The sequence below is a fragment of the Roseateles paludis genome (assembly GCF_039872745.1).
GTDB lineage: Bacteria > Pseudomonadota > Gammaproteobacteria > Burkholderiales > Burkholderiaceae_C > Pelomonas > Pelomonas paludis.
Genome location: NZ_JBDPZD010000001.1, coordinates 1104577 through 1159748, shown reverse-complemented (window position 1 = coordinate 1159748; position 55172 = coordinate 1104577). Strand labels below are relative to the sequence as shown.

Sequence of the window (55172 nt, the reverse complement as noted above, 5' to 3'; positions counted from 1 at the left end):
GGCCAAACCGCACGCTGCAGCCCGCAAGGCCAAGAAGGATGCGCCGGCCGAGCAGGCGATGACGACGGATGCGAACGGCCAGTCGATCCCGCTGCTGGAGAACAAGGCCTGGGTGCTGATGGACTACGCGACGGGGCAGGTGCTGGCGTCGTCCAACCCGGACGAGCCGCTGCCGCCGGCGTCGCTGACCAAGATGATGACCAGCTACCTGGTCGAGCAGGGCCTCAAGAGCGGCAAGCTCAAGCCGGACGAGCAGGTGACCATGAGCGAGAGCGCCTGGTGCCGGGGCGGCAAGGACGGCGACAGCTGCATGTTTGTGCCGCTGAACGCGCAGGCCTCGCTGATGGACATGCTGCGCGGCGTGGTGGTGGCCAGCGGCAATGACGCCTCCAAGGCCCTGGCCGAACACATGGGGGGCTCGCAAGCGGGCTTTGTCACGCTGATGAATGCCGAGGCCACCAAGCTCGGCATGACGAAGACGCATTTCGAGAACGCGGACGGCCTGCCGGGCGCGGGCCACAAGGCCTCGGCCCGCGACCTGGGCGTGCTGGCGGCAGCCATCATCCGCAACAGCGCGGAGTACTACCCGATCTACGCCGAGCGCGAGTTCACCTACAACAACATCAAGCAGGGCAACCGCAACGCGCTGCTCTACACGGACCCGACCGTGGACGGCCTGAAGACGGGCCACACCGACGAGGCGGGCTACTGCCTGGTGGCCTCGTCCAAACGCAATGGCATGCGGCTGATCTCAGTGATCATGAACGCGAACAGCAAGCAGGCCCGGGCGGACCAGACCCGCGTGCTCTTCAACTGGGGCTATGCCAACTTTGAGGAGGCAACGCCGGCCCAGGCTGGCGCGACGCTGACCAACGCCAAGGTGCTGTACGGCGTGGTGCCCGAGGTGGCCGCCGGCGTGGCCAAGGCGTGGACCCTGGTGGTGCCCAAGGGGCAGGCGGCGGCGGTGAAGACCGAGCTGACCTTGAACCCGGGCCTGGAGGCACCCATTGCCAAGGGCGCGGTGATTGGCAAGCTCGTCGCCTCGGCCAACGGCAAGGCACTCGGCGAGGTGCCGGTGGTGGCGCTGGCCGATGTGGAGCGGGCTGGCTTCTTCCTGCGCATCAAGCAGCGCGTGGCGGGCTGGTTCTCGAAGTAATCGGCTCCGGGCAGGCAGGCATCACGCTACCGCCTTGGCCCGCACCTTGAGGCGCTGACGCAAGTCGTCCAGCAGCGTCCGCGCGGGCAGGGACAGCGGGCGGTCTTGCCGCCACACCAGCACCCATTGCCGCTTGAGCGGGAAGCCGGCCACCGGCAGCACGGCCAGGCCCTCAGTGGCCGGGTCTGCCGCCAGCGTGTGGCGTGACAGCAGGGCCAGCCCCAGGCCGGCGCGCACGGCGTGTTTGACGGCCTCGTTGCTGCCCAGGGCCATGCGTGGCGGCCAGTGCAGGCCTTGCTCGGCCAGCACCTCGTCCAGCACGGCGCGGGTGCCCGAGCCAGCCTCGCGCACCAGCACGGGCTGGTCCAGCAGGTCGGCCAGGCGCAGGCGTTTGCGCTGGGCCAGCGGGTGGTCGCTGGAGGCGATCAGCACCAGCGGGTTCTCCAGGAAGGGCCAGCGCGCCAGCGGCAGGTCGGACGGCGGTCTCATCATGGCGGCCAGCTCGTCGTCGCCGCGCCTCAGCCGGGCCACGACGGCATCGCGGTTCTCGACGGCCAGCTCGATCTGGATGCCCGGGTAGCGGCGCGCAAAGGGGCCGAGCAGGTCGGGCAGGAAGTACTCGGTCGTCGTCACCGCCGCAATGCGCAGGCGCCCCTGGCGCAAGCCTTGCAGCGCAGCGGCGTCGTCCTCAAAGGCTTGCCAGCAGGCACCCATGGCGCGCGCGCATTCGGCCAAGCGCTCGCCCACGGCGGTGGGCACGAGGCCGCGGCCGTGGGGTTCCAGCAGGGTCAGGCCCAGGCTGCCGGACAGCTCGCGCAGCTGTGTAGACACCGTGGGCTGCGCCAGGTGCAGGGCCTCGGCCGCGCGGCTCACGCTGCCCAGGCGCACCACCGCTTCCAGGCTGCGCAGCTGCACCAGGCTCGCACGCGGCGCGCGCTCCAGGCCGGGGGGGAATCTTGGTTTCATCGAGGTTACCAATCAGTTTGATCAGAACATATCACTTGTTCTCATACGGCCATGGCCCGAGCATCGCGCCCCGCCATGCAGAACTTCCTCGACCCCGCCATCCTCTTCTTCGTCTTCGGCCTGCTGGCCGGGGCGGTTCGTTCCAACCTGGAGATCCCGCCGCAGATCGCGCGCTTCCTCTCGCTCTACCTGCTGATGGCCCTGGGCCTGAAGGGCGGCTTTGCGCTCGCCAAGTCGGGCCTCACGACCGAGATTGCGGTGAGCCTGGGGCTGGCGCTGCTGCTGGCCGTGCTGGTGCCGGCCGTGGGCTATCTGGTGCTGCGGCGCTTGCTCTCACGCTTTGACGCCGCCGCCGTGGCGGCCACCTATGGCTCGGTCAGCGCGGTCACCTTCATCACCGCCACGCAGTACCTGGAGAGCCACGCCATCGCTTTTGGTGGCCACATGGCGGCGGCCATGGCGCTGATGGAATCACCCGCCATCGTGATGGCCGTGCTGCTGGCCAACCTGGCACGCCGCAAAGAAGGCAGCACCGCTGCGGCCGAGCTCCCGGGCCTGCGCAAAGTGCTGCACGAGTCCTTCACCGACGGCGCGCAGTTGCTGCTGCTGGGCGCCATGGCCGTGGGCCTGATCACTGGCGACGCAGGCAAGCAGGCCATGCAGCCCTTCTCGGGCGATTTGTTCAAGGGCATGCTGGCCTTCTTCCTGCTCGACATGGGCCTGCTGGCCGCGCGCAACCTGGGCAGCCTGCGTGGCCGTTCGCCCTGGCTGCTGGGCTATGCCTTGGGTGCGCCGCTGGTGCACGCCAGCGTGGCCCTGGGGCTGGCTGTGCTGTGCGGCCTCTCGGCCGGCAATGCCACGCTGCTGATGGTGCTGGCCGCCAGCGCGTCCTACATCGCCGTGCCTGCCGTCGTGCGCGTGGCCATCCCCGAGGCCAACCCCTCGCTCTACTTCGGCATGTCGCTGGGGCTGACCTTCCCCTTCAACATCCTGCTGGGCATCCCGCTCTACAGCCAGATGGCGCAGCGCCTGCTTTGAGCCAGCGTGCGGCGCCGGGCCACGACGGCAACGCCGACCAAGCCGGCCAGCATGAGCGCGTAGCTGCCAGGCTCCGGCACCAAGGCCACCGGGCCAGGCACATAGCTGGTGTTGCTGGCGGACACGTGCCCGGCACCTGCGGTGAGCACCTGCATGCCAAAGGCGGCGACGCCCTTGGCCAGCGCCTCCCGAGGTGACTTGGGCGCGCCGCCCGCCGATGCGTTGACCACCAGGTCGTTGACGAGGGTGAAGTGCGCACCGACCGCGCTGGCGAAGGTGGCCGTGACGACCTCGCTGCCGCCGCTGATGCTGTTGGCGCCGCTGATGTCGCCCGCCTTGAAGCTGACGCCGGTGATCCACGGGTTGTCTTGCCCGTCAAAGTGCAACGCGCTGGTGACCTCTGCCGACGCCCAGCCCCCCGAACCCAAGTTGGCATACAGGTCGGCGCCCACAGACAGCCACACCTGGACCTGCACGGGCGTACCGGCGGTCAGGGAGCTGGAGACGATGGTGAAGTCGTCGCTCCAGACGTCGCGCACACGGCCGCCAGCTTCTGACTGCGTGTAGCCGCCCTCGGGGAAAGGCGCGTCCGCGACGGCGGAGCCGGTGATGTGGCCAAACGACGCGGCACCGCCGGCCCGCGCGTTGGCAAACCAGGCCAGCGCGGACACGTTGCCGCTACCGGACTGGGCGTCGTACTTGTAGAAGTTGTCCCAGCAGCAATGCCAGTTGTTGGCATTGGCGCTGTGGGAAGCGCTGGTGCTGGCGGCCAGGGCGCTGGTGCCGGGCAGCACGAGCAGCAGGGCCAGCAGGAGGGAGGGGCGCATGGGGAGGTCCTGTCGAGTGTTCAACTGAACTCGATGTTGCGGGCCGCACCCAGCGGCAGCAATGATGCAGTTGCACCAGGGCGCAACGCAAAACACCCCTCACTCAGAGGGGGGCGACGCGCTGGGTTGCCTACACTCGCCGCCCCATGCAAGCCCTGCTCGACACCATCGCCACCCTGCAACGCCCGCACGATGCGGCGCGCGTCTTTCACGGTCGCAGTGGGCGGCACCCGGGCTGCGAGGCATTGGCGCTTGATGCCTACCCGCCCGTCTGGCTGCTCACCAGCTACGAGCCGCAGACCGACGAGGCCCTGGCGTGCATCGGCGCCGCGCTGCAAGCGCGTTGGGATGAGATCGCGCCCGGCGAGCCTTTGAGCTGGGTCTACCAGGAGCGCGACGAAGTGCGCGCCAGCAACCGGCTGATGGCCGGCAGCGTGCCCGATCCCCACGTGGTGACCGAGGACGGCGCGCGTTACGGCGTGCACCTGCTGCGCGGCCTCAACCACGGCCTGTTTCTCGACATGCGCGAGGGCCGGCGCTGGGTGCGCGGCTGGGCGCGCCAAGCTCCGGGCGGCAAGGTGCTCAACCTGTTCGCCTACAGCTGCGCCTTCTCGGTCGCTGCGCTGCAAGGCGGTGCCGCCGAGGTGCACAACCTCGACATGGCCTCTGGCGCGCTGCAACTGGGCCAGCGCAACCATGCGCTCAACAGCCTCGCCGGTGGCCGCTTCCTCGCGCACGACCTCTTTGCCACCTGGGGCAAGCTCAAGCGCCTCGCCCCTTTCGACCTCGTGATTGCCGACCCGCCCAGCTACCAAAAGGGCAGCTTCGTCGCCACCAAGGACTACGCCCGCCTCGCCCGCCGCCTGCCCGAGCTGCTCGCCCCGGGCGGCCATGCCCTGCTCTGCCTCAACTCGCCTCGGCTCGACAGCGCCTTCCTGCGCGAGACGGTCGAGGCCGAGGCGCCGGGGCTGCGGTTTGTGGAGCGCCTGGCCAACCCGGCGGTCTACGCGGATGTGGATGAGGAGCGGTCGCTCAAGGTGATGGTGTTTGAGCAACCTGCCTGAACTAAGCTCACGGCACCCACCCCACCGGCACCGTCCCATGCAACTCATCGGCATGCTCGACTCCCCCTACGTCCGCCGCGTCGCCATCGTGCTGCGCGTCGCAGGCGTGGCCTTTGAACACCGGTCGATCTCGGTCTTCCGGCAGATGCCCGAGTTCAGCGCCATCAACCCGGTCATCAAGGCGCCCACGCTGGTGACGGACGCGGGCACGGTGCTGATGGACTCGACCTTGATCCTCGGCGCGCTCAAGGGGCTGGTGCCCGCAGCGCGCGTGGGCCCGCTGTGGCCGGCGGGCGGTGCGGCGCTGGAGCAGGCCTTGCGCTGCGAGGCCCTCGCGCTGGCCGCCTGCGAGAAGAGCGTGCAGCAGGTCTACGAGACCCAGCTGCGCCCCACCGAGCATCAACACGGCCCCTGGCTGGAGCGGGTGCGGGCGCAGATGTTCACCGCCTACGACCTGCTCGAAGCCGCCTGGGGCGGGCGCGATCTCACGCCGAGCGAGGCGAGCATCGACCAGCCGGCCATCACGGCCGCCGTGACCTGGAGCTTCACGCAGGACCTGCTGCCTGGCCTCATCGACGCCACCCGCTGCCCGCGCCTGGCGGCCTTGGCGGCGCATGCCGAGCGCCTGCCAGCCTTCCAGGCCTTGCCGATGCACTGAGCCTGCCCGCACGCACCCATGAGCCGCGCCACGCCCAAAGACCCGCAGTTCTTCGACAGCCCCGAGGCGCTGCGCGATTGGTTTGCTGCCCATGCCAGCACCGAGACCGAATTGATCGTCGGCTATCGCAAGGTGGGCACCGGGCGCGCCGGGCTGACCTGGCCGCAGTCGGTGGACGAAGCGCTGTGCGTGGGCTGGATCGACGGGCTGCGGCGAGGCATCGATGCCGAGCACTACCAGATCCGCTTCACGCCGCGCAAACGGGGCTCGCACTGGAGCGCCATCAACGTCCGCCGCGTGCCTGAGCTGGTCGCTGCGGGGCGCATGCAGCCCGCCGGCCTGGCCGCCTTCGAGGCGCGCAGCGAGACCCGCACGGCCCGCGCCTCCTTCGAGCAGGACCGCGCCAGCGTCAGCCTGAACCGCGAGGAGCAAGCGCTGTTCAAAACCCACCGCGAGGCCTGGGACTTCTTCAAGGCCTGCCCCGAGGGCTACCGCCACAAGGCACAGTGGATGGTCATCAGCGCCAAGAAACCCGAGACCCGCGCGCGGCGCCTGCAGCAGCTGATCGAGGCCTGCGCGCAGGGCATCCGCAAGTGGGACTGAAGCCTCCCTGACCGACACCATGACCCCTCAAGCCCTGACCCGCACCGCCTTGCTGACCCTGGCCTTGGTCGCCTCGGCGGCTCAGGCCGCCCCCGACCCGCTGCCCACCGTCCCGGCGGTGGACCTGACCCGCTACGCCGGCGCCTGGTACGAGATCGCGCTGCTGCCCAACCGCTTCCAGAAGCAGTGCGTGGCCGACACGCAGGCGCGCTACCGGCTGGACGGCGAGCGGGTCGAGGTGATCAACCGCTGCCGCCAGAGCGATGGCAGCGTGGACGCGGTCAAGGGCCACGCCAAGATGGTGGAGGGGAGCAGCAACGCCAAGTTGCGCGTCAGCTTCTTCTGGCCCTTTTATGGCGACTACTGGGTGCTGGCGCTGGACCCCGACTACCGCCAGATGCTGGTGGGCGCGCCGAGCCGCAAGTACGCCTGGGTGCTGTCGCGCACGCCGCAGATGGACGAGGCCGCGCTGCAGGCGCTGCTGGAGCGCGCGGCAGCACTGGGCTTTGACAAGGCCGCCTTCAAGCGCACGCCGCAGACGCAGCCGCTGGACTGATCAGTGCACGTGCGCCGCCGCGGGCGGGGCTGATGCCGAAGAGGCGGCCGCCGAAGCCGCGTCGGGCCTGCAATGCTTGTCCATCATCCCGGGTGCGCTGCCCGCCTCTGCCGACTTGGCCGCATGCTTTTTGCACATGGCGTCCATCATGGCGGCATGCTTGCCGCCGCTGGAGGGAGTGTTGGCCGGAGGCTCGGCCGGCGGCGGCGCTGCACAGCCCAGCAACGACAGCAGCAGCAACGACAAGGCGAAGCCGATGGCGGCGGATTGAAGACGCTTGGGGTGCATGGCGGACGCTCCGGGGACGGGGCCTCCAGCATGCGGCGCGGCTGCCGCCGGCGTCTTGATGCCGGTCAAGCGCTCGCGCCCCTGGGGCGCGGCCCTGCTTACTTGCTCAGCTCGCCGTCCATCCAGGCGTAGCGCTCGCGCTGCCAGCGCAGCATTTCCGTGACCTCGGCGCTGTAGCTGCCGCCCACGTAGCGGGTGTACCAGGTGACCCAGCTGAAGATGGGCCAGGTGGTGAAGTTCTTCTGCTGCATCTTCTCCAGCCAGCTGGCGCGGGCCTGGGCGTACTGGAAGATCTCCTCGAACTTGCCGGCTGTCTTGAGCGCGGCCCAGCGCGCCTTGACCTTGGCGGCAAAGGCCGGGTCTTCAAAGAAGCGGGCAAACCAGGTGGCCTTGCGGATGTGCCAGCCAAAGGTCTTGTCGACGTCGTTGTAGCCGGCGTTGCCGAGCGCGAGGTCGAAGTCCCAGATGGGGCCGAAGCTGAACTTGCCGTCGCGCTGCTTGACGATGAAGAAGCTGGCCACGGCGCCGTCCACGTTCTTGAACAGCTCGTTGATCAGGTAGTAGTCGACGACGGAGTCGACGTCGACATACGCGGCATAGCCTTTGGCGGCGTCCTTGAAGTCAGCCCCAAAGAGCGCGGCCTCGAAGTCGGCGTAGTACTTCTCCAGGTAGGCGCGCTGGGCGGCCCACTCGGGGGCGAGCAGGGTCTCGGGCTCCTTCAGGCAGGCCGGGTCCATGCCGTGGGTGGAATCGAGGCAGAGCACGGTGTTGCGCTGGGTGTTGACGCCGCCGACGCAGAAGGGCGAGTAGGGCAGCACGCCCGGGTCCTTGCAGTAGTCCTTGTGCATGCGGAAGTCCACCTCCATGAAGTAGCCCCCAGTGACCGCTGGCGCCGCCGTGTCGCTCACCTTGAGCTCGGGGACGTTGACGCGGTCCGGCGCGATGCGGACGTGCTCGGTGAGTTGGTAGACGCCCAGGTTCTGGCCGTTCAGGCTGACCTCGACGTGGCGGTCGCGCACGGTGTAGGCCAGGCCGAGGCTGCGGCTGAAGGTGAACGCGGTGTCGTTGCGCACCAGGGTCTTGTCGGCGTAGTTGGCCAGCAGCACCCAGTGCTTGCTGGAGGGCATGCCCAGCAGACCGGCGGCGGCGCCGAGCTTCAAGCGGTAGGGCTTCTTGGGCCAGTCCCAGGTGGAGTTGCCGCGGCCCTTGATCTCGAGCGCCCCCTCGGCGGCAGTGACGCCGGTGCCCGAGAGCTTGTAGCTGCCCTTGACGTAGTCGTCACGGCTGACGATGGGCGCCGCGCCGACGGTGGTGATCTCCAGCTGGGGCAGGCTGTCGGCCACGCCCTTGGGGAACCAGTCGGGCGCGACGAAGGTGGGTGTCTGCGGCGGCGTGGGCGTTGGCGTGACGATCGGGGCACTGCCGCCTGAGCCGCCGCCACAGGCTGCCAGCATCGCCACTGAAACCACCACCAGGGCACGCATGGCCCGCTGCATCCAAACGCTCGACATCCCGACTGACTCCCAATCACGCCCACGGCTCGGAGGGCCGCGCGCAGGCTGCGCAGTGTAGGGAGCGTGCAGGCGATTGCCGGGGGGTGGTTTTCCCCGCCAAAGGCTGGTGCGGGAGGTCGCGGGGAAGGAGGCGCTTGTGCTACTCGGGCTTGGCGCGCAGCTTGAGCATCAGGCGCACAAACTCCAGCTCGGCATGCAGGCGCTGCAGCTCGTCACGCAGGCCTTCCAGGGCGCGCAAGCGCTCGGCGGCATCCGGAGACAAAGGGGCGCCCGCGTCGGCGCCTGAGGTCTGGGGCGTGGGGTGAACGCTGTCTTCCGAGTTCATGCCGCCATGGTCGGCGCGCGGGCCGCTGCCAGCAATCCCCGAGCCACGGGCACTCGGTCAGGGGGACGACGGCGCCCCTCTCAGGCGACAGCCGCAGCCAGATCCGCCATGGGTTCGGGCCGCCCGAGGAAGTAGCCCTGGGCAAAGTCAAAGCCCAGCTCGCGCACGCGCTCCAGCACGGCCTCGCTGTCCACAAACTCGGCCACGGTGCGCACGCCCAGCACGCGCGCCACCTCCAGGAAGCCGCGCACCGAGACGTCGTCCACGGGGTCCTGCAGCATGCCTTTGATGAACTGGCCATCGACCTTGATGATGTCCACCTTGAGCGACTTGAGGTAGCCGAAGTGCGAGGCCCCGGCGCCAAAGTCATCGAGCGCCACGCAGGCGCCCAGCTCGCGCAGGCCGTTCACGAAGCTGGCCACCTCGGTGAGGTTGGCGATGGCCACGGTCTCGGTGATCTCGAAGCACAGCTTGGCGCACAGCCGGGGCGCCAGGTCGGCCAGCTCGGTCAGCAGGGCGTCGCAGAAATTGGTATCGGCCAACGAGCAGGCCGAGAGGTTGACGTGCAGCGAGGCCACCTGCTCGGCACGCTCGCCTTCACTGAGCCAGCGGATGGACTCGCGCACCACCCACTGGTCGAGCCGCGGTGCGAGTCCGAAGCGCTCCGCCGCAGGCAGGAAGGCGCCGGGCGGCGCCAGGCTGCCGTCGCTGTTCAGCATGCGGACCAGCGCCTCGCCATTCCAACCGCCAGACTCGGTGCTGCCGCCCAAGGGCAGGATGGGTTGCACGTAAAGCACGAAGCGGTCGTCGTCCAGCGCCTGGGTGATGCGCGTGGCCCAGGCCATGTCGCCGCTGCGCTCGCGGATGGCACGGTCGCCTTCGTTCCAGACATGCACGCGGTTGCGGCCCGCTTCCTTGGCGGCATAGCAGGCGGCGTCAGCCGCCTTGATGACGGCGGCCAGGTCGCCCGAGTCGGTGTTCACCTGCACGAGGCCGATGCTGGCGCCGATGCGGAAGCGCCGGCCGTCGTGCTCGAAGCGGAAGGCGTCCATGCGCTCGTAGATCTGCTGCGCCACGCGCAACGCCTGGCTGCTGGAGCACTGCTCCAGGATCATCCCGAACTCGTCCCCACCCATGCGGGCCAGGGTGTCGCGCGAGCGGACCAGGGTGCGGAACATCTGCGCCAGTTGCTTGAGCAGCTCATCACCCACCGCGTGGCCGCAGGCATCGTTGACGAGCTTGAACTGGTCGAGGTCCAGGTAGAGCACGGTGTGCAGGGTGCCGTGCACCTTGGACTGCTCCAGCACGCGCGCCAGGCGCAACTCGAACTCCTGGCGGTTGACCAGGTCGGTCAGCGCGTCGTGCTTGGCGCGGTGGCTCATCTCGCGGCTCAGGCGGCGCTGTTCGCTCACATCGCGCAGCACCAGCACGGCGCCCAGCACCTGGCCTTCGGCATCGCGCAGCGGCGCACCGGTTTCCTCCACGGCCAGGCGCCGGCCCGTGCGTGACACCAGGGCCACCGGGCCCTTGAGCTCGGACGGCGCGACCGGGTCCAGGCAACTGCCGAGCAGGTTTTGCAGCGGCAGGCCGCTCTCCTCGCTGACCAGCTGCACCACGTCTTCCAGCAGGCGGCCGTTGGCCTCGGCCGACCGCCAGCCGGTCAGGCGCTCGGCCACGGGGTTGAGCCAAGTGATCAGGCCAAAGGGGTCGGTCGTGATCACCGCCTCGCCAATGGACTGCAGCGTGACGTGCATCAACTCGTGCTGGCGCTCCAGCTCGCTGCCGAGCTCGAACACATCGGTCATGTCCCAGGTGGTGCCCAGCAGCGCCACCACGCGGCCCATGCTGTTCAGGCTGGCGCGCGCAGCCGAGCGCATGTAGCGCACGCAGCCATCGGGCCGGACGATGCGGAACTTGATGTCATAGGGCTTGCGGCCCTCGACCACCTCGCTCACCTCGTGCGCGACACGGGCGCGGTCGTCGGGGTGGACAAGGGTCAGCCACTCGTCGTAGCTGAGGTCGGTGGCGTCCTCGGGCAGGCCGTAGAGCTGGAAGATGCGGCGCTCCCACGACAGGTAGTTGCCCCGCACGTCGTACTCCCATACGGCCAGGTTGCCGCCTTCCAGCGCCAGCTCCAGGCGCTGGCGCGCGCGCTGCAGGGCCTCACGGCCCTCGACCTCGTGCGTGCAGTCCACATGGGTGCCAAACATCCACTCGGGTTGGCCGGTGGCGGTGCGCGTCAGCACCCGGCCCACCGTCCGGATCCACACCCAGTGGCCGCGGCGGTGGCGGGCGCGCAGCTCGCATTCAAAGCGCTCGTCAAGGCCGTCGAAGTGCCGGCGCAGGCGCTCGTCGGCACGCTGCAGGTCGGTCGGGTGGACGAGTTGCGTCCAGGTCTCGACGGTGGTGGGCTCCAGCTCATAGAGCGCATAGCCCAGGATCTCGGCCCAGCGCTCGTTGAAGCGCGTGGCTCCGGTGGCGATGTTCCAGCGCCAGGTGCCCACGCCGGTGCTCTCGATCACCGACGAGAGGTAGTCACGCTCGGCCCGCAGCTCGGCCGACTGCTCGGCGTGGTGCCGCGCATCCCGGCGCAGCTCCAGCGCTGCGGACGCCGCGCGGCTGAGCTGCTGCAACACCGCGCGCTGGTGGGCGTCCAGCGCACGCGGCACGCGGTCGATCACGCACAGCGTGCCCACGCGCGAGCCGTCAGCCAGCTGGATGGGCGCCCCGGCGTAGAACTGGATCCCGGGGTCGCCCGTCACCAGCGGGTTGTCGGCAAACCGGGCGTCGGCGGTGGCGTCGCGCACCTCCAGCACGTCGGGCCCCAGGATGGCATGGGCGCAAAAGGCCAGGTCACGCGGCGTCTGCTCGGCCGTGAGGCCCACCCGGGCCTTGAACCATTGGCGCTCTTCGTCCACCAGGCTGACCAGCGCCATCGGGGTGCCGCAAACGGCAGCGGCGGCGGCCACCAGCTCGTCAAATCCGGGCTCAGCCGGCGTGTCCAGCACCCCGAGACGGCGCAGGGCCGCCAGCCTTGCGGCTTCGTCGAGGGGGTGGGGAGCTGGAATCAAAAGGGGTCTCCTGGCGGCACCGCGGCGGCGCGCCAAAGCGCCGAATCCGAAAGGTGCAGCCGGGCACACTGCTCCACCTGCACGAGCAGCCCGCATCTCCACCTCCAGTCCGAGCGTAGCGAGCAGATCGGCCGGATCAAGAGTGCCCTTGGTCAGGCGCTGTGAATTTCTTCGCGCGGCTTGCCGTGTCAAGCCCTGAGTTACTCGAAGCTCGCCGCGCGGGCGCCGTCCAGGCTGCCGCACACGCCCACCTAAACTTGCGACTTTTTCCCGCCAGGGGTGGCCGTTTGTGGCGGCCCCAGGGCTTGTTGTTAGCTCCCATGATCCCGACCGCGTCGCGGGTTGCCGGCGCACCAGCGCCAGCGCAGCCGCCGCTGAGCGTCTCCGCGCTGCTGGCCACCTGGCAGCTGCGCCCCGCTCCCGCCCATCCCCCCATTACGCAGACCCTGGCCCAGGCCCTGGGCTGGGCGGATGCGCTCGCGCTCTCGCAGGTGCTGGACCAAACCTGGCCACCCGCTGCGCTGCTCACGCCGCCCGCGCCCGCCTGCCAGGCCGTGCTGCAGGAGGCGCAAGCGGCGCTGGTGCGCCTGCAGCAAGAGCTGGCCGACGCGATGCGGGACCCGCTGCTGGCGGCCGATGCCGCTGCCACGGCAGTGATTCGCCCAGCGCTCGCCCCCTACCGCCTGCACCTCTCGCAACAGCAGCGCCACCTAGCCGCCCGCGTGGCCAGCCTGCGTGAGCGCCTGCAGCAGCGCCTTGTCAGCCTGGGCGGCCCGCTCGCGCCCCTGGCCCAGCTGGACGCCCTGCTGGCCCGCGCACTGGCCGAGCCCGAACGCCAGGCCTTCGCTGCCCTCGCCGCCCAGCTCTGGCAGCGCGCCGAGCGCCATCTCGACGCCGACCCGCGCCACGGCCTGCGCCGCGTCTGGCAAGACCTGCAGCGCCTGCTCGAAGCCGAACTGGCCCAGCGCCTGCAACCCGTCTGCGGCCTGATCGAGGCCCTGGAAGCCCACGCTGCCGACCCCCAGCCCCCCGCATGAACCGACTCCTCACCCTGCTCTACCCACTGACCGTGGCCCTCGGCAGCGCCGGCCTCGCCGCCGCTGCATTCAACGCCGCGCGCCACCACCCGGTGGCCCTGGCCATGGCCCTGCTCATCGCTGCCGGCTTTGCCCTCGGCGTGGCTGAACTGCGCGCCTTCCGCCGCGCCACGCAGGGACTGAGCACTGCCCTCGCTGCCTTGACCCAGCCGGCCACCCCGGCCTGGTTGCAGACCGTGCCCGCCGCCCTGCGCACCGCCGTTGAGCAACGCCTGGCCGGCCAGCGTGTGGCGCTGCCGGGCCTGGCCCTGGCGCCTGCGCTCACCGGCGTGCTGGTGCTGCTGGGCATGCTGGGCACCTTCATCGGCCTGGTGCTCACCCTTGGCGGCACGGCCGACGCCGTCAGCAACACCGCCGACCTCAGCGCCCTGCGCGCCGCGCTCGGGGCGCCGGTGCGCGGCCTGGGGCTGGCCTTCAGCGCCTCGGTTGCGGGCGTCACCGCCTCGGCCACGCTAGGCCTGCTGCTGGCCCTGGCCCGCCGCGAGCGCACCGACTGCAGCCGCGCGCTCGACCTCGCCCAACTGGGCCCCCTGCGCCCGCTCACCGCCGAGGTCCAACGCGAGCAAGCCCAGGCCGCCGCCGAGCAAGCCGCGCGTGACGCCACGGCCGCGCAGCAGCGCGCGCTGGTCGAGCAGTTCCAAGCCTTCAGCCAGCAACTGGCCAGCACGGTGACCGAGCAGCTCGCCAGCCAGCAATCGCGCTGGGAGGGCCGCCAGCACGAGGCCCAGCAGCGCTTCCACACCGAAGCGCTGGCCGCCTACCAGGGCCTCGCCAGCAGCGTGGACACCACGCTGCGCACCAGCCTGCACGAAGCCCTGACCAGCAGCCAGCAGCACGCGCGTGACACCCTGCAGCCGCTGGCCGAAGGCCTGCTCAGCCGCATCGGCCACGCTAGCTCCGCCCTGCAGACCCAGCTCGGCCAGCAGCTTGCCCACTGGGCCGCGCAGCAGAGCGAGACCCTGCAAGCCAGCACCCACCAGCTCGCCACCGAACAGGCCGCCCAGGCCAGCGCGCTGCGGGCCCAGTTTGAGCAAGGCAGCCAGCAGTTGATGGACCATACCCAGCGCGCCCAGGCCGCGCTGCTCGATGCCGTCCGCGCCGCGCAAGACGCCTGGCTCAAGGACAGCCGCGACGCGCATGCCAGCTTGCTGGCCGAAACGCGGGACGCTGAGGCGGCACTGCTCTCGCAGACCCGCGAAGCCGAAGCCGCACTGCTCACCCAGACCCGCGAGGCCGAGACCGCGCTGCAGGCCAGCAGCGCCACCCAGAGCCGCGCGCTGCTGCAGGCCCTGCACGACCAGCAGCACACGCTGCAACTGGCCCACGCCGAGGCTGACCGCGAACGCCTCGCCGCCTGGGCGCAGGCTCAGCAAGCCGCTGCCCAGGCGCAGCAGGCGCACTTGCAGGCCCTGGTCGGCCAGGTCGAGGCGCAAACCCAAGGCCTGATGCGCGAGGCTGCCGCCCTGCTGCAGGCCGCCGGCGAGGCACCGCGCGCTGCGCTCGACACCATCGCCGCGCTGCGCGAACAGCTGGCCCAAAGCCAGGCGCAAGACCAGGCCGCGCTGCAGGAGCGCGCCGCGCTGATGCAGACCCTGGGCACCCTGCTGGCCTCGCTGCAGCACGCCGCCGCCGAGCAGCGCAATGCCATCGACGGCCTGGTGCAGTCCGCAGGCCAACAGCTGGGCGACGCGAGCCGCCAGTTCGGCCAGCAGGCCGCGCAAGCCGGCGCCGACATGACACGTGCCGCCGAGCAGATCGCCCTCAGCCTGCAAGCCAGCGCGGGCGAGGTGGGCGCGCTGAGCGAGGGCCTCGCCGCTGCGGTCGAACAAGCGCGCAGCAGCCAGGCCGAGCTGGTGGCGCAGCTCACCGCGCTGCAAGACAGCCTGGCCCAGGCCATGACCCGCAGCGACGACCAGATGGCCTACACCGTGGCCCAGGCGCGCGAGGTCATCGACCTCTGCCTCGGCGCCCAGCAGCAGGCGCTCGCCGCGCTGCAACAGGCCGGCGGAGGCGCACGTGGCTGAGATGCTGGACGACGGCCTCGACCTGCCCGATGTTGAGGACATCGGCACCCCCGCCTGGGCCAGCTTCGGCGACCTGATGGCCGGCGTGCTCGGCGCCTTCGTGCTGGTGCTGGGGGCGGCCTTGGTCTCGCAGCTGGACCTGGCCGAGCGGCTGGATGCCGAGCAACGCCAACGCCAGGCCGAAGTGGCCCGCCGCGAGGCGCTGGAGCGCGCGCTCTCGGGCCCGCTGGCGGATGGCCGCATCACGCTCAAGGACGGGCGCATCGGCATCAGTGGCTCGGTGCTGTTTGCCACCGGGTCTGACCAGCTCCACCCCGACGGCCGCGCGCTCTTGCACACCCTCGCGCGCCCGCTGGCCACCTACCTGGCCCAGCGCGACGAGGTCTTGATGGTCAGCGGCTTCACCGACGACCTCGGCGTGGCCAAGCGCGGGCCCTTCCGCTTTGAGGACAACTGGGAGCTGTCGGCCCAGCGCGCGCTGACGGTCGTGCGCACCCTGATGCAGGAAGGCCTGCCACCTGACGCCGTGTTTGCCGCCGCGTTTGGGCCCCAGCAGCCGGTGGCCTCCAACGACACGGCCGCCGGCCGCGCGCAGAACCGGCGCGTGGAGCTGTCGCCAACGCCCCGGCCTGCTGCCGCGCGGCCTTCCGCCGCTTCAGCCGCCTCCGCGCCATGAGCGAACCCGACGCCATCCAGCACGCCGTGCTGCAAGGCCTGGCCCGCCGCGCCGCCGCTGCCAGCGGCCCGCTGCGCGAGGCCATGGAGGTCAGGATGAAGCCGCTGGCACAGCGCCCAGCGCCACCACCGGCCGCACCTGCTGCGCCCCGCGCCCGCCCCTGGGCCGACCTGCTGGCGCGCCTGGGCACCGAGGCCCGCGCACGGCCGCAGGCCCAAGCCGCGCTGGCAGGCGCCCAGCGCCTGAGCCTGCAGCGCCACCTTGCCGACCTGCAAGCCCCACTGCCCGAGCAGCTCGGCCCCCTCAACAATGAGGTGCTGGCCCGCCGCGCGCTGCAGCAGCTGCAGGCGCTCAGCCCCGCCTACCTGCAGCGCCTGGCCACGCAGCTGACGGCGCTGGCCGCCTTGGCACCACTGGCGTCGGAGCCCGCGCCGCCCAAGCCCGCAAGCCCAGCGAGCAAGCCCCGCAGCAAAGCCACTGCACCGCGCCGCCGGTGATGCGCGAGAGCCTGGCCCGACTGTCTGGCACTGCAACAATGCAGCCCGTGCCCGCCGCCTTGTTCGCCCGCCTCTCCAGCCTTGCTGCTGCCGCCCTGCTGGCCGCCTGCGCCAGCGTCCCGCCGCCAGCGCCCCCTGCAGGGCCCCAGACAGCGCCCGCACCGGGCGCTCCGCCCACCGCGCGCACCAGCCCCGACCCGGCCGTCATCTACGCCCCACCCGCCATCGACCGAAGCTTCACCTCGGTCGCGCAGGACAGCCGCGTGCAGTTCATCGTGCTGCACTACACGGCCATCGACTGGGACAAGTCGCTGCGCGTGCTGACCACCGGCGGGCAGGTCTCCGCCCACTACCTGGTGCGCGACAACCCGGCGCAGATCTACCAGATCGTCGACGAGAACCGCCGCGCCTGGCATGCAGGCATGAGCTTCTGGGCCGGCAACAGCTACCTGAACGCCGCATCCATCGGCATCGAGATCGTCAACCCCGGCTACACCGACACGCCGGCCGGCCGCGTCTACGCGCCCTACTCGCAGGCCCAGATCGACCAGGTCATCGCCCTGGTGCGCGACCTGCAATGGCGCCACCAGGTCAAGCCCGAGCGCATCATTGGCCACGCGGACATCGCCCCCGGCCGCAAGCAGGACCCGGGGCCCAACTTCCCCTGGAAGCAGTTTGCCGACGCCGGCCTCATCCCCTGGCCTGACGCCGAGGCCGTGCGCACCAAACGCCTGGACCACGAGATCAGCCCACGCGACATCGGCTGGGTGCAGGAGCGGCTCGCGCGCATCGGCTACAACGTGCCGCGCACCGGCCTGCTCGACGAGATGACGCAGGGCGTGGTCAGCACCTTCCAGATGAAGTACCGGCCCACCAACATCGACGGCCTGATCGACGCTGAGACGGCCGCGCTGATCGACGTGGTCTCCACGCCCGAGCTGATGCGCATCAAGCGCTCGGACGAGTTGGTCACCAAGCCCTACACGTCGAAGTTCTAGATGCTGCGCCTGCTGCTGCAACGCCTCGCCACCCTGATCCCGACACTGATCGGCATCACCCTCGTGGCCTTCGGCTTGATCCGCCTGGTGCCGGGTGACCCGGTCGAGGTGATGATGGGCGAGCGGCGCCTGGACCCCGAGCAGCACGCCGAGATGCTGCACCGCCTGGGGCTGGACCAGCCGCTGCACGTGCAGTACCTCGACTACCTGGGCCGCTTGCTGCACGGCGACCTGGGCCAGAGCCTCGTCAGCCGCGAGGCCGTGAGCAAGGACTTTGCGGCCCTCTTTCCCGCCACGGTGGAGTTGTCGCTCGCGGCCCTGCTGCTGGCCGTGAGCCTCGGCCTGCTGCTCGGCGTAAGCGCCGCCTTGAAGCGCGGCTCGCTGCTCGACCAGGGCGTGATGGGCGTGGCCACGGTCGGCTATTCGATGCCGGTGTTCTGGTGGGGCCTGATCCTCATCATGTTCTTCTCGGTCAATCTCGGCTGGACGCCGGTCTCGGGCCGCATCGGCATCGAGTTCGACCCCGAGCGCGTCACCGGCTTTATGCTCGTGGACGCCTGGCTGAGTGGTGAGGAAGGCGCCTTCAAGTCGGCCGTCCTGCACCTCATCCTGCCTGCCCTGGTGCTGGGCACCGCCACCACCGCCGTGATCGCGCGCATGACGCGCTCCAGCATGCTCGAAGTGCTGCGCGAGGACTATGTGCGCACGGCGCGCGCCAAGGGCCTGTCGCCCACGCGCGTGGTCGTCGTGCACGCGCTGCGCAATGCCTTGATCCCCGTGCTGACCGTGGTCGGCCTGCAAACCGGCAGCCTGCTTGCGGGCGCCGTGCTGACCGAAACCATCTTCTCGTGGCCCGGCATCGGCAAGTGGCTGATCGACTCCATCGCCCGACGCGACTACCCAGTCGTCCAGGCCGGCATCCTGATCTCGGCGCTGACGTTTATAGGTGTGAACTTGGTGGTGGACTTGCTGTACGGCGTGGTGAACCCGCGCATCCGGGGCGGGGGGCATTGACATGGGCAGTTTCAAATCCTCGCGAGCCTGTCTACGCGTCATCGGCGACAGCTTGGTACCTGATGAAATCACCGCAGCCTTAGGCGCTACACCCACCAAGGCACAAACCTTGGGTGAAGTTTTGAGGCTTGCCAACGGACGAGAGCGTGTTGCGAGATGCGGCTCATGGCGCCTGGAAGCCGCAGAGGCCTCGCCTGAAGACACCAACGCTCAGGTACTTGAACTGCTGTCGCAACTGAGTTTGGACTTGAGCGTGTGGCGAGACATTGCGGCGCGCTTCCGACTGGATTTGTTCTGCGGTTGGTTCATGAACGACGGAAACGACGGCGTCGTTCTGGCGCCGGAAACGCTATTGGCTTTGGGCGAACGCGGGATTGCACTTTCTCTGGACATCTACGCGCCGTACGCCGATGAATAGCCACGCAGCCTCGACCGCACCCCTCGAGCCGGCCGGCCCGCTCCGCGAGTTTTGGCAAAGCTTCGCCGAGAACCGGGGCGCGCTGGTCGCCTTGATCGTGTTTGCCTTTATCGCGCTGGCTTGCCTGTTCGCGCCCGTCGTGGCGCCGCACGACCCCATCGAGCAATACCGCGACGCGATGCTGGCGCCGCCGGTCTGGGCCGAGGGTGGCAGCACGCGCTTTTTGCTGGGCACCGACGAACTGGGGCGCGACATGCTGAGCCGCTTGCTGCATGGCGGCCGCGTGTCATTGGGCATCGGCCTGGCCTCGGTGCTCATGTCCATGATCCCCGGCGTGCTGCTGGGCCTGGCAGCCGCCTTCTTCCAGCGCTGGGCCTCGCCGGCCATCATGCGGGTGATGGACATCGTGCTGGCCCTGCCGAGCCTGCTGCTGGCCATCTGCGTGATCACGGTGCTGGGGCCGGGCCTCGTGAACACCGTGATCGCGATTGCGATTGGGGCGCTGCCTGGGTATGTGAGGCTGACGCGGGCGCAGGCGCTTGGCGAGATGGGGCGGGACTATGTGACGGCGAGCCGGGTGGCTGGCGCTGGGTTGCCGCGCTTGATGTTCTTGACCGTGTTGCCCAACTGTCTGGCGCCCTTGATCGTGAACGCGACCTTGGGGTTTTCGTCGGCGATTTTGGAGGTGGCGGGGCTGGGCTTTTTGGGGCTGGGCGTGCAGCCGCCTACCGCCGAGTGGGGGACCATGTTGTCCACCGCGCGGGACTACATCGCCAGGGCGCCGTGGGTGGTGACGTTGCCGGGGTTGTCGATCTTGGTGACGGTGTTGAGCGTCAACCTGATGGGGGATGGGCTCAGGGATGCGTTGGATCCGAAGCTGAGGAAGGTGTCTTGAGGATGCATTGTCTTGGCTTTGGATTGGTGGCGCGGCCCATGCCGGGGCGGGACCCGGCATCAGCCTCGGAACACAAACAACTCAACGCGGCGCAACACAAAGGAGGTCTCACCAAATGACCCTCCTCTCCGTCCAAAACCTCAGCGTCCACTTCGGCAACTTCCAAGCCGTTGACCGCGTCTCTCTCTCCGTACAACCCGGCGAATTCGTTGGCATCGTCGGCGAGTCCGGCTCGGGCAAGTCGGTCAGCATGCTCGCCCTCATGGGCCTCATCGAGCCACCGGGCCGCGTCAGTGCCGACGCCATCGAATTCCAAGGCCAAAGCCTGCTCACCCTCTCGGCCCGCGAGCGCCGGCGCCTGATCGGCAAAGACGTGGCGATGGTGTTCCAGGATGCGCTGGCCAGCCTCAACCCCAGCTACACGGTCGGCGCGCAGATCGCCGAGGTGCTGCGGGCGCATCTGGGGCTGAAGGGCCGTGCAGCGCGGGACCGGGTGGTGGAGTTGCTGGAGCTCGTGGAGATCCCCGATGCGGCGAGCCGGCTGGACGCCTACCCGCACCAGCTCTCGGGCGGCATGAACCAGCGCGTGATGATTGCGATGGCGATTGCCTGCCAACCCAAGCTCTTGATCGCCGACGAGCCCACCACCGCGCTCGACGTGACCATCCAGGCCCAGGTCATGGCCTTGCTGCGCAAGCTGCAGCGCGAGCAGGGCATGGGCCTGATCATGATCACGCATGATCTGGCCGTGGTGGCCGAGATGGCAGAGGGCAACCCGCACCAGGTGGCGGTGATGTACGCCGGCCAGGTGGTCGAAACGGGCCCGCTGCCGGCCCTCTTTGACGCGCCGCGCCACCCCTACACACACGCGCTGCTGGCCTCGCTGCCTGAGCAGAACAAGGGCACCAGGCGGCTGCATGCGCTGCCGGGCATCGTGCCCGGCGCGCTGGACCGACCGGCAGGCTGCTTGCTGGCGCCGCGTTGCCCCCACGTGGCCGCGCGCTGCCAGCTGGAGCGGCCGCTGCTGGAGGCCGGCGTGCGCTGCTTCTTCCCGCTCGCACAAGGGGCCACCCATGTCTGAGCCCAAGCTGGTGCTGCAAGCCGAGGCACTCGCCCGCCACTACCGCGTGCGCCGTGGCCTGTTCGCGCCCGCCGCCACCGTCAAGGCGCTCAACGGCGTGAGCTTTGAGTTGCGTGCGGGCCAGACGCTGGCCGTGGTGGGCGAGTCGGGCTGCGGCAAGAGCACGCTGGCGCGCCAGCTCACGCTGATCGAGCCGCCCACGAGCGGCCACCTCCAGATCGACGGCGTGCGTGTGGATGCGGCCCGACGTGCGCAGAATCAGGCACAGATCCAGGCCCTGCGGCGCCGCGTGCAGATGGTGTTCCAGAACCCCTTTGCCTCGCTCAACCCACGCCGCACCATCGCCAGCACCCTGGCCGAGCCGCTGGTGATTGCGGGCGGCTACTCGGCGGCTGAACGCGCCGAGCGCGTGGAACAACTGGCCACCACCGTGGGCCTGCGGCCCGAGCACCTGCGCCGCTACCCGCACATGTTCTCGGGCGGGCAGCGCCAGCGCATCGCGATTGCACGGGCCATGGTGCTGAACCCGGGCATCGTGGTGGCCGACGAGCCTGTGAGCGCGCTCGATGTGTCCATCCAGGCCCAGATCCTGAATCTCTTCCTGGACCTACAGGCCGAGTTCCAGACGGCCTATGTCTTCATCTCGCACAACCTCAGCGTCGTCGAGCACGTGGCCGACCGCGTGATGGTGATGTACCTCGGCAGCGCGGTGGAGGTGGGCGACAAGCAGCGGCTCTTCGCCGCGCCGCTGCACCCCTACACACAGGCCTTGATGAGCGCCACGCCGCAGCTCAAGGCGGCCGAGCGGCGCGAGCGCATCCTGCTCAAGGGCGAATTGCCCAGCCCCTTGAACCCGCCCTCAGGCTGCGCCTTCCACAAGCGCTGCCCGCGCGCCACGGCACGCTGTGCCGAGGAGACACCGCTGCTGCGCGAGGTGGATGGGCGGCAGGTGGCCTGCCACGTGGTGTGAGGCGGTGAGAGGGCGCGCGCCTGGCGCGCCCTGGGGCCCTCAGAGCTGCGGACGGCGGCGCACGGCCACCAGCAGGGCAGCGCCACCCAGCCACAGCAGGGCCGTCGTTGGCTCGGGCACGGGAGCCGTGGCGCCGTCATAGAGCGCCAAGGACGCAATCTGGCCGTTGGCAAATTCCTGGTTGGCTGACGCACCGATGTTGTCGGCGAAGAAGGTCAGCAGGTGGCCAGGGTTCTGGGCGTTGTCGAGGCTGAAGACGCTGGTCAGCAGGCTGAACTCCATCTGCCCGTCGAGCCAGGCCTTGACGCGCTGCTTGCCGGCCTCGGGCGCAACGCTGAGCCAGACCTGATGAAACACTGACGTGGTGAAGAAGGTGGAGCCCGCCGGCAATGTTGAGCCCTCGACCGCTTCCAGGCGCTGGGACGGGTTCACATAGAAGCCGTTGTCGCTCTGCCGCCCCTGGAAGTCGATCAGGCGCCGCCAGCCACCGCCCGTGAGGGCGATGGTGTCAAACGACAGGGTCATGCCGACGCTGTAGTTGCTGTAGTTGCTGAGCAGGCCGGTGGCATCGAGTGTGAGGCCGCTCTGCTTGGTGGCATCGCTGCCATCGCCGCGCCAGTGATAGACCGTGCGGTTGACGCCATTGACCAGGGCGGTGTCAAAGCTGTTCTGGCCCAGCGGGTCAATCGCCGTCAGCGCAGGTGCGCCGCCCTGGTTGGCGTTCAGGGAGTTCTGGAAGCTGTAGCTGGCCACCAGCGTCTGGGCTTGGGCGAGCGCAGCGGTGCTGAGGGCGGCGGCGAGTATGAGGAATTTGCGCATGGGAGGACCAGGGGGGATCTGCAAGGCGCCCAGTGTCGAGTGCCGTACGCCGTCGCACCATCACCAGTTCTTGGTGCTGCGCGCTGCCAACTGGATACAAATCAAACCCGTCATGGGCAGGCGCATGGGCCCCAAAAACGGCAAGGGCAGCCAACAGGCTGCCCTTGTGATTTCAGGCCAGGCAGATCACTTCGGTGCGGAGGCGGCGTCGGCCATGCACTTCTTGACGTGGCTGTTCTTGGCAGCGCCGGCCAGCTTCTTGTCAGCGGCGGACTTCTCGCAAGCGGCAGCGCCTGTATCGGCCGGGGCGCCGGCATCGGCATTGCACTTCTTGAGGAAGCTGGTCTTGGCAGCACCGGCCAGCTTCTTCTCGGCTGCAGTGGCCTCGCACGAGGAACCAGCACCGCCCGCGTCGGCCTCGCACTTCTTGAGGAAGCTGGTCTTGGCCGCGCCGGCCAACTTCTTCTCAGCGGCCTGGGCGTCGCAGGCGGCGTTGGCGGCCAGCGCCTGGCCGGTGAAGGCGACGAGGCTGAGGATCAAACCGGCGAACAGGGTCTTCTTCATGGGCACTCCTAGAGGGTGTGGGGCTGAGGGGGCACGTTGGATTCCAACATGCCGCGCCGCGTCACAACGCAGGCTGTGGGGCGCCGTTGACAGTCACCCTAGGTGCAACGGGCCTACATGATCCGGCGCGGGTGCGCCAGCGACTCGTGGGCGGCGTGCAGGCGCCGCACCAGCACCTGGATGAAGCCGCGGTCAAAGCGGTGCTGGCACTCGCGGCTGAGCTGGGCCAGGGTCTCGGGCGTGAAGGAGATGGTGGTGCACTCCTCGCTCACGCGGATGTCGGTGCTGTGCTTGCGCAGCAGCGGGTTCGGGGCCAGGTAGGCCATCTCGCCCACCGAGGTGCCCTCGCCCAAGGTCGCCACCAAGCGCCCTTCGCGGAAGATCTCGACCTCGCCCTTGGCCAGGATGTGGAAGCTGTTGCCCTCCTGCCCGCGCTTGTAGAGCGCGTGGCCCACCTTGTAGCGGCGCCAGCGGGCACGGCGCACCACTTCCCAGAGCTCGATGTCGCCAAAGCCGGTGAAGAACTCCAGGCCGCGCAGCAGCTGGAAGCGCTCGGAGTCGCGCACCTCGGACAGCAGCACCAGCGGCACCAACTGCTTGGCCACCAGCTCGGACAGCGCCTTGCCGAATTCGTCCCAGTCGGGCCAGCGGTCTTCGGGCGTCTTGGCCAGCGCGCGCTGGATGACGGCGTCCAGCTCGGCCGTCACACCCTCGCGCTGGCCGACCAGGGAGGCCGGCGCCTGCTGGTAGATCTGGTGGATCAGCGCCATGGAGTTGGGCGCTTCAAACGGCGGACGGCCGGCGATCAGGTGGTAGAGCACGGCCCCGAGGGCATAGATGTCGGCGCGGCAGTCCACGTCGAAGCCCTCGACCTGCTCGGGCGGCATATAGGCCAGCGAGCCCACGCGGTGGATCTGGGTCGCATCGGCATTGAGGTTGAGCACGGAGCCGAAGTCGGTGACCTTGACGTCCACCACCTCGCCGCGCTCGTCCAGCACGGCCAGCAGGTTGGCGGGCTTGACGTCGCGGTGGATCAGGCCCTGGCGGTAGACATAGGAGAGCGCCATCGCGCACTTGAAGCCCAGCTCGACGACCTGGTCGAGCGGCAGCAGGCGGTCCATCCGGCAGAAGTGCTTGAGCGTGACGCCCGGCACGTACTCCATGACGAGGTAGGGCGCGTCGCCGAAGAGGGCGTCGCCCTTGACGGCATCCAGGATCTGGACGACGTTGGGGTGCTGCAGCTTGCCGGCCAGGGCCGCCTCGGCGCTGAAGAAGCGCTGGCTGAAATCGCTGGTGGGCTCGTCGCTGGCCTGCGACCAGGCGCGCACCCGCTTGATGGCGACCTGCTGGCCGTGGAAGGGGTCGAGCCCCAGGTAGACGTCGCTGGTGGCCCCCTCGCCCAGGCGCTTTTGCACCTGGTACTTGCCGATCTGGGCCGGGATGTCGTCGAGGCTGGCGTTCACGCGGGCATGATACGGAGCGCCCCGGACCGCGCCCTAGCCTCGGGCGTGGCAGAGCGCACGATTTCACAGCGCGTTACGGCTGGTCACGACTGGCGGCATCCTGCTGGAGGTTCCCTGATGTTTTCGCACGTCTTCCTGGGCACGCAAGACTTCACCCGCGCCCGCGCCTTCTACGAGCCGCTGATGGCCCTGCTGGGCATCCCCGTGCGCTTTGTGGACGAGGCCAAGGGCTGGATGGGTTGGCAGAGCGAGCCCGGGCCCCGCCCGCTGCTGCTGCTGGGCCGCCCCTTCGATGGCCAGCCGCACGCGGCCGGCAACGGCCAGATGGTGGCCCTGCAGGCCGCCACGCGCGAGCAAGTGGACGCCTTCCATGCGCTGGCCCTGAGCCTGGGCGCCCGGGACGAAGGCGCGCCGGGCCTGCGCCCGCACTACCACGCCCACTACTACGGCACCTATGTGCGCGATCTGGACGGCAACAAGCTGTGCGTGGTCTGTCACCAGGCGGCATGAGGCCCGGCCCCTCGGGGCCTCCCTAAAATCGCCCCCCATGATCCAAGCCAAGCAGGCGCTGCTCACCGCACTCGCCCAAGCCCTCCAAGACATCGCGCCCGGCTCGGCCGTGGCCGCCGCCTTTGAATCCCCCAAGCAGGCCGCCCATGGCGACCTGGCCTGCACGGCCGCCATGCAGCTGGCCAAGCCGCTCAAGGCCAACCCGCGTGAACTCGCCACCCGCTTGATCGCCGCGCTGCAGGCCCAGCCCGCCTTTGAGGCCTGGGTGCAGGCGCTGGAGATCGCCGGCCCCGGCTTCATCAACATCCGCCTCAAGCCCGCCGCCAAGCAGGCCGTGGTGGCCGAGGTGCTGGGCGCCGGCCTGACTTTCGGCAACCGCCCGGCCACCGGCAAACATGTGATGGTGGAGTTTGTCTCGGCCAACCCGACCGGCCCGCTGCATGTGGGCCACGCCCGCCAGGCGGCGCTGGGCGACGCCATGTGCTCGCTGTTCAAGACCCAGGGCCACGAGGTGACCCGCGAGTTCTATTACAACGACGCCGGCGTGCAGATCGCCACGCTCGCCAACTCGACCCAGATGCGCCTCAAGGGCTTCAAGCCCGGTGATGCCGAATGGCCCGAGGCCGCCTACAACGGCGACTACATCCAGGACATCGCTGACGCCTTCCTCGCCAAGCAGACGGTGAAGGCCGACGACCGGGAGTTCACCGCCTCGGGCGATGTGAACGACCTGGACGGCATCCGCCAGTTCGCCGTGGCCTATTTGCGCCACGAGCAGGACCTGGACCTGCAGGCCTTTGGCCTCAAGTTCGACAGCTACTTCCTGGAGTCCAGCGTCTACAACGGCGGCCAGCTCGAGAAGACGGTGGAACGTCTCATCGCCAGCGGCAAGACCTTTGAAGACGGCGGCGCGCTCTGGCTGCGCACCACCGACTACGGCGACGACAAAGACCGCGTGATGCGCAAGACGGAAGGTGGCTACACCTACTTCGTGCCCGACGTGGCCTATCACATCAACAAGTTTGAGCGCGGCTACACGCAGTGCATCAACATCCAGGGCACCGACCACCACGGCACCATCGCCCGCGTGCGCGCCGGCCTGCAGGCGGTGAATCTGGGCATCCCCCAGGGCTTCCCGGATTACGTGCTGCACAAGATGGTCACCGTGATGAAGGGCGGCGAGGAGGTCAAGATCTCCAAGCGCGCCGGCTCCTACGTGACCCTACGTGACCTGATCGACTGGACCAGCCGCGACGCGGTGCGCTTCTTCCTCATCAGCCGCAAGGCCGACACCGAGTTCACCTTCGACGTCGACCTCGCGCTCAAGCAGAACGACGAGAACCCGGTCTTCTATGTGCAGTACGCGCACGCCCGTGTCTGCTCGATCTTGAACAAGTGGGGCGGTGATGTCGCCAGCCTGGCCACGGCCGATCTCAGCCTGCTGACGGCCCCGACCGAAGAGGCGCTGATGCTCAAGCTCGCGGCCTACCCGGACATGCTCTCAAGCGCTGCCGCCAGCCTTGCGCCGCACGACGTGGCCTTCTATGCACGCGACCTGGCCGCCAGCTTCCACAGCTACTACGCCGCCGAGCGCGTGCTCGACCAGGCGCCCGAGCTCTGCCGCGCCCGCTGCGCCTTGCTGGCCGCCACGCGCCAGGTGCTGTCCAATGCGCTGGCCGTGCTGGGCGTGAGTGCGCCGGAGCAGATGAGCAGGGAACAGCCGGAGGCGGTCGAATGAGTGCAGAGAAGAAGGAAAAGGGCGGGTTCTTCGTCGGCGTGATCGTCGGGCTGCTGCTTGGGCTGGCCATTGCACTCGGCGTGGCGCTCTACATCACGAAGGCGCCTGTCCCCTTCATGAACAAGCTGCCCCAGCGCACGGCCGAGCAGGACGCCTCCGAGGCCGAGCGCAACAAGAACTGGGACCCCAACGCCCCGCTGGCCGGCAAGGCTGCCGCCCGCAGCGCCAGCGGCGTGGTGGTGGGTGGGGCCGCGTCGGCGCCGGTGGCGCCGGCGCCAGCAGCCGCAAAGGTAGACGCCAAGCCGGATCACAAGGCCGACGCCAAACCCGAAGCAAAGGCCGACACGAAGCCCGACGCAAAAGCCACGGCGGCGTCCGCCGCGGCGGCGGCCTCGGCAGCCGGCAGCGACCCCACGGTCTACTTTGTCCAGGTCGGCGCCTACGTGCGCGCCGAGGACGCCGAGAGCCAGAAGGCCAAGCTCGCGCTGCAAGGCTTCACCGCCAAGGTGCTGGAGCGCGAGCAGTCCGGCCGCACCGTCTTCCGCGTGCGCATTGGCCCCTTTGACACCCGCGCCGAGGGTGAAGCCCAGCAGACCAAGGTCGAAGGCGCCGGCTTCGAGGCCAACCTCGTCCGCGTCCAGCGCTGAAGGAGTCGCCCATGGTGATGCCCCGCCGCCCCCTCGTGCTTGGACTGCTGCCCGCCAGCTTGGGTCTGCCCCTGGCCGAGGCGCAGGCCCAGGCCGGCCCCATACCGGGCCGCCACTACGCAGTGCGCAACGCTCCGGCCCAGGCTCCAAGCGACCCCACGCGCATCGATGTGGTGGAGTTCTTCTGGTACGGCTGCCCGCATTGCTATGTGTTCGAGCCCGTGATCGAGCAATGGGCCAAGCAGTTGGCGGCAGACGTCAACTTCCGGCGCGTGCACGTGCAGTTCCGCGCCAACATGAAGGGCCACCAGCGCATGTTCTTTGCGCTGGAAGCCCTCGGGCTTGAACCCCAGGTCCGGCCTGCAATCTTCGCGGCCATGCATCGCCAGGGCCAGATGCTCGACGACCTGGAGTCACAGGCGCGCTTTCTGGCCATGGCCGGCGTGGACAGTGCCAAGTACCAGGCCGCCTGGAAGTCCATGGGCGTGGCCACGCGCTGCCTGCAAGCCGACCGCCTGGCTGAAGCCTACGACATCGACGGCGTGCCCTCGATTGGCATCGCCGGCCGCTTCCTGACATCGCCGAGCATGCAGAACACCGCCGAAGGCCTGCCCGAACCCGAACTTGGCCGCCGCGCTGTGCAGGTGGCCGACTACCTCCTCCAACGCCAACGGACCGCCCGATGAAACGCCGCGACCTCTCCGCCCTGATTGCCCTCGCCCCCTTGGCCGACCTGGCCAGCGCACAAGGCGCGCCGGTCGAAGGCAAGCACTACATCCGCCTCGGCCAAGCCCTGCCCAGCACGCCGGGCAAGATCGAGGTCGTCGAGTTCTTCTTCTACCTGTGCCCGCACTGCTTCGCCTTTGACCCGGTGCTGGAACAGTGGGTCAAGACCCTGCCGGCCGACGTCACTTTCCGGCGCGTCCCCATCGGCACCCAGGCCCAGCTCAAGCTGCTGGCCAAGGCCTACTACGGGCTGGAGAGCCTGGGCCAGACCCACGCCACCCACTCGGCACTGTTCAACGCCATCCACCGCGAGCGACTGGACCTGAGCACCGAGGACAAGCTGCTGGCCTTCCTCGGCCGCATCGGGCAGGACCCGGCCAAGGTCAAGCAGGCCATGAATTCTTTCGGCGTCCAGACCAAGGCGCAGCAGGGCCTGAAGCTGGCCGAGTCCAGCGGCGTCGACAGCGTGCCCCAGCTCACCATCGCCGGCCGTTGGCGCACGGGGCCCGGCATCGTTGGCGCACCCGGGCAGGCAGAAACCGTCTCGGGCCAACAAGCCTGCGCCGTTGCGGATTTCCTCATCAAACAGGCACGCGGCAAGGCTTGATTTCGGTCGGGCGCACCGGCGCAGGCGCCTAGAATCGCCTGCAACTTCTGTGCCGCCATGATCCGAAACGCGCCGCTGCTGGCCCCCGCCCTGCTGACCGCCCTGCTCGCCACGCTGTGGGGAGCCCCCGCCGCGCAGGCGGCCAAGACCGACCGGACCCAGCCCTTCGTCATCCAGTCTGACAACGGTGGCGAGGGCAACAAGATCTCGCAGCGCACCCGCCTGACGGGCAATGTGGTGATCTCCCAAGGCACGCTGCAGTTGCGCGCCGAGAGCGTGGACCTGCGCATCACGGCCGACGGCTTCCACCAGGCGCTGGCCAGCGGCACCACCGGCAAGCCGGTCAGCTTCAGCCAGGGGCGCGACGTGCCCGGCGAGAGCGTCCAGGGTCAGGCGGACCAGGTCGAGTTCGACACCAAGAGCGACACCGTGCGCTTCATCGGCAATGCGGTGGTCAAGGTCTTGCGCGGCACGGCCGTGGCCGAGGAGGTCTCGGGCGCCGTGGTGCTCTATGACAACCGCAACGAGGTGTTCCGCTTCGAGGGGGGCCACGCCTCGCCCAACCCGGCCGGCCGTACCCGACTGGTGATCATGCCTCGGGCCTCGGCGGCCGAGGCAGCAGCCTCCGCGGCACCGTTGCCGCTGCAGCCCAGCACCACGCTCACCCCTCCCGCGAAGACCGCTCCGTGATGACTGCCGCGACGGAGAGCCGCCACGAGACTGCCGCGACGGAGAGCCGCCTCGACGCCGAGAGCCTGGCCAAGAGCTACGGCGTGCGCCGCGTCGTCAAGAACGTGCACCTCAGCGTGCGGAGCGGCGAGGTGGTCGGCCTGCTGGGCCCCAACGGCGCCGGCAAGACCACCAGCTTCTACATGATCGTCGGCCTCGTCCGCTCGGACGCGGGCGTGATCCGCATCGACGGCCAGGAGGTGCAGCGCTTGCCCATCCATGCCCGCGCGCGGCTGGGCCTGTCCTACCTGCCGCAGGAGGCCTCGATCTTTCGCAAGCTCAGCGTCGAGCAAAACATCCGCGCGGTGCTGGAGCTGCAGCAGGACGAACGCGGCCGCTCCCTGCCCAAGGCGCGCATCGACGAGCTGCTCGAAGGCCTGCTGCACGACCTCTCCATCGAAAGCCTGCGCCACAGCCCGGCCCCCGCCCTCTCGGGCGGCGAGCGCCGCCGCGTCGAGATCGCCCGGGCGCTGGCCACTCAGCCGCGCTTCATCCTGCTGGACGAGCCCTTTGCCGGCGTGGACCCCATCGCCGTGCTGGAGATCCAACGCATCATCGGCTTCCTCAAGGCGCGCGGCATCGGGGTCCTGATCACCGACCACAACGTCCGCGAGACCCTGGGCATCTGCGACCGGGCCTACATCATCAGCGAGGGCACGGTGCTGGCCCAGGGCACGCCGGACGAGATCGTGGCCAATCCGGACGTTCGCAAGGTGTATCTGGGCGAACACTTCCGCATGTAGGGCAAGAGCGTCCGTCGATGAAGCCCACCCTACAGCTCCGCCTCAGCCAGCACCTGGCGCTGACGCCCCAGCTGCAGCAGTCCATCCGCCTGCTGCAGCTCTCGACCCTGGAGCTGAACCAGGAAGTCGAGCAGATGCTGGCGACCAACCCACTGCTGGAGACGGAGGAGGAGTTCAGCGTCAGCACGCCCGAGCTGGCCAGCAATGCGCCGGCCGAGCGCGACGATGCCGCCCCCGACTACAACGACAGCGCCGAAGCGAACACTGAAACTGCAGGCGAGCGCGAGCTGGCAGCCGACGACTTTGGCACCACCGACCGCGAGGACTGGTCCAACGGCACCGAAGGCGACGACTTCGACGGCATCCGCGAGCTGCCCAGCAGCAGCCCGGCCAGCAGCGGTGACGACGACGGCGAGCGTGGCGAGACCGAGTCGGCCGACATCAGCCTGGCCGAGCACCTGGCCCAGCAGCTGGCCGGCATGCACCTCTCGGCGCCCGAACGCACGGCGCTCCAGATCCTGATCGACTCGCTCAACGAGGACGGCTACCTCGAAGACAGCCTCGAAGAGATTGCCGCCAGCCTGCTGCCCGGCGAGGACGAAGAAAACGCGGAAAGCCGCGAGGAGCTGCTCGACCACCTGCGCATCGCCCTGCGCTGGCTGCAAAGCCTGGACCCCGCCGGCATTGGCGCCCGCAGCCTGCCCGAGTGCCTGTGCCTGCAGCTGGCCACCCACCCGGCCAGCCCCGAGCGCGACCTGGCCGCCACCATCGCGCGCAGCCACCTGGAGCTGATGGCGCGCCGCGACACGCGCCGCCTGCTGCTGGAGACCGGCGCCGACGAGGCCCTGCTGCGCCGCGCTCAAGGCCTGATCACCACGCTGGAGCCCAAGCCCGGCCGCCGCTTTGCCACCAACAGCGCCGCCGCCGTGGTGCCCGACGTCATCGTGCGCAAGACCGGCCCCGGGGGCCGCGAGTTCCGCGTGATGCTCAACCCCGATGTCGCCCCCAAGCTGCGCATCAACGAGCTCTATGCCAATGCCCTGCGCGCCACGCGCGGCGGCATCAGCAACTCGCCGCTGGGCGGGCAGTTGCAGGAGGCGCGCTGGTTCATCAAGAACATCCAGCAGCGCTTCGAGACCATCCTGCGTGTCAGCACCGCCATCGTCGAGCGCCAGCGCGGTTTCTTCCAGCACGGCGAACTGGCCATGAAGCCCCTGGTGCTGCGCGAGATTGCCGACGAGCTGGGTCTGCACGAGTCCACCATCTCGCGCGTCACCACCGCCAAGTACATGGCCACGCCCTGGGGCACCTTCGAGCTGAAGTATTTCTTCGGCTCGGGCCTCAACACCGAGACCGGCGGCGAGGCCTCCAGCACCGCCGTGCGCGCGCTGATCAAGCAGTTCATCGCCGCCGAAGACACCAAGAAGCCGCTGTCGGACAGCGCCATCGCCGGCATGCTCGACGAGCAGGGCATCCAGTGCGCGCGCCGCACCGTCGCCAAGTACCGCGAGGCGATGAAGATCGCCCCGGCCAACCTGCGCAAAGCCCTCTGATCACAGGGCCTACCGGCTGCGGAGCAGCCGGGTGTCGCGTGCTCAACACAGACACGCAAATGTCATGGGCGCTGAACCGCCAAAAAGCACCGATTGGCCCCCTCGCAACTTACCAGGGTCGGTTGTGAGCCCCCCGGAACTGACAGCACACTCAAATTCGCATGCGAGCAAGGCTCCAGGTCGTTGCCGCCGCACAGGGAGAGTGCAGTCACGTGGGCGTTGACCCCATGGCTCTCCTTGTTGTCGGCGCCTGCGCTCGCAGCGTCAACTTTTCAGGAGAGGCTCCCCATGTCCATTTCTTCCGTGTCCAGCAAGCTTTTCGCGACGGCCCTCGTCGCTGTCGGGTTCGTCGTCAGCACCGCCTCCGCCGCATTGCCTCCAGAAGTGCAAGCCAAAGTGGACAAGGCCAAGACCCGCCTGGTCGCGCTGGCAGCCGACCCCGGTGTGATCGCCGCCATCAAGGACGCCAATGCCAAGGGCGACGGCGGCATGACCAATGGCAAGTGGGTCGATCTGCCGGACTCCGACGCCTTCATCCAGGCCCTGCTCAAGTCCAAGGTCAGCCTGCAGATCGCCAAGTGGGAGCAGGAAGACGACAACATCAACAAACTGCTGCTGCGCGACCAGAAGGGCAACCTCGTTGGCGCCAGCGTGCGCCCGCTGATCTGGAACAACGCGACGCGCCCGGTCTTTGCACAAGCCCTCAAGGGCCAGGCCTGGGCCGCTGACGAGATCAAGCCCGACACCTCGACCCAGGTGCCCAGCGTGCACGTGTCAGCGCCGGTGCTGGACCACGGCAAGCCCATCGGCGTGCTGCACGGCGCCGTAACCGCCAAGTGATAGCGCGAAGTGAAAGCGTGCCGGGCTGCTAGCGGCCCGGCTGGATGCACAACCGTTCCCAGGAGCAAGACATGCTCAACTCCCTCAAAGTCGGACACCGCCTTGCGGCCGGCTTTGCCACCGTGCTGATCCTGCTCGGCATCATCAGCATGCTGTCGCTCGGCCGCCTGGCCTCGCTCAAGTCCGATCTGGCCGCCGTCACGGGCGAAGCGCCGGAACGCCTGGCCAGCAAGCTCAGAGACCTGGCGCGCTACCAGAGCGTGACCATCCGCGACGTGATCATGCAGGACGACATGGCCTTCAAGAAGAAGGAATTCGACCTGATGAAGGCGGCCCGTGCCGACTACGAAAAGACCTCGGACAGCCTGGCCGCGCTGGTGCAGAACGAACCTGCTACGCGTGACGCTTTGGCCCGCGCCGCCAGCGCGCTGGCCAGCACCAAGGGCATGATCGAGAAGATCGTCAACCTGACCATGAGCGATGACATGGCCGGGGCCTCGGCCATGATCCGCGACCAGCTGCGCCCCGCCCAGGTCGCGCACGTCAAAGCGCTGGACGAGGTGATCGACAGCATCAAGGTCTCCTCCAGCCGGCGCGACGAAGCCGCGACCGCCAGCTACCGCGTGTCGGTGTGGCTGATCATCGGGCTGTCGGTGGCGGCGCTGCTGGTGGGCGGCATGGTGGCCTGGCGCATCCAGCTCAGCATCACGCAGCCGCTGGCCGAGGCGGTGTCGATCGCCCAGTCCATCGCCGAAGGCGACCTCTCGCGCGAAATCCACGAGCACTCGAACGACGAGATCGGCCGGCTGATGCATGCGCTGCATGCCGTCAACGGCGACCTGAGCCGCATCATGCAGACCGTCCGTGCCTCGGCCGAGACCATGCAGACCGCGACCGTCGAGATCGTGGCCGGCAACTCGGACCTGAGTCAGCGCACCGAGCAGCAGGCCGCCAACCTCGAACAGACCGCCGCCTCGATGGAGGAGCTGACCTCCACCGTGCGCAACACCGCCGACACCGCACAGAGCGCCTCGACCCTGGCTGGCCAAGCCAGTGAATCGGCGGCCAAGGGCGGCTCGGTGGTGGCCCAGGTGGTCGAGACCATGAGCGCCATCCAACAAAGCTCGCGCAAGATCACCGACATCATCGGCGTGATCGACGGCATCGCCTTCCAGACCAATATCCTGGCCCTGAACGCCGCCGTCGAGGCGGCCCGGGCCGGCGAGCAAGGGCGGGGCTTTGCCGTCGTGGCCGCCGAGGTGCGGGCCCTGGCCCAGCGCTCGGCCCAGGCCGCGCGCGAGATCAAGACCCTCATCGGCGCCAGCATGGAGAACGTCGAGACCGGCAGCTCGCTGGTGGCCGATGCCGGCGTCACCATGACCGACATCGTCGATCAGGTGCAGAAGGTCAGCAGCCTGATCGCCGAGATCAGCGCCGCCACGCAGGAGCAGACGCGCGGCATCGCCCAGATCAACCAGGCCGTCGGCCAGCTGGACCAGGTCACGCAGCAGAACGCCGCCTTGGTGGAAGAGAGCGCCTCCGCCTCCGAGAGCCTGCAGCAGCAGGCCAACCACCTGGTGGAGACGGTGGGCGTGTTCCGACTCGCCCGGGGCCACGGCTGACCACACGCTGCCACCGACCCCGCGCCTGCGGGTGTCGGCAAAGGCGACACAGCGCCGCTGCGCGCACCGGCCAACGCCGCTAACTCCTTGTGCGCCCAAGGAGTCTGGCGTTTGGCATGGTTCCTGATATGGAGAGGACAAGCGGCAGGGACTGACGCGAGGCAACCCTCGCGACACCCTCCCGACCGCCCAAGCACCTCCAACAAAAGCGCACTTCGAAGTCTTCGAGCCCGCCACCCGGCGGGCTCTTTTTCTTGCGGACGCGCGGCGACAATCCCACCCGTGCCGCCCTCCTCCAAGCTTTCCCTCTTCGTCCCCTGCGCCTCCGGGGTGGAACCCCTGCTCGAAGCCGAGCTCAAGGCCTTCCTGCCGCCCGGCGTGCGCAGCAAAGTCCAGGCCCTGCGCGGCGGCTGCGGCCTGCAAGGCAGCCTGGAAGATGCCATGCGCATCAACCTTGAAACCCGCCTCGGCCAGCGCGTGCTGGTTGAACTGATCGAGGACCCCTACCGGCATGAAGACGACCTCTACGCGCTGGCCTTGCGCGTGGACTGGCGCGACTGGATCACCCCCCAGCACACGCTGCGCGTGGACGTCACGGCCCAGCGCTCGCCGCTGCAAAGCCTCAACTTCGCGGCGCTGCGCATCAAGGACGCCATCTGCGACCAACTGCGCGAGCACACGGGCGAGCGCCCCAGCGTGGACACCAGCCGGCCCGACCTGCCCGTGGTGCTGCACGTCGGCCCCGAGCGCGCGGCGCTTTACGTGGATACCTCGGGCGAGCCGCTCTTCAAGCGCGGCTGGCGCATCGACAAGGGCGACGCTCCGCTGAAGGAGACGCTCGCTGCTGCCATGCTCGCGGCCGCCGAGTGGCGCGGCGACAGTGCGCTGCACGACCCTTGCTGCGGCTCGGGCACCATCCCCATCGAGGCCGCGCTGATCGCCACCGACACCGCACCCGGCCTGCAGCGGCGCTTTGCCTTTGAGCGGCAGTTGCCCTTCCAGAAGCTGCGCGCCGCCTGGGGCGAGATGACGCAAGCCGCCCGCGCGCGCATCCACCCGCCGAGCGTGCCCATCTATGCATCTGACGTGGCCTTCCGGATGGTCGACTTCGCGCGCCGCAACGCCGAGCGTGCGGGCGTGGCGCAATACATCCAGTTCAACGGCGGCGATGCGCTGGAGCGCCCGGCGCCCGCGCTGCCCGAGGGCCTCCGCGGCAGCATCCTGATGAACCCGCCCTATGGCGAGCGCATCGAGGTGCGCGGTAAGGCAGCACTGACGCGCGATGCTGGCGGCAGCGAGGCTCGCGACGGTGGCGACGATTTCTTCCCCCGCCTGGCGGCGCACTGGAAGCGCCAGTACACCCAGCATGAAGCGGGCTGGACGGCCTGGATGCTGAGCCCCGACATGAAGCTGCCCAGCAAGATGCGGCTCAAGGAGTCGCGCCGCGTGCCGATGTGGAACGGTCCCATCGAGTGCCGGCTGTTCCGCTTCGACCTCGTCAAGGGCTCGGCCCGCAAGCCGGCAGAACCCGTCGAAGGCGAGTGAGCCCATGAAGCGCCGCCAGCTGCTGGCCGCGCTGACGGCCGCAAGCCTGGGCCGCCTGGCCGTTGCCAGCACGGCGGCGCCGCGCCTGGAGGCCTATCCCTTCCAGCTCGGGGTGGCCAGCGGCAGCCCGACCGACAGCAGCGTCGTGCTCTGGACCCGCGCGCTGCCGCTCAACCCGCTGAACAACCCCTGGGCCACGCAGACCCTGGAGCTGCGCTGGGAGCTGGCCACCGACCCGGGCTTCACGCAGCTGCTGCGCCAGGGCAGCGTGCAGGCCCTGCCGATGCTCGCGCACAGCGTGCACGTCGAGCCCCAAGGCCTGCCGGCCGACACCGTCCTCTACTACCGCTTCATGCTGGGCGATGCCGTCAGCCCCGCCGGCCGCACGCGCACCCTGCCCGCGCCCGACCAGCCCAAGGACCGCCTGCACCTGGCCTTTGCGTCCTGCCAGCGCCTCGGGGCTGGGCACTTTGGCGCCTACACGCGGCTGCTGGAAGAGGACGTGGACCTGATCGCCTTCGTGGGCGACTACATCTACGAATCCGGCGCCTACCCGTCGGCCGCACTGCCCCAGGGCCTGCTGCCTGCCAGCGACCTCTACGGCTACCGCCTGCACTACGAGACCCACAAGCGCGAGCCCACGCTGCAGGCCGCGCACGCCGCCGTGCCCTGGCTGTTGACCTGGGACGACCACGAGGTGATGAACGACTACGCCGGCGGCCCGCTGCGTGGCCTGACCTCGCGCGATGCACGCCGCCGCGCCGCCGCCTACCAGGCCTACTACGAGCACATGCCTCTGCCGCTGGCCAGCCTGCAGCGCGGCCTGCTGGGCCTGACCGAGCAAGGCGAGGAACTGCGTCTTTACGGCCACCGCGCCTGGGGCCGCCTCGCGAGCCTGCACCTGCTGGACTGCCGCCAGTACCGCAGCCCGCACGCCTGCCGCGGCCTTGCGTCGCTGATCGACCCTGACGACTGCAAGGCCCTGCGCAGCCCGGAGCACAGCCTGCTGGGCGCCGCACAGGCGCGGTGGCTGCACGACAGCCTGGGCCAGCAGGCACGCACCTGGAACCTCATCCTGCAGACCACCATGGTGGCGCCGCGCCGTATCCCGTTTGGCGGCGGCCACCGCATCTGGGCCGATGGCTGGGACGGCTACCCGCAGGACCGCGAGCGCCTGCTGGAGGCCCTGCGCGCCCAGCAGATCGGCGGCGCGGTCTTCCTCGGTGGCGACCTGCACGAAAACTGGGCCAACGACTTGCAAACCGCCGAGGGCCAGCCCGTGGCGACCGAGTTCGTCGGTGCCGGCATCACGATGAAGTCCTTCTTCCCGAGTCGCACGCCGGGCATCCTGGCGGCCAACCCGCTGTCGCGCTACGCCAGCGGCAACGACTGCGGCTATGCGCTGCTGGAACTGACACCGCAGCAGCTGCGCTGCGACTTCCGCGTGGTGGACAGCGTGGCCACCAACGAGCCCGGCATCCGCACGGCGGCCAGCTTCGTGGTCAGCCCACAGTCACCGCGCCTGCTCGGCGCTTGAGCCCGAGCCAGGCCAGCGCCAGCCCCGCCAACAGGATGGGCAGCAGGCTGGCCTCGTTCATCCAGACCCAGCCGCCGGTGGTGACGAGGGCGCCGGAGGAGAACGAGGTCAGGGTCATGGTCAGGTAGACCCAGGTGTCCATCAGGCCCTGGGCGCGGGTCTTTTCCTCGGGCCGGTAGGCCTGGGTGAAGAGTGTGGTGCCGCCCACGTAGAGGAAGTTCCAGCCCACGCCCAGCAGCAGCAGGGCCACGGTGAACTGTTCGAGGCCCTGGCCGCTGAGCGCCACGGCCACGCAGCCCAGATTGAGCAGCACGCCCACCCACAGCACCGGCAGCACGCCCACGCGCTTGATCACTGCACCCGTGAAGAAGCTGGGCACGAACATCCCCAGCACATGCCACTGCAGCACCCAGGTCGAGTCGCTGAAGGGCAGGCCGCACTGGCCCATGGCGATGGGTGTGGCGGCCATCAGCAAATTCATGACGCCATAGCCAAGCGCGCTGGCCAGCACGGCCACCAGGAACACCGGCTGGCGCATCAGCTCGCCCGAGCTGCGGCCTGTTTGCCCGGCGACGGGCTGCGGCAGCGCGGGGAAGTCGATCAGCGAGATCAGCACCAGCCCCAGCACCGCCACGCCAATCAAGAGCACATAGGCGCCGAGAAAAGGGGTGATGAAGAGCGTCTTGCTCTCACGCGCCAGCCAGGGCCCGACCGCCGCTCCCAGGCAGCCACCGGCCAGCACCCAGGAGATAGCCGTCTCTCGCCGCTCGGGGGCCACCAGCTCCACCGCCGCAAAGCGGTACAGCGCGCCATTGGCGTTGTAGTAGCCCGCCACCACGGTGGCCGCCACCACGCCCCAGAAGTTGTGCGCCCACACCGCCCAGCCGGCCAGTGCGCAGCTGATCATGGCCACCAACAAACCCACCTGGAAGGCGCGCCGCCGCCCCCAGGCCAGTTGATGCCGACCCACCATCCGCGCAAACAGCGCCCCACCCGCGACATAGCCACAGATGGGCAAGGTCGCCATCCAGGCCTGCGGCGCCAACGCGAGGCCCACGAGGCCATTGATGGCGATGAAGCAGATGTTGTTGGTGAGCAGCAGGCCCTGGGCCAGCACGAGGAGCAGGAGCTTGCGGTTCATGCAGCCGACTCTAGCGGCGCAACTCAGTCGCGCTCGTGCAAAGCGCGCAACTCAGCCATGCAAGCCTTGCAAGGCCAGCCAGCCCAGCACGGCCAGCGGCGCGGTGTCGGCGCGCAGGATGCGAGGCCCGAGCTGCAAAGGCGCAAAGCCTGCCGCGCAGGCCTGCGCGATCTCGGCGTCGCTGAGCCCGCCCTCGGGGCCGCTGAGCGTGGTCACGAGCTCGGCGCGGGCCAGGGCAGCAAGACCTGGCGTCGCCGTCGGGCTCAGCACAGCGCGGGCTTCACCGGCGGCCAATGGCGGCAGCGCGCCCAGCCATTGGGCCAGGCTCAGCACCGGGGCAATCTCGGGCACGCGGCTGCGGCCGCATTGCTCGGCCGCCGCGATGGCCACGCCACGCCAGTGCTGGCGCTTCTTGTCGGCCCGCTCGCCGCTCAGGCGCAGCACCGAGCGTTCGCTCATCAGGGGCTGGATGGCAACAGCGCCCAGCTCGGTCGCCTTCTCGATCACGCCGTCCATGCGGTCATTGGCGGGCATCACCACGGCCAGGCGCACGGTCTGTGTCAGCTCGCGCTGCGCGGGGCTGGGCAAGCCCATTTCGACCTCGACACTTTGCCGGCCCATGGCCGTGACGGTGGCCGACCACTCGGGGCCGCTGCCATCGAAGAGCACGAGCGCATCACCCGGCTGCAGGCGCAGCACCTGCACGTGGCGTGCAGCGGTGGGGGGCAAGGCAAAACTGGCGCCCGCACTCGGCAGCGGGCCGTCCACAAACAAGCGGGGAGGCATCCCCGCTATTGGATCCCAAGTGCGCGGCGCACTTCGAGGGCCGCCTGCGGGCCCTTGCTGGCCGCCACCTTCTCGACCAGATCCAGGCCCAGCTTCTGCAGGGCTTCCAGGCTGTCGGCGCGCTCAACCTCCAGCGCAAAGCCATAGCGCTTGAGGGCGCCCAGCAACTTGCCACCTTCGCCACTGAGGTAGGTGTAGAGCGCGGCGCGGTCCAGCGTGGGCAGGCCGGGGCGGACTGGGGTGGCCGAAGCCTCGGACATGGCCGGCGCGGGTGCTGCGGCCGCCACCGGGGCAGGAGCCGGCGCAGGCGGAGCGGCCTGGGGCGCCCCAAACCCCATCGGCACCGACGACTTGGGGGCGACCAGCCCGTGCTCGTACAGCACGCGCAGGTCTTCCTCGGTCAGGCCGTGGACCATGGTCAGCCATTCGCGCCCGGTGCGGCCACCGTCCACGACCAGCAGCAGATTGCGCGCCGAGCGCGTCAAGGGCAGCGCACGCGCCTTGATCTCGGCACGGCCGGCTTCGGTCTTGATGGGGTGGGCGTCAAGCACGGGGTTCAGGCCTTGTCTCGCAGTTCACGTCGCAGCACCTTGCCGACCGGCGTCTTGGGCAGGTCGGTGCGGAACTCGACGATCTTGGGCCGTTTGTAGCCGGTCAAGTTGGCTTCGCAAAAGGCACGCACATCGGCCTCAGACAAGTTGGGGTCTTTGCGCACCAGCACGACCTTGACCGCCTCGCCGGACTTGGCATCAGGCACACCCACCGCCGCGCACTCCAGCACGCCGGGCATCTGGGTCAGCACGTCTTCGACCTCGTTGGGGTACACGTTGAAGCCGCTGACCAGGATCATGTCCTTCTTGCGGTCCACGATCTTGAAGTAGCCACGCTCGTCCACCACGCCCACGTCGCCGGTGCGGAAGTAGCCATCCGCCGTCATGACCTTGGCGGTTTCGTCGGGGCGCTGCCAGTAGCCGGCCATCACCTGCGGGCCCTTGGCGGCGATCTCGCCCGGCTGGCCCATGGGCACTTCCTGGCCGTCGTCGTCGAGCAGGCGGATGTCGGTCAGCGGCAGCGGCAGGCCGATGGTGCCACTGTAGGCGCTGCTGTCGGTTGGGTTGCAGGTGAGCGTGGGGCTGGTCTCCGAGAGGCCGTAGCCCTCGACGATGGGGCAGCCCGTCTTCTCCAGCCAGAGCTTGGCCGTGGCCTGCTGCACCGCCATGCCGCCGCCCACGGAGATCACGAGGGCGCTCCAGTCCACGGTCGAGAACTCGGGATGGTTGGCCATGGCCATGAAGAGCGTATTGACTGCCGGGAAGCTGTGGAAGCGGTGCTGCCGCAGCTCCTTGAAGAGCCCGGGCAGGTCCCGCGGGTTGGGAATCAAGACATTCGCGCCGCCCATGTGCAGCGACAGCATCATGTTCGTGTTGAAACCGAAGATGTGATACAGCGGCAGCGCACAGATCGTGACGATCTGCTCGCCTTGCGGCACCTTCTTGAGGGCCGGCTGGTACCAGGCCTCGCACTGCAGCAGATTGGCGACCAGATTGCGGTGCAGCAGCACGGCGCCCTTGGACACGCCCGTGGTGCCGCCGGTGTACTGCAGCACGGCCACGTCGTCGGGGGTGAGCTTGGGGGCGCGATAGCTCATGCCCCGCCCGCGCGAGACGGCGTCGTTGAAGCGCACGGCGCCCGGCAGGCTGTAGGCCGGCACCATCTTCTTCACGTTGCGCACCACGTAGTTGACGATGGCGCCCTTGAGGAAGCCCAGCATGTCGCCCATCGAGGCCAGGATGACGTGCTTGGTCGGGACGTTGGCAATGACCTGCTGCAGCACCGACGCGAAGTTCTCGAAGATGACGATAGCCTTGGCGCCCGAGTCCTTGAGCTGGTGCTCCAGCTCGCGCGGCGTGTAGAGCGGGTTGGTGTTGACCACCACAAAGCCCGCGCGCAACACGGCGGCCACCGCCACCGGGTACTGGAAGACGTTGGGCATCATGATCGCGACGCGATCACCCTTCTCCAGGCCCAGTCCCTGCAGATACGCGGCCAGGGCGCGCGAGGCGGCATCGACGTCGGCAAAGCTCACGCGCTTGCCCATCATCAGGTAGGCAGGCTGCGCGGCGTGCTTCTTGAGCGCCGAGTCGAGCAGGTCCAGCAGCGTCGGGTAGACCGACGGATCGACGGACTGCGGCACCTCGGGCGGGTAGCGCTTCAGCCAGATCGGGTCCATGGGTCGTCTCCTGGGTACATTGGGTTTCAGAGACGATTCTGACCGAAGGCTGACAGCGCCCCTATGAGGGGATTCGATAGCGAAAACGCCCCATTCCCAGAGGGAAATGGGGCGCCTGGCGCTTTAGAGATGCGGGTCTATTCGACAGCCTTGACCATGTCCTCAACGACCTTCTTCGCATCGCCGAACACCATCATGGTCTTGTCCATGTAGAAGAGTTCGTTGTCCAGGCCCGCATAGCCGGCCGCCATCGAGCGCTTGTTGACGATCACCGTCTTGGCCTTGTGCGCTTCGAGGATGGGCATGCCGTAGATGGGGCTGCCCTTGATGTGCGCGGCCGGGTTCACCACGTCGTTGGCGCCGAGGATGATGGCCACGTCGGCCTGGCCGAACTCGGCATTGATGTCTTCCATCTCGAAGACCTGGTCATACGGCACCTCGGCCTCGGCCAGCAGCACGTTCATGTGGCCCGGCATGCGGCCGGCCACCGGGTGGATGGCGTACTTGACGGTGATGCCCTTCTCGGTGAGCTTCTGCGCCAGCTCCTTGACCGCATGCTGGGCGCGCGCCACGGCCAGGCCATAGCCGGGCACGATGACGACAGTCTCGGCGTTGCCGAGCACGAAGGCCGCATCGTCGGCACTGCCGCTCTTGACGCTGCGCTGCTGCGTGGCACCGGCGGCGGCGGTGGCCTCACCGCCAAAGCCACCCAGGATCACGTTCAGGAAGGCCCTGTTCATGGCCTTGCACATGATGTAGCTGAGGATGGCGCCCGACGAGCCCACCAGCGAGCCCGCGATGATCAGCATCGGGTTGTTGAGCGAGAAGCCAATGCCCGCCGCCGCCCAGCCCGAGTAGCTGTTGAGCATGCTGACCACCACCGGCATGTCGGCCCCGCCGATCGGGATGATCAGCGTCACGCCGAGCACGAAGCCCAGCGCCACGATGAGCCAGAAGTCCATCGCGCTCTGGCTGTGCCAGAAGCCGAAGACGAAGAACAGTGCCGCCAGACCAAGCACCGCATTCAAGGCATGCTGGCCCTTGAAGACCACAGGCGCGCCCTTGAAGAGCCGGAACTTGCTGGTCCCCGAAAGCTTGCCCCAGGCGATGACCGAGCCGGTGAAGGTGATGGCCCCGATGAAGGCGCCCAGCGCCAGCTCCACCCGATTGCCGCCCGGGATGTGCGTGCCGCCTGCTGGCGCGATGCCAAAGGCCGACGGCTCGACCACCGCCGCCACCGCAATCGCCACGGCCGCCAGGCCGATCATGCTGTGGAAGAAGGCGACCAGCTCCGGCATCTTGGTCATCTCGACCGTCTTGGCCTTCCAGGCCCCATAGCCGCCGCCGGCCACCAGGCCGATCAGCACCCACAAGAGGCCACTACCCTCGCCCGCCAGCTTGACGATCAAGGCCGCCGTGGTCAGCACGGCAATCGTCATGCCGGCCATGCCGAAGAGATTGCCGCGAATCGACGTGGTGGGGTGCGACAGCCCCTTGAGCGCCTGGATGAAACAGATGCTGGCGAGCAGGTAGAGCAGGGTGACGAGGTTGAGGCTCATGTCACTTCTCCCCGGCCTGACTGGCAGGCTTGGCGGGCTTGTCCTTCTTCTTGAACATCTCCAGCATGCGCCGCGTGACGAGGAAGCCGCCAAAGATGTTCACCGCCGCCAGCGCCACGGCCAGCACACCCGCCGCCTTGGCCAGCGGAAGACTGGTCAGCGCCGCCGCCAGCATGGCGCCGACGATGACGATGGCCGAGATCGCATTGGTCACCGCCATCAGCGGCGTGTGCAGCGCGGGTGTCACCGTCCAGACGACGTGGTAGCCCACGTAGATGGCCAGCACAAAAATGATCAAGTTGATGATCGTGTGGTCAACCATTTCCATCTTCAGGCCCTCGTCACTTGTCCGTCTTGGGTCACGCGGCAGGCCGCGACGATGTCGTCATCCAGCGGCACGCTGAACGTGCCCTCCTTGGTGATGACGAGCTTGAGAAAGTCCAGCACATTGCGTGCATAGAGCGCCGACGCATCCGCCGCCACCAGGGCCGGCAGGTTGGTCTCGCCCACGAGGGTCACGCCATGCTTGACCACCGTCTTGCCAGCCTCGGTCAGCGGGCAGTTGCCGCCGACGCCTTCAGGCCCCTTGCCGGCCGCGATGTCCACGATCACCGAACCCGGCTTCATGCTCTGCACCATGGCCTCGGTGATGAGCGTGGGCGCGGCGCGGCCGGGGATCAGGGCGGTGGAGATCACCACATCGGCCTGCGCCACGCGCTTGGCCACTTCCAGCTTCTGGCGCTCCAGCCAGCTCGGGGGCATCGGGCGGGCATAGCCACCCACGCCCTCGGCAGCCTCTTTCTCTTCAGCGGTCTCGTAGGGCACGTCGATGAACTTGGCGCCGAGCGACTCGACCTGCTCCTTGACCGACGGCCGCACATCGCTGGCCTCAATCACGGCGCCCAGCCGCTTGGCCGTGGCAATCGCCTGCAGGCCGGCCACGCCCACGCCGAGGATGACCACGCGCGCCGCCTTCACGGTGCCGGCTGCGGTCATCAGCATCGGGAAGAAGCGCTGGTACTTGTCCGCCGCCACCATCACGGCCTTGTAGCCGGCGATATTGGCCTGGCTGGACAGCACGTCCATGCTCTGCGCCCGCGTGGTGCGCGGCGCAGCCTCCAGCGCAAAGCTGGTGAGGCCGGCTGCGGCCAGCGCCTCCAGGCCCGGGCGGTCAAAGGGGTTGAGCATGCCGACCAGGGCTGTGCCCGGCTTCATCAGCGCGCGCTCGTCGGCCAAGGGGCTGCGCACCTTGAGCACCAGCTCACAGCCCAGCGCAGCAGCCTGGTCCACGATCTCGCAGCCCACGGCTTCGTAGGCTGCGTCCGTGCTGCTAGCCGCCAGGCCGGCGCCGCGCTCAACGCGCAACACATGGCCCTGCGCCTTGAGCTTCTTGGCCGTTTCGGGGGTGACGGCGACGCGGGTCTCTCCGGCCTCGCGCTCGCGAGGGACGCCAATCTGCATGAGCTGCCTCCGGCAATCGAATCAGGCCAGCTTACACAATGCCAGGCATCCCCCGGAGCGGGATTGCCAGAGGAAGCTCAAGACATGAGTCAGCGTTTCAAGCCCAGCGTCACCGTCGCGGCCGTGATCGAGCAGGACGGGCGCTACCTGTTCGTCGAGGAAGACACCCCCGAAGGCCTGCGGCTCAACAACCCGGCCGGCCACCTGGAGCAGGGTGAATCGCCGCTGGACGCCGTGGTGCGCGAGGCGCTGGAGGAAACCGCCCGGCCCTTCACGCCCACCGCCTTCCTCGGCGTCTACCTGGCCCGCTTCCTGCGCCCGGCAACGCAAGACGACGTCACCTATGTGCGCCTGGCCTACAGCGGCACTGTGGGCGAGGCCATCGCCGGGCGCGCGCTGGACGATGGCATCCGCCGCACGCTCTGGCTCAGCCTGGACGAGCTGACCGCCTGCCAGGCCCGGCACCGCAGCCCGCTGGTGCTGCAATGCGTGCGCGACCACGCAGCAGGGCGGCACCTGCCACTTGACGCCGTCTTCAGCCACGGGTCCTTGAGCCAGCCGCTGACACTTATGCCGTCCTAACGCGCCGCTCCGGACACTGCGCCGCCTCGACCCGCAGGAGCCCCCATGGCAATCACAACCCCCGACCGAACCTCGCCCCTGTCCCTGCCCTTGCTGCTGCCCGTGCTCGCCCTGCTGCTGAGCTGGCCGCTGCAGTCCGACGCAGCCACGGCGCCACAGGACCCCGCCATCGAGCGCACGCTCAAGGCCCGCTTCGACGGCGACCGCACCGGCACCTGCGTGCAGGCCGCCATCGTCGAGCCGCAGGGGCTGCGCCGCGCCGACTTCTGTGCCCGCACCACAGACGCGCCCAAGCCGCAGGCCGCCTTCGAGATCGGATCGGTCAGCAAAACCTTCACCGCCCTGCTGGTGGCCGACCTGATCGAGCGCGGGCGCTGGTCGCTCGACGACCCGATTGCCAAGCACCTCCCTGCGGGCACGCAGGTGCCGCGCCAGGGCGACCGCCAGATCACCGTGCGCGACCTGGTCACCCACAGCAGCGGTCTCCCGGCAGCACCACCCTCGCTGCAGCGCGGCCGTCAGCAGGACCCCTATGCCCACCTGACTGAGGCGCAGTTGCTGGCCGACTTGGCCAGCAGCCCGCTGCAGTCCCCCATCGGCAGCCGCCCGGTCTACTCCAACTTCGGGATGATGGTGCTCTCGATGGCCGTGGCCCGGGCCGAGGAGAGCGGCTTGGAAGCCGCGCTGCGCGAGCGCGTCTTCAAGCCGTTGGGCCTCAAGCATGCAGGGTTGAATCCCGCCGGCCAGACCCCCGGCCACCTCAGCACGGGTGAGCCCACGCCGCCCTGGACCATCACGCCCAACCTGGCCGGCATTGGCATGCTGCGCATGCCCCTGGACGACCTCGCCGCCTATGCCCGCGCCTTGCTGGCACCGAGCGGCCCGCTAGCCCCGGCGCTGCGCCGCGTGCAGCAACCGGTGGCCCATGGGTTTGCAATGAACTGGCTGCTATCCGCCCACAACGGCGAAACCCTGATCGGCCACGAAGGCGGCACCGGCGGTTTCTCGTCGCTCGTGCTGCTGCGCCCTGCCAAGCAGCAGGCCGTGGTGATCCTGGCCGACACCGCCCTGGCCGATCTCGGCTCACTCGGTGACCTGGGGTTAGCCTTGCTGGGCCTGCAGCCCCAGCCGCAAGCACCACGCCGCGCCCAGCCGCTGCCCGCCAGCCTGCGCGATGCCCTGTCGGGCGACTACGACTTCATGGGCCAGACGCTGACGCTGCGCCCCCGCGCTGAGGGCCTGGAGCTGCAGGTCACGGGGCAACCCGCCTTTGCGCTGGGCTACGACAGCCGGGGCGACCTCTACCCGCTGCAGGCCATCAGTGCCTTGCTCGCCCCTCAGCGCGAGCCTGATGGCCGGGTGCTGCGCTTTGCCTGGCGACAGGGTGGCGGCAGCGTGGAGGTGCTGCGACGCGGCGCCACCTTGCCCAAGCCCAGCGCCCAAAACCCAGCTTGGCGCGACTGGGCCGGCACCTACCCGCTGGTGCCGGGCTTCGAGCTCAAGGTCTACGAGCGTGATGGCCAGCTCGTGGTGCAAGGCAGCGGCCAACCCGCCGTGCCCGTCGAAGTGACCGGCCCTGACCGCGTCGAGGTCAAGGCGCTGGGCTTGGTGATCCAGTTCGAGCGCGATGCGCAGCGTGCGGTCAGCGGGCTGGTGCTCCAACAAGGAGGCCAGACCCTGAAGGGTCCACGTCAGTGACACCCGTCACGAATCGCCGGCGGCCACCGGCCGGCAGTGCCTGACGAGGGCGGAAACTTCTGCCCGCTCATGCATCCCCCTGTTCCATCCGTTTCGCGTCGCCCCATGCTGGCTGGTCTGGTCAGCTTGGCAGCCGGCCTCGGGTCGCCGCGAACAGCCCGCGCCTCGGAACCCGCGCCCGTGCGTGTCGGCACCTGGGACCGTGACGGCAACCTGCTGATCGGCGTCAGCGAGGCCATCCTCGCCCGGCTCTATGCCGACATCGGGCAGCCCATGGTCTTTGTCGACCTGCCCACCCGCCGCGCGGGACAGTTGCTGGCCCAAGGCCAGTTGGATGCCAATGTGCACCGCGCGTCGGACTTTCTCACCGCCAATCCGGACGTGATCGCCCTCCCCACGCCGTTGAACCGCGTGGCCATGCGCGCCTACACGCTGCAGCCCACGCTGCAGGCCTTGCACTGGAAGGACCTGGCCCCCTTGCGTGTGGCCCACCTGCGCGGCGTGCTGCGGGTGGAGCAGCTGATGCTGCCCAACCAGCGCCGCGTTGAAAGTGCCAGCGTGCGCGACCTGTGGCGGCTGCTGGCCACGGACATGGCCGATGTCGTGCTGGTCAACGAAATGGCCAATGCCCCCGCCCAGCACCCCTCCGGCCTGCCCGAGCTGCGTCGGCTGGAGCATGTCTTTGACGAGCATCCGGTGCACCACGTGCTGTGGGCCACCCAGGCCCGATTGGCCAGCCGCCTCAACACGGCCTTGATCGCCTTGCAATCCAGCGGCAACCTCGATGGCCTTCAGCAGTCAGCGCTGGCCGGCCTGATGCGGCGCCAGGGCGGCGCCTGAGGCACCCCAGCCCCGCAGCGCCCTGGCGGACAATCCCGCCCGATGACTGCAACGAAGAAAGCGCGCGTCGTCGTCGGCCTGTCCGGAGGCGTCGATTCCGCCGTCACCGCCCACCTGCTCAAAGCCCAGGGGCACGAGGTCGTCGGCATCTTCATGAAGAACTGGGAAGACGACGACGATGACGAGTACTGCTCGTCGCGTCAGGACTTCCTGGACGCCGCCTCGGTGGCCGATGTGCTCGGCATCGAGATCGAGCACGTCAACTTCGCCGCCGAGTACAAGGACCGCGTGTTCGAGTCCTTCCTACACGAGTACCAGGCCGGCCGCACGCCCAACCCCGACGTGCTGTGCAATGCCGAGATCAAGTTCAAGGCCTTCCTCGACCACGCGATGCGGCTCGGGGCCGAGAAGATCGCCACCGGCCACTACGCGCGGGTGCGCGAGGACGGCGGAGCGTTCCAGTTGCTCAAAGGCCTGGACCCACTCAAGGACCAGAGCTACTTCCTGCACCGCCTGACCCAGGCCCAGCTCAGCAAGGCCATGTTCCCCGTGGGTGACCTGCCCAAGACCGAAGTGCGCCGCATTGCCGCCGAGATCGGGCTGCCCAACGCCAAGAAGAAGGACTCGACCGGCATCTGCTTCATCGGCGAGCGGCCCTTCCGCGAGTTCCTGAACAAGTACCTGTCCCACCAGCCCGGCCCCATCAAGGACGAGCGCGGCCGCAAGCTCGGTGAACACGTCGGGCTGTCCTTCTACACCCTGGGCCAGCGCCAGGGCCTGGGCATTGGCGGCGTCAAGGAGAAAGGCGCCGCGCGTGGCGCAGGTGATCACGCGCCTTGGTTCGTGGCGGCCAAGGACCTGGAGAAGAACACGCTGATCGTCGTGCAGGGGCACGACCACCCACTGCTGCAAAGCCCCGCCCTGGTGGCCGATGACCTGAGCTGGGTTGCCGGCACAGCGCCGCATGACGGCGCCTACGCCGCCAAGACGCGCTACCGCCAGGCTGATGCGCCTTGTGCGTTGGCGATGCGGGAAGGCCGGCTGCAACTTCACTTCCCTCAGCCGCAATGGGCCGTGACCCCGGGCCAGAGCGCTGTGGTCTACGACGGCGAGGTCTGCCTCGGCGGTGGCGTGATCGCCCATGCAATCCAAGCTTGACCAACTGCTCGCTCGCCTTGCGCAGCCCAGCACGGTGCTGCGCCTGGCGGCCCTCGTCGTTTGCGTGATGGAGCTGGTGGCCGCTGCAGCTGCCCTGCTCGGCATGCGCAGCGAACCCTATGACGGCCTGCTCGCTTCGGCCTACCGCCGCCTGGGTGGCAGCCCCAACGACAAGGCCTTGCTGTTGTGCGGCGTGGCGCTGCTGGCCGTGTTCGCGGTGCAGGCTTGGCGCCTGGCCAGCGAGGGCCGGGGCGACGCCTCGCCGCCCCGCGCGTTGATGCGCTTGCTGCTGGTGGACGCGCTGGCATTTGCCGTCACGCCAGGCCTGCCCTTCCTCGTCACGGCCCTCGCGGCCGTGCTGCTGCCGGCCCGCACAGCCTTGCTCTTCACCGCCGGCCAGGTGCTGCTCAATGCCTGGGTGTCGGCGGGGCTGCCGGGCTTTGAAGTCGCCACCTCGGGCGCCAATGCCTGGCTCGACGGCCTCAGCCTCGTGATGTCCATGCTGGCCCTGCACGGCCTGGCCTTTGGCCTGGGGCGCATGGCTGCCGCCGAGGCCGAGAAGCGCCGCTGGCTGCAGGCCGTGCTGGCCGAGCGCGTGTCGGGCGAGGCCCTGCTGGCCGAGCAAACGCGCTACAGCGAGCGCATGCAGATCGCCCGCGAGTTGCACGACCTCATGGGCCACCACCTCACCGCACTCAATCTGCACCTGCAACTTGGTGACGCGCTGCTGACCCGCGCCGACCGCGATGGCGCCGCGCAGGCCGTGGGCAAGGCCCAGGGCGTGGCCGCCCAGCTGCTGGCCGATGTGCGCGAGTCCGTCTCGCAGCAGCGCAGCTCGCAGCGCATCGACCTCAGCGCTGCGCTGCAGGCCTTGGCCGCCGGCATCGTCAGCACCCGCATCGAACTCGACCTCGACGACGCTGCGCGCGACCTGGGCCCCCGCACCGCCCAGGCCTTGTTGCGCTGTGTTCAGGAGGCGGTCACCAACTCGGTCCGCCATGCCAGCGCCTCACGCGTGCAGGTGCGCCTGCGCGCCGAGGGCGGGCAGGTCGCCGTCAGCATCGACGATGATGGCCGTGGTGCGCCACGCTGGGAGCCTGCCCGCTCCGGCAATGGCCTCACCGGCATGGCCGAGCGCATGAGCGAGCTCGGCGGCGAGATGCACGTGGTGCGCACCAGCCCCGGCTTTCGTATCGAACTTCAATGTCCCCGAACAGCGTGATCGGCATGAGCAACAAGATCAAGATCCTCCTCGTCGAAGACCAGCAACTGGTGCGCGAAGGCCTCAAGGGCCTGCTCAGCCTGCAGGACGACCTGCGCGTCGTCGGCGAAGCCAGCGACGGCGCCGAGGCCCTGGAGTGGCTGGGCCAGTGCGCGGTTGACGACACGCCCGACATCGTGCTGTCCGACATGCGCATGCCCAGGCTCGATGGCCTCGGCCTCATCCGCGCCCTCGCCGCACGCGGCCTGCGCCTGCCCGTGGTGCTGCTCACCACCTTCGATGACGCCGCCGCCTTTGACGAAGCCGCCAGCGCTGGCGCCCGCGGCTTTCTGCTCAAGGCCATCCGCCCCGAGACCCTGACCGAGGCACTGCGCGAGGTCCACGCTGGCGGCACCGCCCTGCGCCCCTCACTCACCACCCGCATGGAAGCCCGCACCGCCAGCAGCGGCGCCGACCGCTCCTTCACCGCCGCCGACCGCCCCGACCCGCTCTCCCCCAAAGAGCTTCAGGTCCTGCGCCTCGTCGCCAGCGGCCGCAGCAACACCGAGATCGCCACCCTGCTCGGCAACAGCGAAGGCGTGATCAAGAACCACTGCTCGGCCATCTTCTCCAAGATGGGCGTCCGGGACCGGACGCAGGCGGTGCTGAGGGCGATTGATCTGGGGTGGATCTGAGGCCAGGCCTCAGGGCACCGGCACCATCGCCATCCTGATCGGCGCGACCGACACGCCAGGGTGGGTCGGCTGGGCAAGGTGCAGCACCCAATAGCGCTGGTACTTGCCCGCACCACGCACACAAGCCAGGCCGAACTCGGTGAAGGCGGGCCACATCAGGTTCTCGCAATGCACGGGGCTGGCGATCCAGCCGGCGAGGGCTTCGTCGAGGGTTTCAGGGCCGCCAGCGAGGTTCTCGCCCGCGACCCGCATGGCGTAGCCCGACTCGCGCAGCCGCGCGCGCAGGGAGCTGGACGCAGCGCCCACGTGGTCGATGCGGTCGCGTGACGAAAGCTCCTGGGCATAGCGCAGGGCGGAGGCCTCCAGCAGCGGGTTGAACTGCAGCGCACCAACTGCTGCAACGGCATGGTCGCCACAGCGCTGAGCCTGCTTGCGCAGGCCGTTGAGGGCGGCCTGGGTGACCTCTGGCGCCGGGTGGCAGGCCCACGCGGGCGTGAGCAGCAAGGAGCCGGCGCAAAGGCTGACGAGGCAGGAACGCAGGGCGCGGGAGGGCGTCACAAGAAGGCTTTGGCAAGGCGGGCAGGAGGCCCGCTGGCATCGTTGAATGACAAGGACGTCACATTCTCAGCGAGTGCAGGCCTGACGCATCCCCCAAGAAGGCGTGACAGGCTGACCACTTGCCCTGCCCCGCGCGCCTGTGCTCGGTCACGGTGATGTCGCCAGTGCGCAGCTGGCGGCGGAGTCGGCGGCGCAGGGACCGGTCCAACGCAGCTGGACAGCGGCACTGGGCGCCAGCGACGCGGTGGCCTGAAGGACCTGCCCGCGCGTGCCGGTGAACTGGGCCAGGGTCGACCAGGTGCTGCTGCCGGCCAGCCGGTACTGAAGGCTGTAACGGGCGCCAGGGCGCAGGTTGCGGGTGCGGACTTGGTACTGGCCATTGACGACGCTGAGGCTGGGGGCGTCCTGGAAAGGCTGGGCCAGGGGGTCGCCAACGAAGAGGCCCTCGCCTGGCCATTCGACGGACTTCCAGTACGCCTCGATCAGCCGCGCGCCGCGCCAATAGTGGTCGAGCAGCACGCTGGCCTTGGGGAACTTTTGCGTGAAGTTGCAGGGCTCCTGAACGGTGCCGTAGCTGCCAGTCGCCCCCGAGGCCAACCACTCCAGCACCGAGGTCTGCCCGCCCGGCGGGGTGGGCAGGTAGCCCGCGACGGACGTGAGCGCGTCACCCGGCGCACCGGGTCGCCAGGCCAGGGTGGCGAGGTGGTCGACCTTGGCCAGGCCAGTGAAGTAGGCGAGCACGTCGCGCTTGTCCCGCAGGCTGTTGGCACTGGCCGGGCCGGCGGCGTTGTCGAGGTAGTTGATGCGCAGCGCGCTGCCCCACAGCCCCGGCAGCGCGGCGAGGTCGTCCGCGCGGGTATTGCGTGCGGCCTCGGTGGTGCGCACGGCCCAGACGTCGCCTCCCGGCAGGGTGGCGATGGACGCCACCCCGCGCTGGATCAAGGCATGGGCATCGGCCAGCGTGCGGGGCCCGAGCAGCATGCTGGGGCGCAGGCGGTGGTCAGCCCAGGGCTGGCGCGATTCGCTGTCGAAGTAGGGGCTGGCGGCCGTGGTGGCGCAGACGCTGGCCGAGCAGTAGCGCGGGTCATAGCCCAACGCGGTGGCGGCGGTGATGGACATGGTGCAGCTGGGCCCTTCGACGCGGGTGGGGCGGGCCCAGGTCAGCACTGTGGCCTGGGCGGTAGGCGGCAGCTTGGCGTCGAGATCGGCCTTGAGTAGCGCAAAGTCGGCCGCGCTGATCGCCTCCAGGGCGGTGTTGACGCGCACACGCACCAGGTTGCCAGCTGGTACGCCATGGGCGGCGAGGTAGGCGGCCGCAACCGCTTCGCTCTGCGCGTCGCCCTCCGCCACGACAACGGCCAGATCGGCAGGGCCGAGGCCGCTGGCCGGTAGCTCCAGACGCAGCGACGCATTGCCCGGATCGGCCGGTTCAGCGGAGTTGGGGGTACCGCCCGTGGCCGTGCCGCCGGCGCCACCCCCACAAGCCGCCAGCAAGACCCCACATGCCAGCATCAGGCTGCGGCAGAGATACTCCAGACGCAGCGACGCATTGCCCGGATCGGCCGGTTCAGCGGAGTTGGGGGTACCGCCCGTGGCCGTGCCGCCGGCGCCACCCCCACAAGCCGCCAGCAAGACCCCACATGCCAGCATCAGGCTGCGGCAGAGATACAACAGATGCGCAAATGAGGGGGGCCTAAATGAGGGCATCCGGCCATTGTCACCAGCCCGATGAGGCCCTGCATTCCCCAGAGGGACGCACCTCATTGGTGCAAAATCCCGGCAGCCGCTCCAAAGTAATCAGGGGTTACCCCAAGTTGGCGCATAAATCAGGCACCCTACATTCATGCCACTCGAGGTCCGCGCCAGCCACCAGCCGGCGCTTGACCAGGCGGGGTGAGGAGACAAACCATTGAGCAGTTCGGTCAGCACATCCCGGCTGACACTGAAGGCCAAGCGGGCGCCAGGCGTGAGTCTGGCGCCCTTTCTTTTTGCCCTTTGCGCTGATGCTTGATTTCCTCTTTGCAGCCCTGGCTTCCCTGCTGGCGGGCTTCATTGACGCCGTGGCTGGCGGGGGTGGCCTGGTGCTGCTGCCAGCGCTGTTCAGTGCCTTCCCGGGCGCGGCGCCGGCCACGCTGATGGGCACGAACAAGGGCGCGTCCGTCTGGGGCACGACCTGGGCGGCTGGGCAGTACCTGCGGCGCGTGCAACTGGACTGGCGGACCCTGGCGCCGGCCGCCGCGCTGAGCCTGATCGGCAGCTTGCTGGGCGCCTGGCTCTTGACGTTGACCAGCCCCGACGGCCTGCGCAAGGCCCTGCCCTGGGTGCTGGCGGGCGTGCTGCTCTACACCCTGGCCCGCAAAGACCTGGGCCGCGCCCATGCCCCGCGCTTTGAGGGGCGCCGCGAGCAACTGGCCATGGCCGGCATCGCAGGCGTCGTGGGCTTTTACGACGGCTTCTTCGGCCCGGGCACGGGCAGCTTCTTCGTCTTCCTGTTCGTGCGGGTGCTGGGCTACGACTTCCTGCACGCCTCGGCGGCCGCCAAGCTGATGAACCTGGCCAGCAATGTGGCGGCGATCAGCCTGTTTGCGGCCAAGGGCCATGTCTGGTGGCTGCTGGCGGGGGTGATGGCGGTGACCAATGTGGCCGGTAGCTTGGCTGGCACACGGCTCGCGCTCAAGCACGGCGCGGGCTTCGTTCGTGGCGTTTTCGTGCTGGTCGTCACGGCCTTGATCCTCAAAACGGCGTGGTCGGCCTACGGTGGCTAAGTACGATCCAAGGATCAAGGAGAACCCCATGTCTGTTGATCCGCAACTCCGCTCCCTGGACATCGAGATCCCCACCCAACCAGAAGTGCTGGTGAAGCTCTCGCTGTTGATGGCTGCCGAGGACATCGATCTGCAGGCCATTTCGGCGCTGGTTGAGTCCGACATGGCGCTGGCTGCTGCGGTGATGAAGGCAGTGAACTCGTCGCTCTATGGCCTGCGGGGCCGGGTGCAGACGGTGCACCAGGCCCTGACCTACCTGGGCATGCGCGAGGTGGCAGCGATCACGTTCGAGATGGGCCTGCGTGCGGCGTTCCCGGCGGCGGCGGAGTTGGAGCCGGTGTGGGGCCGCGCCGCCAAGCGCGGGCTGTTGATGGGCCGCATGGGGCAGATGCTGGGCATCGACCCCTGGGCCGCCCACTCGGCCGGCCTGTTTGAGGAATGCGGCAAGGCGGTGCTCTACCGCCATGCCCCCCAGCACTACCCCGCCATGCTGCGCGCGGCCACGCGTGACGCTGAACTGGTGGAGCTGGAGCGCACGGCCTTCGGTGTCAGCCATGACGCGCTGGGCGCGGCGCTGTGCGAGAGCTGGGGCCTGGCGCCGGCCGCCGTGTCGAGCGTGAAGCATCACGTCGAGGTCCAGGCCACCATGTCCATGCCCGAGGCCATGCAGCGCCGGGGCATCTCGGCGGTGTCAACCATCGCCTGGGCATTGATGAACCACGCGGACCAGCTCGAAGCCATCGCCGGCCAGATTGCGCCGCAAGCGCAGTTGGACGAGGGCCTGGTGCTGCGGGCGGCGCGCCGCGTCAGCGAGCAGATCCAGACAGCGCAGGAGCACGGGCGCTGAGAAAGCCCGTCATACCCAGACGCTTGAGCTGCTGAACGGCAGCCTCAAGCGTCGGCTGGCCAGCTGTGGCCAGGCCCAGGTCCGCGCGCACCCAATCCGTCACCGCAGCCTCGTGGCCCGAGCCGCGCCGTGCGCCGGCGCGTGCAGCCAGGTCCAGGCAGCGCCGGGCGCGGGCCTTATCCCCGGCCATCACGGCCAGCTTGGCCGCTGCACGGTAGGCCATGGCCCCGCCCACCCAGTCTTGCTGGCGCGCCCGCGCCAGCGCGCAAGCG

General features: G+C 69.1%; 55 protein-coding genes (2 of these 55 only partly in view). 36 read left to right on the top strand and 19 right to left on the bottom strand.

Features of this window, described 5'->3' with window-relative positions; genetic code table 11:
• On the top strand, window positions 1–1156 hold the 3' portion of the coding sequence (locus ABDJ85_RS05485) for a D-alanyl-D-alanine carboxypeptidase family protein (RefSeq protein ID WP_347703729.1). The gene continues 119 nt to the left of window position 1, outside the view; the window shows 1156 of its 1275 coding nt (coding positions 120–1275); the start codon falls outside the window, past its left edge; its stop codon occupies window positions 1154–1156.
• A gap of 21 nt (window positions 1157–1177) precedes the next feature.
• On the opposite strand, the gene ABDJ85_RS05480 is transcribed toward ABDJ85_RS05485, so the two are convergent.
• Window positions 1178–2122, bottom strand: coding sequence for a LysR family transcriptional regulator (locus tag ABDJ85_RS05480; protein ID WP_347703728.1), 945 nt, complete (start codon window positions 2120–2122; stop codon window positions 1178–1180).
• Window positions 2123–2197: 75 nt separating this feature from the next.
• On the opposite strand from ABDJ85_RS05480, the gene ABDJ85_RS05475 reads away from it, so the two are divergent.
• Entirely contained in the window at window positions 2198–3160 is a 963-nt protein-coding gene (locus ABDJ85_RS05475; RefSeq protein WP_347703727.1) for a sodium-dependent bicarbonate transport family permease, read from the top strand.
• Here ABDJ85_RS05475 and ABDJ85_RS05470 read toward each other — a convergent pair.
• On the bottom strand, window positions 3130–3987 hold the full coding sequence (locus ABDJ85_RS05470) for a PEP-CTERM sorting domain-containing protein (RefSeq protein WP_347703726.1): 858 nt from the start codon (window positions 3985–3987) through the stop codon (window positions 3130–3132). The genes ABDJ85_RS05475 and ABDJ85_RS05470 overlap by 31 nt on opposite strands.
• Before the next feature lie 146 nt (window positions 3988–4133).
• Here ABDJ85_RS05470 and ABDJ85_RS05465 point away from each other — a divergent pair, with 146 nt between their 5' ends.
• Genes ABDJ85_RS05465 through ABDJ85_RS05450 form a run of 4 tightly spaced genes read left to right on the top strand, consistent with a single transcriptional unit; the run spans window position 4134 to window position 6868 of the window.
• On the top strand, window positions 4134–5051 hold the full coding sequence (locus ABDJ85_RS05465; protein WP_347703725.1) for a class I SAM-dependent methyltransferase: 918 nt from the start codon (window positions 4134–4136) through the stop codon (window positions 5049–5051).
• Window positions 5052–5088: 37 nt separating this feature from the next.
• Window positions 5089–5709, top strand: a complete 621-nt coding sequence (locus ABDJ85_RS05460) for a glutathione S-transferase (RefSeq protein WP_347703724.1) — start codon at window positions 5089–5091, stop codon at window positions 5707–5709.
• A gap of 18 nt (window positions 5710–5727) precedes the next feature.
• On the top strand, window positions 5728–6312 hold the full coding sequence (locus ABDJ85_RS05455; protein ID WP_347703723.1) for a YdeI/OmpD-associated family protein: 585 nt from the start codon (window positions 5728–5730) through the stop codon (window positions 6310–6312).
• 19 nt (window positions 6313–6331) lie between these two features.
• Window positions 6332–6868: a lipocalin family protein gene (locus tag ABDJ85_RS05450; RefSeq protein WP_347703722.1), complete on the top strand. Its 537-nt coding sequence runs from the start codon at window positions 6332–6334 to the stop codon at window positions 6866–6868.
• On the opposite strand, the gene ABDJ85_RS05445 is transcribed toward ABDJ85_RS05450, so the two are convergent.
• The 4 genes from ABDJ85_RS05445 to ABDJ85_RS05430 form a co-directional block, all read right to left on the bottom strand.
• Window positions 6869–7156: a hypothetical protein gene (locus ABDJ85_RS05445; protein ID WP_347703721.1), complete on the bottom strand. Its 288-nt coding sequence runs from the start codon at window positions 7154–7156 to the stop codon at window positions 6869–6871.
• Window positions 7157–7254: 98 nt separating this feature from the next.
• A complete protein-coding gene (locus tag ABDJ85_RS05440; RefSeq protein WP_347703720.1) occupies window positions 7255–8667 on the bottom strand; it encodes a CotH kinase family protein in 1413 nt (470 codons plus the stop codon).
• Window positions 8668–8809: 142 nt separating this feature from the next.
• A complete protein-coding gene (locus ABDJ85_RS05435) occupies window positions 8810–8995 on the bottom strand; it encodes a hypothetical protein (RefSeq protein WP_347703719.1) in 186 nt (61 codons plus the stop codon).
• A gap of 80 nt (window positions 8996–9075) precedes the next feature.
• Complete coding sequence (locus tag ABDJ85_RS05430) at window positions 9076–12066, bottom strand: EAL domain-containing protein (RefSeq protein ID WP_347703718.1); 2991 nt, start codon at window positions 12064–12066, stop codon at window positions 9076–9078.
• Between the two features lie 320 nt (window positions 12067–12386).
• Between ABDJ85_RS05430 and ABDJ85_RS05425 the strand changes: the two genes are divergently transcribed.
• The 10 genes from ABDJ85_RS05425 to ABDJ85_RS05380 all read left to right on the top strand — a co-directional run bounded on the left by ABDJ85_RS05425 (window position 12387) and on the right by ABDJ85_RS05380 (window position 21736).
• Window positions 12387–13103, top strand: coding sequence for a DUF3348 family protein (locus ABDJ85_RS05425; RefSeq protein WP_347703717.1), 717 nt, complete (start codon window positions 12387–12389; stop codon window positions 13101–13103).
• Window positions 13100–15187 carry a DUF802 domain-containing protein gene (locus ABDJ85_RS05420; protein WP_347703716.1) on the top strand — a complete coding sequence of 696 codons (2088 nt, stop codon included), beginning with the start codon at window positions 13100–13102 and terminating at the stop codon, window positions 15185–15187. The genes ABDJ85_RS05425 and ABDJ85_RS05420 overlap by 4 nt, the downstream gene beginning before the upstream one ends.
• Window position 15188: 1 nt before the next feature.
• On the top strand, window positions 15189–15863 hold the full coding sequence (locus ABDJ85_RS05415) for an OmpA family protein (RefSeq protein WP_347703833.1): 675 nt from the start codon (window positions 15189–15191) through the stop codon (window positions 15861–15863).
• Window positions 15860–16360, top strand: a complete 501-nt coding sequence (locus tag ABDJ85_RS05410; protein ID WP_347703715.1) for a DUF2894 domain-containing protein — start codon at window positions 15860–15862, stop codon at window positions 16358–16360. The genes ABDJ85_RS05415 and ABDJ85_RS05410 overlap by 4 nt, the downstream gene beginning before the upstream one ends.
• A gap of 47 nt (window positions 16361–16407) precedes the next feature.
• Window positions 16408–17358, top strand: a complete 951-nt coding sequence (locus tag ABDJ85_RS05405; RefSeq protein WP_347703714.1) for an N-acetylmuramoyl-L-alanine amidase — start codon at window positions 16408–16410, stop codon at window positions 17356–17358.
• Window positions 17359–18372 (top strand): ABC transporter permease subunit, encoded by a 1014-nt coding sequence (locus tag ABDJ85_RS05400; protein WP_347703713.1) that lies wholly within the window; start codon window positions 17359–17361, stop codon window positions 18370–18372.
• A gap of 1 nt (window position 18373) precedes the next feature.
• Window positions 18374–18790 carry a DUF4279 domain-containing protein gene (locus ABDJ85_RS05395; RefSeq protein ID WP_347703712.1) on the top strand — a complete coding sequence of 139 codons (417 nt, stop codon included), beginning with the start codon at window positions 18374–18376 and terminating at the stop codon, window positions 18788–18790.
• Window positions 18783–19685 carry an ABC transporter permease subunit gene (locus ABDJ85_RS05390; RefSeq protein WP_347703711.1) on the top strand — a complete coding sequence of 301 codons (903 nt, stop codon included), beginning with the start codon at window positions 18783–18785 and terminating at the stop codon, window positions 19683–19685. Before ABDJ85_RS05395 ends, ABDJ85_RS05390 begins: the two co-directional genes overlap by 8 nt.
• Before the next feature lie 115 nt (window positions 19686–19800).
• Window positions 19801–20766: an ABC transporter ATP-binding protein gene (locus tag ABDJ85_RS05385; RefSeq protein WP_347703710.1), complete on the top strand. Its 966-nt coding sequence runs from the start codon at window positions 19801–19803 to the stop codon at window positions 20764–20766.
• Window positions 20759–21736, top strand: a complete 978-nt coding sequence (locus tag ABDJ85_RS05380) for a dipeptide ABC transporter ATP-binding protein (protein WP_347703709.1) — start codon at window positions 20759–20761, stop codon at window positions 21734–21736. The genes ABDJ85_RS05385 and ABDJ85_RS05380 overlap by 8 nt, the downstream gene beginning before the upstream one ends.
• Before the next feature lie 39 nt (window positions 21737–21775).
• On the opposite strand, the gene ABDJ85_RS05375 is transcribed toward ABDJ85_RS05380, so the two are convergent.
• The 3 genes from ABDJ85_RS05375 to ABDJ85_RS05365 form a co-directional block, all read right to left on the bottom strand.
• Entirely contained in the window at window positions 21776–22555 is a 780-nt protein-coding gene (locus ABDJ85_RS05375) for a PEP-CTERM sorting domain-containing protein (protein ID WP_347703708.1), read from the bottom strand.
• A gap of 186 nt (window positions 22556–22741) precedes the next feature.
• The gene (locus ABDJ85_RS05370; protein ID WP_347703707.1) at window positions 22742–23119 is read right to left on the bottom strand and encodes a hypothetical protein; all 378 of its coding nucleotides are present in this window, start codon (window positions 23117–23119) and stop codon (window positions 22742–22744) included.
• A gap of 113 nt (window positions 23120–23232) precedes the next feature.
• Window positions 23233–24582: a protein kinase domain-containing protein gene (locus ABDJ85_RS05365; protein ID WP_347703706.1), complete on the bottom strand. Its 1350-nt coding sequence runs from the start codon at window positions 24580–24582 to the stop codon at window positions 23233–23235.
• Window positions 24583–24699: 117 nt separating this feature from the next.
• Here ABDJ85_RS05365 and ABDJ85_RS05360 point away from each other — a divergent pair, with 117 nt between their 5' ends.
• From ABDJ85_RS05360 to ABDJ85_RS05305, 12 genes are all read left to right on the top strand, one after another.
• Window positions 24700–25092, top strand: coding sequence for a VOC family protein (locus ABDJ85_RS05360; protein ID WP_347703705.1), 393 nt, complete (start codon window positions 24700–24702; stop codon window positions 25090–25092).
• A 37-nt stretch (window positions 25093–25129) separates the two neighbouring features.
• Window positions 25130–26830 (top strand): arginine--tRNA ligase, encoded by a 1701-nt coding sequence (gene argS / locus ABDJ85_RS05355; RefSeq protein ID WP_347703704.1) that lies wholly within the window; start codon window positions 25130–25132, stop codon window positions 26828–26830.
• Window positions 26827–27477 carry an SPOR domain-containing protein gene (locus tag ABDJ85_RS05350; protein ID WP_347703703.1) on the top strand — a complete coding sequence of 217 codons (651 nt, stop codon included), beginning with the start codon at window positions 26827–26829 and terminating at the stop codon, window positions 27475–27477. Before argS ends, ABDJ85_RS05350 begins: the two co-directional genes overlap by 4 nt.
• 11 nt (window positions 27478–27488) lie before the next feature.
• Window positions 27489–28163, top strand: coding sequence for a thiol:disulfide interchange protein DsbA/DsbL (locus tag ABDJ85_RS05345; RefSeq protein ID WP_347703702.1), 675 nt, complete (start codon window positions 27489–27491; stop codon window positions 28161–28163).
• On the top strand, window positions 28160–28810 hold the full coding sequence (locus tag ABDJ85_RS05340) for a thiol:disulfide interchange protein DsbA/DsbL (RefSeq protein WP_347703701.1): 651 nt from the start codon (window positions 28160–28162) through the stop codon (window positions 28808–28810). Before ABDJ85_RS05345 ends, ABDJ85_RS05340 begins: the two co-directional genes overlap by 4 nt.
• Before the next feature lie 57 nt (window positions 28811–28867).
• Window positions 28868–29500, top strand: a complete 633-nt coding sequence (gene lptA / locus ABDJ85_RS05335) for a lipopolysaccharide transport periplasmic protein LptA (RefSeq protein ID WP_347703700.1) — start codon at window positions 28868–28870, stop codon at window positions 29498–29500.
• Window positions 29500–30282, top strand: coding sequence for an LPS export ABC transporter ATP-binding protein (gene lptB / locus ABDJ85_RS05330; RefSeq protein WP_347703699.1), 783 nt, complete (start codon window positions 29500–29502; stop codon window positions 30280–30282). Before lptA ends, lptB begins: the two co-directional genes overlap by 1 nt.
• 17 nt (window positions 30283–30299) lie before the next feature.
• On the top strand, window positions 30300–31835 hold the full coding sequence (locus ABDJ85_RS05325; protein ID WP_347703698.1) for an RNA polymerase factor sigma-54: 1536 nt from the start codon (window positions 30300–30302) through the stop codon (window positions 31833–31835).
• A gap of 288 nt (window positions 31836–32123) precedes the next feature.
• A complete protein-coding gene (locus tag ABDJ85_RS05320; RefSeq protein WP_347703697.1) occupies window positions 32124–32675 on the top strand; it encodes a hypothetical protein in 552 nt (183 codons plus the stop codon).
• A 71-nt stretch (window positions 32676–32746) separates the two neighbouring features.
• Window positions 32747–34297, top strand: a complete 1551-nt coding sequence (locus ABDJ85_RS05315) for a methyl-accepting chemotaxis protein (RefSeq protein ID WP_347703696.1) — start codon at window positions 32747–32749, stop codon at window positions 34295–34297.
• 282 nt (window positions 34298–34579) lie between these two features.
• Window positions 34580–35842, top strand: a complete 1263-nt coding sequence (locus ABDJ85_RS05310) for a THUMP domain-containing class I SAM-dependent RNA methyltransferase (protein WP_347703695.1) — start codon at window positions 34580–34582, stop codon at window positions 35840–35842.
• A 4-nt stretch (window positions 35843–35846) separates the two neighbouring features.
• Entirely contained in the window at window positions 35847–37379 is a 1533-nt protein-coding gene (locus tag ABDJ85_RS05305; protein WP_347703694.1) for an alkaline phosphatase D family protein, read from the top strand.
• On the opposite strand, the gene ABDJ85_RS05300 is transcribed toward ABDJ85_RS05305, so the two are convergent.
• From ABDJ85_RS05300 to ABDJ85_RS05270, 7 genes are all read right to left on the bottom strand, one after another.
• Complete coding sequence (locus ABDJ85_RS05300) at window positions 37345–38520, bottom strand: MFS transporter (RefSeq protein WP_347703693.1); 1176 nt, start codon at window positions 38518–38520, stop codon at window positions 37345–37347. The two genes, ABDJ85_RS05305 and ABDJ85_RS05300, sit on opposite strands and share 35 nt — an antisense overlap.
• A gap of 51 nt (window positions 38521–38571) precedes the next feature.
• Window positions 38572–39306 (bottom strand): 16S rRNA (uracil(1498)-N(3))-methyltransferase, encoded by a 735-nt coding sequence (locus ABDJ85_RS05295; RefSeq protein ID WP_347703692.1) that lies wholly within the window; start codon window positions 39304–39306, stop codon window positions 38572–38574.
• A 5-nt stretch (window positions 39307–39311) separates the two neighbouring features.
• Window positions 39312–39857: a hypothetical protein gene (locus tag ABDJ85_RS05290; RefSeq protein ID WP_347703691.1), complete on the bottom strand. Its 546-nt coding sequence runs from the start codon at window positions 39855–39857 to the stop codon at window positions 39312–39314.
• A gap of 5 nt (window positions 39858–39862) precedes the next feature.
• Window positions 39863–41536 carry a long-chain-fatty-acid--CoA ligase gene (locus ABDJ85_RS05285; RefSeq protein WP_347703690.1) on the bottom strand — a complete coding sequence of 558 codons (1674 nt, stop codon included), beginning with the start codon at window positions 41534–41536 and terminating at the stop codon, window positions 39863–39865.
• A 137-nt stretch (window positions 41537–41673) separates the two neighbouring features.
• A complete protein-coding gene (locus ABDJ85_RS05280) occupies window positions 41674–43095 on the bottom strand; it encodes an NAD(P)(+) transhydrogenase (Re/Si-specific) subunit beta (protein ID WP_347703689.1) in 1422 nt (473 codons plus the stop codon).
• Window position 43096: 1 nt separating this feature from the next.
• Window positions 43097–43423 carry an NAD(P) transhydrogenase subunit alpha part 2 gene (locus ABDJ85_RS05275; RefSeq protein WP_347703688.1) on the bottom strand — a complete coding sequence of 109 codons (327 nt, stop codon included), beginning with the start codon at window positions 43421–43423 and terminating at the stop codon, window positions 43097–43099.
• 2 nt (window positions 43424–43425) lie between these two features.
• Entirely contained in the window at window positions 43426–44556 is a 1131-nt protein-coding gene (locus tag ABDJ85_RS05270; protein WP_347703687.1) for a Re/Si-specific NAD(P)(+) transhydrogenase subunit alpha, read from the bottom strand.
• A gap of 84 nt (window positions 44557–44640) precedes the next feature.
• Here ABDJ85_RS05270 and ABDJ85_RS05265 point away from each other — a divergent pair, with 84 nt between their 5' ends.
• From ABDJ85_RS05265 to ABDJ85_RS05240, 6 genes are all read left to right on the top strand, one after another.
• The gene (locus tag ABDJ85_RS05265; protein ID WP_347703686.1) at window positions 44641–45138 is read left to right on the top strand and encodes an NUDIX hydrolase; all 498 of its coding nucleotides are present in this window, start codon (window positions 44641–44643) and stop codon (window positions 45136–45138) included.
• Window positions 45139–45183: 45 nt separating this feature from the next.
• Window positions 45184–46836, top strand: coding sequence for a serine hydrolase domain-containing protein (locus ABDJ85_RS05260; protein WP_347703685.1), 1653 nt, complete (start codon window positions 45184–45186; stop codon window positions 46834–46836).
• A gap of 105 nt (window positions 46837–46941) precedes the next feature.
• A complete protein-coding gene (locus tag ABDJ85_RS05255) occupies window positions 46942–47676 on the top strand; it encodes a substrate-binding periplasmic protein (RefSeq protein WP_347703684.1) in 735 nt (244 codons plus the stop codon).
• 42 nt (window positions 47677–47718) lie between these two features.
• The gene (gene mnmA / locus ABDJ85_RS05250; RefSeq protein WP_347703683.1) at window positions 47719–48834 is read left to right on the top strand and encodes a tRNA 2-thiouridine(34) synthase MnmA; all 1116 of its coding nucleotides are present in this window, start codon (window positions 47719–47721) and stop codon (window positions 48832–48834) included.
• The gene (locus ABDJ85_RS05245) at window positions 48818–50056 is read left to right on the top strand and encodes a sensor histidine kinase (RefSeq protein WP_347703682.1); all 1239 of its coding nucleotides are present in this window, start codon (window positions 48818–48820) and stop codon (window positions 50054–50056) included. Before mnmA ends, ABDJ85_RS05245 begins: the two co-directional genes overlap by 17 nt.
• Entirely contained in the window at window positions 50038–50730 is a 693-nt protein-coding gene (locus tag ABDJ85_RS05240; protein ID WP_347703681.1) for a response regulator, read from the top strand. Before ABDJ85_RS05245 ends, ABDJ85_RS05240 begins: the two co-directional genes overlap by 19 nt.
• Window positions 50731–50739: 9 nt before the next feature.
• Here ABDJ85_RS05240 and ABDJ85_RS05235 read toward each other — a convergent pair whose 3' ends face one another.
• Together ABDJ85_RS05235 and ABDJ85_RS05230 are read right to left on the bottom strand one after the other, a co-directional pair.
• Complete coding sequence (locus tag ABDJ85_RS05235; protein ID WP_347703680.1) at window positions 50740–51288, bottom strand: CAP domain-containing protein; 549 nt, start codon at window positions 51286–51288, stop codon at window positions 50740–50742.
• Between the two features lie 147 nt (window positions 51289–51435).
• On the bottom strand, window positions 51436–52938 hold the full coding sequence (locus ABDJ85_RS05230) for a TIGR03790 family protein (RefSeq protein ID WP_347703679.1): 1503 nt from the start codon (window positions 52936–52938) through the stop codon (window positions 51436–51438).
• A gap of 353 nt (window positions 52939–53291) precedes the next feature.
• Here ABDJ85_RS05230 and ABDJ85_RS05225 point away from each other — a divergent pair, with 353 nt between their 5' ends.
• Together ABDJ85_RS05225 and ABDJ85_RS05220 are read left to right on the top strand one after the other, a co-directional pair.
• The gene (locus tag ABDJ85_RS05225) at window positions 53292–54053 is read left to right on the top strand and encodes a TSUP family transporter (RefSeq protein ID WP_347703678.1); all 762 of its coding nucleotides are present in this window, start codon (window positions 53292–53294) and stop codon (window positions 54051–54053) included.
• A 28-nt stretch (window positions 54054–54081) separates the two neighbouring features.
• Window positions 54082–54900 (top strand): HDOD domain-containing protein, encoded by an 819-nt coding sequence (locus ABDJ85_RS05220; protein WP_347703677.1) that lies wholly within the window; start codon window positions 54082–54084, stop codon window positions 54898–54900.
• Here ABDJ85_RS05220 and ABDJ85_RS05215 read toward each other — a convergent pair.
• Window positions 54860–55172: the 3' portion of an ATP-binding protein gene (locus ABDJ85_RS05215; RefSeq protein WP_347703676.1), read on the bottom strand. It continues 2687 nt past the right edge of the window; only the last 313 of its 3000 coding nucleotides appear in the window; its start codon lies off the right edge, out of view; it ends in the stop codon at window positions 54860–54862. The genes ABDJ85_RS05220 and ABDJ85_RS05215 overlap by 41 nt on opposite strands.

Bases quoted from the DNA above. Each gene is read 5' to 3' on its own strand.
- ABDJ85_RS05480 (WP_347703728.1), bottom strand. From the start codon at position 2,122: ATGAAACCAAGATTCCCCCCCGGCCTGGAGCGCGCGCCGCGTGCGAGC.
- ABDJ85_RS05475 (WP_347703727.1), top strand. From the start codon at position 2,198: ATGCAGAACTTCCTCGACCCCGCCATCCTCTTCTTCGTCTTCGGCCTG.
- ABDJ85_RS05470 (WP_347703726.1), bottom strand. From the start codon at position 3,987: ATGCGCCCCTCCCTCCTGCTGGCCCTGCTGCTCGTGCTGCCCGGCACC.
- ABDJ85_RS05465 (WP_347703725.1), top strand. From the start codon at position 4,134: ATGCAAGCCCTGCTCGACACCATCGCCACCCTGCAACGCCCGCACGAT.
- ABDJ85_RS05460 (WP_347703724.1), top strand. From the start codon at position 5,089: ATGCAACTCATCGGCATGCTCGACTCCCCCTACGTCCGCCGCGTCGCC.
- ABDJ85_RS05455 (WP_347703723.1), top strand. From the start codon at position 5,728: ATGAGCCGCGCCACGCCCAAAGACCCGCAGTTCTTCGACAGCCCCGAG.
- ABDJ85_RS05450 (WP_347703722.1), top strand. From the start codon at position 6,332: ATGACCCCTCAAGCCCTGACCCGCACCGCCTTGCTGACCCTGGCCTTG.
- ABDJ85_RS05445 (WP_347703721.1), bottom strand. From the start codon at position 7,156: ATGCACCCCAAGCGTCTTCAATCCGCCGCCATCGGCTTCGCCTTGTCG.
- ABDJ85_RS05440 (WP_347703720.1), bottom strand. From the start codon at position 8,667: ATGTCGAGCGTTTGGATGCAGCGGGCCATGCGTGCCCTGGTGGTGGTT.
- ABDJ85_RS05435 (WP_347703719.1), bottom strand. From the start codon at position 8,995: ATGAACTCGGAAGACAGCGTTCACCCCACGCCCCAGACCTCAGGCGCC.
- ABDJ85_RS05425 (WP_347703717.1), top strand. From the start codon at position 12,387: ATGATCCCGACCGCGTCGCGGGTTGCCGGCGCACCAGCGCCAGCGCAG.
- ABDJ85_RS05420 (WP_347703716.1), top strand. From the start codon at position 13,100: ATGAACCGACTCCTCACCCTGCTCTACCCACTGACCGTGGCCCTCGGC.
- ABDJ85_RS05415 (WP_347703833.1), top strand. From the start codon at position 15,189: ATGCTGGACGACGGCCTCGACCTGCCCGATGTTGAGGACATCGGCACC.
- ABDJ85_RS05410 (WP_347703715.1), top strand. From the start codon at position 15,860: ATGAGCGAACCCGACGCCATCCAGCACGCCGTGCTGCAAGGCCTGGCC.
- ABDJ85_RS05400 (WP_347703713.1), top strand. From the start codon at position 17,359: ATGCTGCGCCTGCTGCTGCAACGCCTCGCCACCCTGATCCCGACACTG.
- ABDJ85_RS05395 (WP_347703712.1), top strand. From the start codon at position 18,374: ATGGGCAGTTTCAAATCCTCGCGAGCCTGTCTACGCGTCATCGGCGAC.
- ABDJ85_RS05390 (WP_347703711.1), top strand. From the start codon at position 18,783: ATGAATAGCCACGCAGCCTCGACCGCACCCCTCGAGCCGGCCGGCCCG.
- ABDJ85_RS05385 (WP_347703710.1), top strand. From the start codon at position 19,801: ATGACCCTCCTCTCCGTCCAAAACCTCAGCGTCCACTTCGGCAACTTC.
- ABDJ85_RS05380 (WP_347703709.1), top strand. From the start codon at position 20,759: ATGTCTGAGCCCAAGCTGGTGCTGCAAGCCGAGGCACTCGCCCGCCAC.
- ABDJ85_RS05375 (WP_347703708.1), bottom strand. From the start codon at position 22,555: ATGCGCAAATTCCTCATACTCGCCGCCGCCCTCAGCACCGCTGCGCTC.
- ABDJ85_RS05370 (WP_347703707.1), bottom strand. From the start codon at position 23,119: ATGAAGAAGACCCTGTTCGCCGGTTTGATCCTCAGCCTCGTCGCCTTC.
- ABDJ85_RS05360 (WP_347703705.1), top strand. From the start codon at position 24,700: ATGTTTTCGCACGTCTTCCTGGGCACGCAAGACTTCACCCGCGCCCGC.
- argS (WP_347703704.1), top strand. From the start codon at position 25,130: ATGATCCAAGCCAAGCAGGCGCTGCTCACCGCACTCGCCCAAGCCCTC.
- ABDJ85_RS05350 (WP_347703703.1), top strand. From the start codon at position 26,827: ATGAGTGCAGAGAAGAAGGAAAAGGGCGGGTTCTTCGTCGGCGTGATC.
- ABDJ85_RS05345 (WP_347703702.1), top strand. From the start codon at position 27,489: ATGGTGATGCCCCGCCGCCCCCTCGTGCTTGGACTGCTGCCCGCCAGC.
- ABDJ85_RS05340 (WP_347703701.1), top strand. From the start codon at position 28,160: ATGAAACGCCGCGACCTCTCCGCCCTGATTGCCCTCGCCCCCTTGGCC.
- lptA (WP_347703700.1), top strand. From the start codon at position 28,868: ATGATCCGAAACGCGCCGCTGCTGGCCCCCGCCCTGCTGACCGCCCTG.
- lptB (WP_347703699.1), top strand. From the start codon at position 29,500: ATGACTGCCGCGACGGAGAGCCGCCACGAGACTGCCGCGACGGAGAGC.
- ABDJ85_RS05325 (WP_347703698.1), top strand. From the start codon at position 30,300: ATGAAGCCCACCCTACAGCTCCGCCTCAGCCAGCACCTGGCGCTGACG.
- ABDJ85_RS05320 (WP_347703697.1), top strand. From the start codon at position 32,124: ATGTCCATTTCTTCCGTGTCCAGCAAGCTTTTCGCGACGGCCCTCGTC.
- ABDJ85_RS05315 (WP_347703696.1), top strand. From the start codon at position 32,747: ATGCTCAACTCCCTCAAAGTCGGACACCGCCTTGCGGCCGGCTTTGCC.
- ABDJ85_RS05305 (WP_347703694.1), top strand. From the start codon at position 35,847: ATGAAGCGCCGCCAGCTGCTGGCCGCGCTGACGGCCGCAAGCCTGGGC.
- ABDJ85_RS05300 (WP_347703693.1), bottom strand. From the start codon at position 38,520: ATGAACCGCAAGCTCCTGCTCCTCGTGCTGGCCCAGGGCCTGCTGCTC.
- ABDJ85_RS05295 (WP_347703692.1), bottom strand. From the start codon at position 39,306: ATGCCTCCCCGCTTGTTTGTGGACGGCCCGCTGCCGAGTGCGGGCGCC.
- ABDJ85_RS05285 (WP_347703690.1), bottom strand. From the start codon at position 41,536: ATGGACCCGATCTGGCTGAAGCGCTACCCGCCCGAGGTGCCGCAGTCC.
- ABDJ85_RS05280 (WP_347703689.1), bottom strand. From the start codon at position 43,095: ATGAGCCTCAACCTCGTCACCCTGCTCTACCTGCTCGCCAGCATCTGT.
- ABDJ85_RS05275 (WP_347703688.1), bottom strand. From the start codon at position 43,423: ATGGAAATGGTTGACCACACGATCATCAACTTGATCATTTTTGTGCTG.
- ABDJ85_RS05270 (WP_347703687.1), bottom strand. From the start codon at position 44,556: ATGCAGATTGGCGTCCCTCGCGAGCGCGAGGCCGGAGAGACCCGCGTC.
- ABDJ85_RS05265 (WP_347703686.1), top strand. From the start codon at position 44,641: ATGAGTCAGCGTTTCAAGCCCAGCGTCACCGTCGCGGCCGTGATCGAG.
- ABDJ85_RS05260 (WP_347703685.1), top strand. From the start codon at position 45,184: ATGGCAATCACAACCCCCGACCGAACCTCGCCCCTGTCCCTGCCCTTG.
- ABDJ85_RS05255 (WP_347703684.1), top strand. From the start codon at position 46,942: ATGCTGGCTGGTCTGGTCAGCTTGGCAGCCGGCCTCGGGTCGCCGCGA.
- mnmA (WP_347703683.1), top strand. From the start codon at position 47,719: ATGACTGCAACGAAGAAAGCGCGCGTCGTCGTCGGCCTGTCCGGAGGC.
- ABDJ85_RS05245 (WP_347703682.1), top strand. From the start codon at position 48,818: ATGCAATCCAAGCTTGACCAACTGCTCGCTCGCCTTGCGCAGCCCAGC.
- ABDJ85_RS05240 (WP_347703681.1), top strand. From the start codon at position 50,038: ATGTCCCCGAACAGCGTGATCGGCATGAGCAACAAGATCAAGATCCTC.
- ABDJ85_RS05230 (WP_347703679.1), bottom strand. From the start codon at position 52,938: ATGCTGGCATGTGGGGTCTTGCTGGCGGCTTGTGGGGGTGGCGCCGGC.
- ABDJ85_RS05225 (WP_347703678.1), top strand. From the start codon at position 53,292: ATGCTTGATTTCCTCTTTGCAGCCCTGGCTTCCCTGCTGGCGGGCTTC.
- ABDJ85_RS05220 (WP_347703677.1), top strand. From the start codon at position 54,082: ATGTCTGTTGATCCGCAACTCCGCTCCCTGGACATCGAGATCCCCACC.